Raw genomic sequence first — 57,671 nt, 5'->3', positions numbered from 1 at the left:
GACGTGCTCCGACGATTCCAGATCGCCGATGTTGATCCGCCGCAGCGTACGGTGCCGGGGGTCCATCGTGGTCTCCGCCAGCTGGTCGGCGTCCATCTCGCCCAGACCCTTGTAACGCTGGATCGAGTCCTTGTACCGGACGTTCTTCCGCTGGAGCTCCAACAGCCGCTGGCGCAGCTCGTTGTCGGAGTACGTGTAGATGTACTTGTCCTGGCCCTTCTTGGGCTGGACCAGCTCGATCCGGTGCAGCGGGGGTACGGCGGCGAAGACCCGCCCCGCCTCCACCATGGGCCGCATGTAGCGCTGGAACAGGGTCAGCAGCAGGCAGCGGATGTGCGCACCGTCGACATCGGCGTCCACGAGCAGGACGATCTTCCCGTAGCGGGCGGCGTCGATGTCGAAGGTCCGCCCCGACCCGGCTCCTATGACCTGGATGATCGCACCGCACTCGGCATTCTTCAGCATGTCCGAGACGGACGACTTCTGGACATTGAGGATCTTGCCTCGGATCGGCAGCAACGCCTGGAACTCGCTGTTCCGCGCAAGCTTGGCCGTACCGAGCGCCGAGTCGCCCTCGACGATGAAGAGCTCGCTGCGGTCCACGTCGTCGCTGCGGCAGTCGGCGAGCTTCGCCGGCAGCGACGAGGACTCCAGCGCTGTCTTGCGGCGCTGCGCGTCCTTGTGCTGGCGGGCCGCGATGCGCGTGCGCGCAGCCGCCACAGCCTTGTCCAGGACCGCCCTGGCCTGGGCCTTGGCATCGCGCTTCGTCGAAGTCAGGAACGCCTTGAGCTCCTTGGAAACGACGCCGGCGACGATCCGGTTGGCCGCCGAGGTGCCGAGTACCTCCTTGGTCTGGCCCTCGAACTGCGGCTCCGCCAGCCGTACGGTGACGACCGCGGTGAGGCCCTCCAGCGCGTCGTCCTTGACGATGTCGTCCTCGGCGACGCGGAGAAGCTTGGCCGACCGCAGTGCCTCATTGACCGTCTTGGTCACCGAGCGTTCAAATCCGGTCACATGGGTGCCGCCCTTGGGGGTGGCAATGATGTTGACGAAGGACTTGAGGTTGGTGTCGTATCCGGTGCCCCAGCGCATCGCGATGTCGACAACGAGTTCACGGGTGACCTCGGTCGCCGTCATGTGACCGCGCTCGTCCAGGACCGGGACGGTCTCCTTGAAGGTGCCCTGGCCGCTCAGACGCAGGACGTCACAGACCGCCTTGTCCTGGGCGAGGTATTCGCAGAATTCACTGATTCCACCGTCGAAGCGGAAGGTCTCCTCAGTCTTGCCCTGGCCGTCGAGGCCACGCTCGTCGCGAACGACGATCGTGAGCCCGGGGACGAGGAAGGCCGTCTGCCGCGCCCGCTGGTGGAGCGTCTCCAGGTTGAGCTTGGCGTCCTTGAGGAAGATCTGCCGGTCCGCCCAGTAACGCACTCTGGTTCCGGTGCGCGCCTTCGGTACCCGCTTGCCCTTGAGCAGGCCGTTGGCCGGATCGAAGGGGCTGTCCGGCCCCTGCTCGGTGAAGATGCCCGGGACTCCGCGGCGGAAGCTGATCGAGTGGGTCGCGCTGTTGCGGTCGACCTCGACATCGAGCCGGGCGGAGAGCGCGTTGACCACGGAGGCGCCCACGCCGTGCAGACCGCCGGACGCGGCGTACGAGCCGCCGCCGAACTTCCCGCCGGCGTGCAGCTTGGTCATCACGACCTCGACGCCGGACAGACCCGTCTTGGGCTCGACATCGACCGGGATACCGCGCCCGTTGTCCCGGACCTCCACGGAATTGTCGTCGTGGAGGACGACCTCGATGTGATCGCAGTAACCGCCCAGGGCCTCGTCGACGGAGTTGTCGATGATCTCCCAGAGGCAGTGCATGAGGCCGCGGCTGTCGGTGGACCCGATGTACATACCGGGACGCTTGCGAACCGCTTCGAGCCCCTCAAGTACGAGCAGGTGCCGCGCGGTGTAGTTGGAACCGTCTCGGTCTGCTCCGGTCAGCAGCGCAGTGGACGGCACGGACGTATCGGCGGTCACGCGGTTCGCTCCTCGCTGAATTTCATTTGGGGCCCAAGTGGGTAGCGGGCTCGGCTTCGGTCGCCGCTGAGAGGGTACCGAGGCCTGGTAGAGCGGTTGTAACGCCACCCTCCGAGAACCCTCACACTAGTCCAGCCTCGCATACACGTTCGATCCCTCGCAGGAGTGACGCGAACATCACGTTCCCTTCCAGGCATGAACCATTTAGGCTCCGGGCACGTCCTCATGAACAAACCGGCAAGCCAGCCGGGAGGATCCACACATGACAAGCAACGCGAAACCGTAGCGCTACGCAATACGGCACATTCGCCGCGAACCGGCAACAGACAGCCATCTTGAGAAGAAGTTTCGAAGAAAAGCCACGAGCGGGAACGTTTTCGGCCTGGTTGGATGTTGACCCTGGTACGACAGCTCGTCGAGCTAGAGAAGAGGCGACGTGACTACTGTTCTGACCCCCGCGAGCCCGCTGACCGCAGCAGACCGCTGTGACCGTTGCGGCGCCCAGGCATATCTGCGCGTCGTCCTGATCAGCGGCGGTGAGCTGCTCTTCTGCGCCCACCACGGGCGCAAGTTCGAGCCGGAACTCAAGAAGATCGCCGCGGAAATACAGGATGAGACGGACCGGCTGACCGCCGTACAGGCCCAAGCCGCCGCAGAGGAACAACACTGACACCTCGCATCCACGACGAGCCAGGGCCAGGTTCCGGACCGGCCGATGGGCGGCTTCCCAGGAGGAAGCCGCCCGTTCTCGTACCTACGCGATGTTGTCGTTCAGCTACCGGCCGGCATCCAGTTGATGGCGGCCGAGACGCGGGTGTACACGCCGGGGCTCGCCGCCCTGCCACAGCCGTTCCCCCAGGACACCAGCCCAATGAGCCGCCCACCGGCCACCAGCGGCCCGCCGCTGTCGCCCTGGCATGAGTCATACCCGCCCTGCAGTTCGCCCGCGCAGAGCATCGCTGAGGCGTCGTACGTGCCATTCCTGCCGCCCGGGTAGACCTGCGCGCACAGGCTGTCCGGCAGGACGCTCACTTTGGCGGCACGGAGTGAGGACGCGTAGTCGCTGCTCCCGGTCGTGTCACCCCACCCGTAGACGACGGCCTCCGTACCCGGCCGGTATGCCGCGTCACCGGATTCGGCCATCGGGATCACGCTCGTCGCGGGCAGCGCGTCGGCCAGAGTGAGCACCGCCAGGTCCCCCGCGTTCGTGAGGGGGTCGAATCGCGGGTTGCTCCATGCCGCCTGGACCGGCACCTCCTTCCCGTCGGTGCCGGGCAGGGTGTCCCGGCCCGAGATGATCCGCAGATCGCGCACTTTGTCGATGTCGACTCCGAGCGCCTCCCTGCTCAGGCAGTGCGCCGCGGTCAGCACCTTCTTCGGCGCGACCACGACACCGCCGCAGAACTGGCCGGCGCGCGTATCTCCGAACCGGTCCCGACTGGACAGCGCGACGACCCAGGGGCTGTCCTTGACGTGTGCGGGCTGACCGCCGATGACGATACTGTCCGCAACAGCCGGAGCTGCGGATCCGGGCGGTACCGCGGCCATGGTGGCCACCAGGGCGAGCACCCCGGTCATGGCGCGGAAGACAGTACGGGACATGCGCACTCCTGACTCTGTGGTGAACCATTTCCCACCCAGAGTCATCCGACGTGCCATGGATCGCACCCGCAGATAGGCCGAGGGGCCCGGCTCCCCTGCGGGATCCGGGCCCCTCGGCCTGTGTTCTTCTGTGACCTAGTCGAGGTAATCGCGCAGCACCTGCGAACGCGACGGGTGGCGCAGCTTCGACATGGTCTTCGACTCGATCTGACGGATGCGCTCGCGCGTCACGCCGTAGACCTTGCCGATCTCGTCCAGCGTTTTCGGCTGGCCGTCGGTGAGACCGAAGCGCATCGAGACCACGCCGGCCTCACGCTCGGAGAGCGTGTCGAGCACCGAGTGCAGCTGCTCCTGGAGAAGCGTGAAGCTGACCGCGTCGGCCGGGACGACCGCCTCGGAGTCCTCGATCAGGTCACCGAACTCGCTGTCCCCGTCCTCACCCAGCGGGGTGTGGAGGGAGATCGGCTCGCGCCCGTACTTCTGGACCTCGATGACCTTCTCGGGGGTCATGTCGAGTTCCTTGGCCAGCTCCTCCGGCGTGGGCTCGCGACCCAGGTCCTGGAGCATCTGGCGCTGCACACGGGCAAGCTTGTTGATGACCTCCACCATGTGCACCGGGATACGGATGGTGCGGGCCTGGTCGGCCATGGCGCGGGTGATCGCCTGACGGATCCACCAGGTGGCGTACGTGGAGAACTTGTAGCCCTTGGTGTAGTCGAACTTCTCGACCGCGCGGATCAGACCGAGGTTGCCTTCCTGGATCAGGTCCAGGAAGAGCATGCCGCGGCCGGTGTAGCGCTTGGCCAGCGAAACCACGAGACGGAGGTTGGCCTCCAGCAGGTGGTTCTTGGCGCGGCGACCGTCCTCGGCGATGATTTCCAGCTCGCGCTTGAGCTTCGGCGCGAGCTTGTCGGAGTTCGCCAGCTTGTCCTCGGCGAACAGACCCGCCTCGATGCGCTTGGCAAGCTCGACCTCCTGTTCGGCGTTGAGGAGGGGAACCTTGCCGATCTGCTTCAGGTAGTCCTTGACCGGGTCGGCGGTGGCGCCGGCGACGGCAACCTGCTGCGCAGGCGCGTCGTCCTCGTCGTCGTCGGAGAGGACGAAGCCCTTGTTCTCGCCCTCGCCCTCCTCTTCGTCGACCTTGCCGGCCTTTACTTCCTCGGCCGCCTCGTCGCCGTCGAGGAGCTCGTCGTCCTGCTTTCCGGACTTCTTCGCTGTTGCCTTCTTGGCCGCCGTCTTCTTCACGGCGGTCTTCTTGGCAGCCGTCTTCTTGGCTGCTGCCTTCTTCGCAGGGCCGGCCGCGGCAGCGTCGTCAGCCACCACGTCCACGGTCTCTGCCGACGGGGCGGCAGTGGCCGCGACCGTCCTGGTCACGGTCGTCTTCGCCGCGACAGTCTTGGTGGCGGTGCGCTTGACCGGGCTCTTTGCTGCGACGCTCTTGCGGGCACGTTTGGACGGCTCCGCGGCACTGACCATCAGCGTCACACCCTCTTCCTCGAGGATCTGGTTGAGGCTGCGCAGAACATTCTTCCACTGGGTTGGCGGAATCTGGTCAGCCTCGAAGGCCCGACGCACGTCATCGCCGGCGATCTGCCCATCAGCCTTTCCCCGCTCGATGAGCGCCATCACAGACTCGGACTCGGCGATCTCCGGCGGGAGCGTACGGGATGTGCTGGCCGACACGAACAACCTCTCGGAACGATGGAAACGGCTTCCGGTCCGGCCCTGGAGAGGGCTGGAACCGACGACCGCCGGGCTGGGAATGTACCGACGGCGCGGGTTTGGCCTCAGAACTGCACAGCGCACTGAATGGCTGCTGTATTCCTTCCGCGGCGGTCACCTCTTAAGTCATCGCACTGTTTCGAGGAGTGTTACGCCCAATCCGCGTGGCCCGAGTCACACCTCATTTGCGACGAACGTGACCATGGGTGCGATTCCACCACAATTGTGCCGCCGGACCATGAGGGTCCGGCGACACGTGGTTCGTACACCCTGGCCGTGCTGCGCTCAGTGCTCGCGGGGGGCGGGCACCACCCGTTCCACCTCGGGGTGGACGACGAGCAGTTGACGCATGGCCGCCTCGGCGCCGGCCGAATCGCCCGATGCGAGGGCTTCGACGATGCGCGCGTGGTGACCGAGGGACGCCTCGGTGGGGCGGTCGCAGCCCGTGACAGGGCCACCCGAAACCTGTAGCGCCGCGGAAACGATGCCGGAGAGGTGCTCGAGCATGCGATTGCCCGCTGCCTGGATGAGCAGGGAGTGGAATTCCGCGTCGGCCCGGGAACAGGTGATCCCATCTCCCTGTCCGAGCGCGTGCCCCATGATCTCGACCATGTCGCCGAGGCGCTGCTGAATGTCCTCGCGACCATGGCCTGCGGCGAGACGGGCCGCGAGCGGTTCGATCGTCCACCGGAGCTCGCCCAGCTCGCGGCGCTGATCCTCACGCTGCGGCCCGAAGGCGCGCCATTCGATGATGTCGGGGTCCAGTAGGTTCCAGTCACTGACGGGGCGGACCCGGGTGCCCACGTTGGGCCGGGCACTGACCAAGCCTTTGGCCTCAAGAACGCGCAGCGATTCGCGTACGACGGTGCGAGAGACCTCGAAACGCTGACCGATCTCTTCCGGCACGAGGGGCCGGTCGGCACCCAGATCACCGGAGACGATCATCTGACCCAGCTGCTGGACGAGTTGGCCGTGGAGGCCGCGGCCCCGACTGGCCGAGCCCCGTCGGCCCGCTCGGCCGAGGTCGGCATCGGGACCGTCCCAGGAGCGAAGAGGGGCACGCTCGCCGGCCGGCGCCTCCGCATACGGGTAGCGGTCGAGTTCACCCGGGCCGGCGAGGCCGGAATCGGCGGAGCGGGCGGCGGTCATCATGGTGTGCGCAAGGGTACTCACGCATCCTTTGTCGGCGCGGCTCACCCGACCCTTGAGGTCTTTGGTGAAAAGCACACGAAAGGGTGATCGCCACCCACCCCCCAATTGACGCCTTATCGGTGGAAATCGGGCGCCTTCAAGGAAGTTGCCAGCCTTGGAGCGGCCCGACGAAACCCTGCGATCACCAACGAACCCTGCTGCGAAGGCTGGTGAACAGATACGCACAGATCAGGGCCGACAACGACAATGACAGCGCGGTACCCACGGGGTGTGCCACCACGCGCACGACAGCCGCCACCCACCGATCCGTCTCGTACGGCCAGCGCGGCCACACCAGCTCGCGAAGCCTGCCCGGAAGTCCGGCGACCGGACGGGAGGCCGACCCCGCCAGCACGTGCTGAACAAACGGAACGACGAGTACGGGAACGGCCAGCACGGCGGCAACTCCGGCCGTCGCCACCCTGAACACTCCGGCGGCCAAGAGGCCCGCCCAGGCGCAGCCGACCGTCAGTCCCGCCCAACCTGCGCCCAGGAATGCCGAATTCGGTGGCACCTTGATCAAATCGTCGCCGTACACCAGGTGAATGGCTTCGGCGGACGCCAGCACGACGATCACGGCGAGCACCAGGGCGACGCCCGCTGACACCACCAGCTTGGCGAGAAGCAGTCCCAGACGCCGGGGGACGGTGCCTCGGCCCGCCGCGAGCGCGGGGTAGCGGAACTCGTCGCCGAAGGAGAGGGCGCCGATCAGTCCGGCTCCGACTGCCGCGGGTGGCAGCGGCAGCAGCGACGGCCAGCCCGCCAGCACCTTCGGCAGCTGAGCATGGCCGGAGCGGGCGAGGAGAAGGGAGAGCCCGACCGAGGCGACAAGCACGGCGGCCATGACCAAGGTTGTTGTTCTGACGCCGAAGAGGCGGCGCAGCTCGTAGCGCAGCGGGTGGAGCGGTCCGCGGGCCGAGCGACGGCGGATCGGCGGGAGCAGTTCCGGCCCGGATGCCTGCGCGGCCGGTCGCGATTCGGTCTCCTCTTCGCCGGTGTCTGCCGGCTCCGCGGGCTCCGTGGGACGTGCGGGACCGTCGTCCGCCACCTCGTCGGCGAGTTGGTGCACCGGGAGCCCGTGCCGGAATGCCGCGTCGCCGATTTCCGCGCAGGTGGAACCGTAGACGGAGAGACGGCCGCTTGCTTCGGTGACCACCTCGACCGAGCGCCGGGCCGCTCGGGCCTCACGGGCGAGGACGGCAGCGAGGCGCGCTGCGTGCGGGGTCCGGATCGCGACCCGGGGGCGGAGACGGGTCCGCGAGAAGTCGTCGACGCTCTGGTCCGCGACGAGACGTCCGTCGTCGATGGTGACCACATGGTCGGCGACCCACGCGGCTTCCTTGGGATCGGCCGTGGCGTAGAGAACGGTGCCGCCCTGGGTGGCGTGCGACTGGAGCAGGCCGTGCAGCCGGCACTCCTCGCGCACAGAGAGCCCTTCTGCGGGATCGTCGAGGATGAGCGTGTGCGGGTCGCCGAGCAGTGCCGAAGCCAGGGCGAGCAGGCGGTCCATACCGAGCGAGAGTGTGCCGACGCGCTGATCCCGGAGTCCGGCGAGACCTACGGCCTCGAGCAGTTCGTCGGCCCGGGATGCCGGTACACCTGCGGCGGCGCAGAGCATACGGAGCTGACCGCGGACGGTGCGGGCGGGATGACCCGGGACGTCCCCGAGGAGCACTCCGACCTCCCGTGCCGGGTGCGGAATGCGGTGCAGCGGCCTGCCCCGGAAGTAGGTGACCCCTCGTCCCGGGTCGAGTTCGAGCATTAGACGGAGGGCGGAGGTCTTGCCCGAGCCGGGGGCACCCAGAAGCGCGGTGACGTGGCCCGGCCGGGCCTCGAAGGTGAGGTCGTGCACGGCGGCCGGAAGGCCGTGGCGTGGAGCGCTGGTGAGTCCGATGGCCTGGAGCATCGCTTCTCTCGCGGAAGGTGAGACCGCTCGGCGGCAGGGCGGTACCGCAGCAAGATAACGCGACATATTCGACTTTTGGTGCAGCATCGACCTTGCGGGCGTTCCGCCAGGTCAGACTTCCGGCCTCAGCATCGGCGGGTTGAGCACCGTGGCCGCGCCGACCCGGAAAAGCTGGGCAGGGCGACCACCCTGGCGCGTGGTCGTTCCGCCGGCAGGCACCAGGAACCCTGGCGTACCCGTCACCTTGCGGTGAAAATTCCGCGGGTCGAGAACCACGCCCCACACCGCCTCGTACACCCTCCGCAGCTCACCGACCGTGAACGCCGGCGGACAGAAAGCGGTGGCCAGGGAGGAGTACTCGATCTTGGAACGCGCCCGTTCCACGCCATCGGCAAGGATCTGCGCATGATCGAAGGCGAGCGGGGTCTGGTCCTCGCCCTCATGGCCGAGCCCGCTCTCCGGCCCGAGCAGATCCTCGACCGGCGCCCAACGCGCACTGTTCGCATCGCCGCCGGCCCGCGGTGCCGGCAGATCGGGGGCCAGAGCGAGGTGAGCGACGCTGACGACCCTCATCCGGGGGTCGCGCCCGGGATCACCGTAGGTGGCGAGCTGTTCAAGATGGGCACCGTTGCCGACCGCCGGGGCTGCAGGATCCTGGGCGCACAGTCCGGTCTCCTCGACGAGTTCGCGCGCCGCTGCGGCTCCGAGATCCTCATCGGCTTTGACGAACCCGCCGGGCAGCGCCCATCGCCCCTGGAATGGCGGCTCGCCTCGGCGCACCACCAGCGCACAGAGCGCGTGACGGCGCACCGTGAGCACAACCAGGTCGACGGTGACAGCGAAGGGCGGGAAGGTCGACGGGTCGTAGGGCGGCATGCGGTGATCATAGTCGTCTGCCTGACGATAAACACTCCCTTCGCCGTGCTCGTAAACATGGCTACGTTTGCCGCGTACTGCGGCACGCCTACTGCGACCCGACTACTCCGGCGTGATCACTCCAACTCACCGCCCCGGACCCTCCGGGGCGCCGGCCACCGACCCCCCGGAGATCACCGAGTCCTTTGCCTCCTCCGCCCCCTTGGCCCGGAGGGCTGCGGGCCGCTTCAAGCCGGTGTCGTACGGAGCGCCGACCGGCTGCGGCCCCTGGCTGAGGACCGCCTGCAACGGCCACGGCGTTGTCGGCCGAGGGTGGCGGTCATCGACCGCTCCTGGACCCTCGACGGCTCGGGGAAACTTGCCCGGACCGGCGTCGGGCAACAGCTGCTTCGGGGCGATTCGAGCCCGAAGTGGTCTTCCTTCGCCGAGTGGCGGTCGGGCGTACGGTGCGGGGCCGCGTCCGGTCCGGGCGGGGGCGCCGACCCGTCCGGGCATTGCGCTCACCCCGGAGACAGCGGCGCAGCGTCTCCGGGTCGAGGCCTTGGTTACACGCCTCGTGGAGGAGCTGAGCAAAGGTGTACCCAGGGTCCACTCGCAAAGCGAGACCCAGCGCCACCCGTGCACCCGGTTCATCACCTGTCGACCAGGAGACCCATCCGGCCAGGGTCAGCGGCGCCGCGGCGTGCTCCTCGTACGGCGCGACACAGCGACGGGACAGCGCCCGCCAGAGCCGCAACGCGGAATCGGCTTCAGGTCCTTCCATCCATTGCGCGGCCTTGTCGCGGGTTTCCCGGTCCTGCAGTCCGAGGATCACCGCAGCGGCCTCGTCATGGCTGATCAACCGGTCGTCATTGATGTCCGACGCGGAAGGCGCCGCCATCGGCGCCTCCCTGAGGCGTTTCATGAGCCTTCGCGCGAGTCCCAAGGTCTCCCGGGCCACGTCCTTGCGTCCCGCTTCGTCGAGGATCTTCGGCACCAGCTCGGCACCGGCCGAGTCGAGTGCCCGTTGCTGGTCTGCCGCCATCTCGGTGTTCAGCGGTTCGAGCCTGGCCTCCATCTCCCGCAGCGTTCCGCGCACTTGAATGCCCGCGTACGCGGCGGCGGCCGCCATCACAGAGGTGCCGGGCATAGCCATCTGGTTCCCTTCAGCCGGGCAACAGCGACTGTCCGGGCAGCAGTACGACCAGTAGCGGCCGCCAGAGATGCAGAGTGCTTCGAGTACGGGTACCTCGAGGGCGCCGCAGGCCGTACGCAGGTGCTGGGCAAGGGGACGCAGCCGCTCCATCGTCTGGCTGCGGCTCTCGCCCTGGGCCGGGTCCTGGCAGAGGAAGATGACAATCGCGTCAGGGCGCTCCCCACGCCGTTCGCTTCCCTTAATCAGGCACTCGGCAAGCTGCTTGGCGACGGACGCCCATTCCTGGGGTGCCTGAGGGATGCCGAGCCTGAGCCGCCCGCCGAAGCGCCCCCGGCCGCCGTGCAGGGCGACCATGACCACGCTGTCGTTCGGGTGGAACCCCATGAGATAGGGGAGGGCATCGGCGAGCTCGGCAGGCCCCCGCAGGGTGATCTGCTGCTCGCCGACCGGACCGGTGGATTCGTGGTGCTGGTTCATGGCACGACCGTCCCGCGAGCGGCCAAATTCCGCGACCCCTGTGGATAACTTTATCCACAGGGGCGCGGGGTCGTTCGCGGTTTGTCGTAGTCATCGGGTTGCATGGGGGCATGACCAACGCAGACCGCGCAGAGCTCAGGGCTTCGGCCGATTCAGTACTCGCCCAACTCGTCGGGGACACCTCAGGTGCTGCACGGCTGCGGGAGGACCAGTGGCGAGCCATCGAGGCACTCGTCGCCGACAAGCGCAGGGCCCTGGTCGTCCAGCGAACCGGCTGGGGCAAGTCCGCCGTGTACTTCGTCGCGACATCGCTGCTCCGGGCGCGGGGCGGCGGACCGACCGTGATCGTCTCGCCACTGCTGGCGTTGATGCGCAACCAGGTCGCGGCGGCGGCTCGGGCAGGAATCAGCGCCCGCACGATCAATTCGTCCAACACCGAGGAGTGGGACACCGTCCAGGCCGAAGTTGCGGCCGGGGAGGTGGACGTGCTGCTGGTCAGCCCGGAGCGTCTCAACAATCCCGATTTCCGGGACCAGGTCCTGCCCCGGCTTGCAGCCGCGACCGGGCTCCTCGTGGTCGACGAGGCGCACTGCATTTCCGACTGGGGTCATGACTTCCGGCCCGACTACCGACGTCTGCGGACCATGCTGGCCGATCTGCCCGCCGGCGTACCCGTGCTGGCGACCACGGCCACCGCGAACGCGCGGGTGACCGCGGATGTCGCGGAGCAGCTGGGCACCGGTGCAAATACGGATGCTCTCGTCCTGCGTGGCCCGCTGGACCGGGAGAGCCTCAGCCTTGGCGTCCTTCAACTTCCCAATGCCGCACACCGGTTGGCCTGGCTGGGCGATCACCTCAAGGAACTCCCCGGCTCGGGGATCATCTACACGCTGACGGTCGCGGCCGCCGAGGAAATCACCACGTATCTGCGCCAGTGCGGCCACACGGTGGCGTCCTACACCGGCCGCACCGAGAACGCCGACCGCCAGCAGGCCGAGGACGACCTCCTTGCCAATCACGTCAAGGCCCTGGTGGCAACGTCCGCTCTGGGCATGGGATTCGACAAGCCCGACCTGGGTTTCGTCGTTCATCTCGGCTCCCCCTCCTCCCCCATCGCCTACTACCAACAGGTGGGGCGCGCGGGCCGCGGCGTCGAGCATGCGGAGGTGCTGCTGCTCCCGGGCAAGGAGGACGAGGCAATCTGGCAGTACTTCGCATCGGTTGCCTTCCCTCCCGAGGAACAGGTCCGTCGGACGATCGATGCTCTCGCGCAGGCGGGCCGCCCGCTTTCGCTGCCTGCTCTGGAGCCGCTGGTCGATCTGAGACGCACCCGGCTGGAGACCATGCTCAAGGTGCTCGATGTCGATGGCGCTGTCAGGCGGGTGAAGGGCGGCTGGATCGCCACGGGTGAGCCCTGGGTGTACGACTCCGAGCGCTACGCCTGGGTGGCCCGCCAACGGGCCTCCGAGCAACAGGCGATGCGCGAATACGCGACGACGACCGGCTGCCGCATGGAGTTCCTGCGCCGCCAGCTGGACGACGAGAACGCATCCGCATGCGGACGTTGTGACAACTGCGCGGGGGCCCGCTTCGACGACCACGTGTCGGGGGCGGCACTGGACGGTGCCCGGGGCGAACTCGCCAGGCCCGGCGTGGAGGTGGAGCCCCGCAAGATGTGGCCGACCGGTCTCGCCGCCGTGGGTGTCGATCTCAAGGGCCGTATTCCTGCGGGAGAGCTGTCGTTCCCCGGCCGTGCGCTGGGCCGGCTCTCCGACATTGGCTGGGGCAACCGGCTACGTCCGATGCTGGCGGCGCAGACGGCGGATGCCCCCGTGCCGGACGATGTGACGAACGCGGTCGTCAGTGTGCTGGCCGACTGGGCCAAGGGTCCCGGGGGCTGGGCCTCCCGGGGTGAGGACGCCGCACCTCGGCCGGTCGGAGTGGTCACCATCGCCTCACGCAGCAAGCCGCAGCTCATCCAGTCGCTCGGCAGCCGCATCGCCGAGGTCGGCCGGATGCCCCTGCTGGGCAGTGTCACCTATGCGCCGGAGACCGATGGCGTGCGGATCTCACAGACCAACAGCGCACAGCGGGTTCGGGCTCTGCACGAAGCGTTGGTCGTGGAGCCCGAGTTGGCCGACGCCTTGGTCACCGCGGGCGGTCCCGTACTGCTCGTGGACGATCTCTCGGACACCGGCTGGACACTGGCCGTGGCGGCGCGACTGCTGCGCCGTGCCGGGGCAAAGGGGGTGTTTCCGCTGGTCCTCGCGGTTCAGGCGTGATGGGAGGCGTCATCCGAGCACGGCATGGGCAGGGATATCAGAGTCATTCCGGCTGATTCCCGTCAGCTGCGCCAATTGCTCGTTGCCGCCCGCCGATACGCCAGGAAGAATTGGACTCGCTCCCCGCACGGCCCTTTCGCGGCCCTGAAGGGCTGTGCCGCGGTGCGCCCTCACTCGACCCTGCCCGCACCGTGGGCGCGCATGCGAAGGGAGGACCGTGACCTTCGGATTCGCTCCGTCCGCAGCCACTTCGATATCGGCGTCTTCGGCATCCGTCGAATCCGCCAACCGCCTTGCCAGGATGCTCGAACCGGCCGAGTGGGCAGAAGCGGGCATACCGTTGCTGCGCAACCCCCGTGAGGTGGTCAGCGGCCTGCATGCCAGGCACCGGCCCGCACCGGAAACCGCTGTCGTCGCCGTACTCGACCACGATGAACGCCTCACAGCCAGCGCCTCGTTCGCCCGCCGCTCCGTTACCGCGGACGGCTGGGATTTCCGCAACGCGCTGCTGGCGCACATACGCCGGGTGATTCCGCACGACCTTCGCCGCCGCACGCCTGTCCGCACCGCCGTACTCCTCTACTGCCGTGAGGGCGACGAGCGTTGGACGGAGGAGGACGGGGCATGGATGTGGGGCCTGCGGGACGCGTGCACATTGCACGGCCTGCGGTGCGGTGCGTACATCACGCTGACCCGCGGCGGCTGGCAGGTGTTGGGCGAGGGCCGGAGCGGGCGTCGACCCAACTCCACCTCGCGGCCGTCCGCGCTCGCCGAAACGTCGCTGGACCCTGATCCGGTCCCGCTGCGCACCGGCGGCGGTGCGGCTCAGGCGCTGCGGCGCACCGCAGCACGCTGACCCGTGGTCGCGGGCCCGGCCACCCTCTCGGGCAGCCGGGTCGCCCCAGTCCTTCACCCCCTACGGATCAGACGCCGGCGCCGAGCTCTGTGTTGATCCGCTGTGGGTCTCCGCACACGATCAGCAACGCACCTGCTCGTTCACGGGCACCGGACAGCACACCGGCAACGGCGTCACCACCGTCCCCGTTGACGGCGACGACCACTACGGGCCGGGGCTTGAGCCGGTCCGTGGCTGCGGCACCGGCGAAGAAGACATCGTCGCCGACGTCGTGCTGCGCCCAGTAGGCGGCCTCACCGAAGGTGAGTTCGTGCGCAGCCCACGGGTGCTGTTCTCCGGTGGTGAGCACCAGGATGTCGCCCGGCGCGCGTCCGGAGTCGAGCAGCAGATCCACCGCTTCGTCGGCGGCGTCAAGTGCTCCGGCGGCCGAGGCGGGGATCAGCTGGATCTGTGGTGCGGAACGATTCTCCGACCGGGCCGCCTGCGGCTGGCCGGAGGTGGAGTGCGGGCGCTGCGCCGGGGGCGCGGGCCTCGCGGGGCCGGGTCCCGGGCGACCCGGGCGCGGCATGGCCGCTGAACGCGGGCCGGGTACAGGACGGGGGGTCGACGCGGTGCGGCCTGTGGCCGGAGTGACGCGGGGACCCTGGGCGCTCTCGTGAATCTGAGGCTCCTCGGGGGTGAGAGGCATGGGTGTTTGTCTATCAAACGCCGACGCGCAAGGCATAGGCGGGTGGGTACATGTGCGCAATCAGAAGTCGAAGCCGAGTTGGCCCCCGCTTTCCAGTGCAGCCGCCTCGGCGGAGAAGCGGACCTTCTTGAGGTGCTGCCACCTGGGCAGCGCGTCGAGGTAGGACCACGAAAGGCGGTGCAGGGGCGTGGGCCCCCACTCCTCCAGCGCGGCCCGGTGCACGGGCGACGGGTAGCCGGCATTGGCGTCGAAGGCGAAGGCGGCGTACTCGGAAGCCGCGCCCAGTTCGGCCATCATCGTGTCTCGTCGAACCTTCGCGATCACCGAAGCCGCCGCGACCGCGATACAGGACTGGTCGCCCTTGATCACAGTGCGGACCTGCCAGGGCTCTCCCAGGTAGTCGTGTTTGCCGTCGAGTATCACCGCGTCGGGTCGGACCGGCAGGGCTTCGAGGGCGCGCACGGCGGCGAGGCGAAGCGCAGCTGTCATGCCCAGGTCGTCGATCTCCTGCGGAGACGCATCTCCCAGAGCGAACGTGGTGACCCAACGCTCCAGCAACGGGGCCAGCTCCGCGCGGCGCTTGGGGCTGATCAGCTTGGAGTCGGTGAGTCCGGCGGGAGGTCTGCGAAGGCCGGTGACGGCCGCACACACTGTGACTGGTCCCGCCCACGCTCCGCGTCCGACCTCGTCGACACCGGCGACGGTCTTGGCACCAGTGGTCGCGCGCAGTGAGCGCTCGACGGTGTGCGTGGGTGGTTCGTACGGCATGGCGCCTGTCAGCGTACGCCGATGGGTACGCCGGCAACACCCCGGGGCACCCGTCGGCCGACCGAGCCGCGGAACGGTTTGCGGCTCGGTCGTGGCCCTCGTTGTTCAGTTTGCTGCGGTACACGCGTCAGCCGAGTCATATGTACGCGGTCGGCGGTCGCGAACGGTTGTGCCGAAGCCGGGAAAACTCCACTGGGGTTCGCAAACTGGAGTGCTCCCCCCATACTTGCGTCACATTCGTGAAGCATGGAACGCAGCGCGGAACGGTGCGCCTCCTGTACCTGTCGGGACCTGTCGGGACCTGTCGGGACCTGTCGGGACCTGTCGGGCCAGATCCGTCCGGCCCGGCTCACATCAGTACGGGTCGTAGGGGTCGTACTGATCGTCTTCGTCACCGCCTCGATCGCTGCCACCGCCGCCCGTACGCGAAGCCGCGCAATTCTGTGCCAGGTCCTCCGAACTCCGCTTTCGCAGAATGTCCCGGGCCCGCGCCTCGCCCCAGCTCGTGGCGTACCACGGGGTGTCCGAGGATCGCAGCGACCGTTGGATGTCCTTGAGTGCGCAGGAGCGCAGTGGCTCGGGCAGCGTATCCAGGGCCGGTACGGCGTCGGCCGAGAGGTCCCGGAGGTAGTCGATGTCGATCGAGTGGTCGTTGCGGTACCGCTGGACGTTCTGCTTCGCGATCAGCCCGTCGGGCGAGACCAGTCCGAACGCGAGCACGGCGACGGCTGCGCTGGCGGCGACGGCGCGCGGCAGCAGCCGGGCACCGAACACGCCGGCCACCATGATCAGGACGAGAACCACGCCGAGCCAGAGTTCCACCGCAGCCACGGATATACGCAACCGTGTCAGACCGTACGCATCGACATACAGGTCCATGCGCCGCAGTGCGGACGTCACGACTACGAGGGTGAGCAGGCACAGCGTGCCGAGCACGCTCCGTACGAGAGTTCGGTCACTGCCCCGTCCGCGAGGAGCCCAGCGCAGGGCGATCGCGATCACCAGCAGCGTGAGGAGCGTGGCCCAGAGAAGCTGCCAGAAACCCTGCCGGGCGTATTGGGAGTAGCTCAGATCGGTTTCGGCCATGACCTTGTCGTATCCGCCGAGCAGCACAGTGATCTGGATGGCGATGAAGACGGCGAACAGCAGGTTGAGCACGATGAGCGGAAGGGCCCATTCCAGCCGTCCGCGAGCCTTCCCCGGACGAACGGTGATGCCGTCCCACCGTACTGGTGCGGCTGCGCTGTACGCGGCGGCGAGCGCACCGACCAGGCCGATCACGAAGAGGAACAGCCGCCAGGGGCTGTCGCCCACCGAAACTTCCGGGATCAGGTTGCCGAGCACGTCGGCGAAGGCGGCATCGGCGCTTGCGAACAGTGTGCCGAACACGATGAGCAGGACGACCGCCACACCAGTGGTGCGGAATGCGATTCCGAGTCGGCCCCGGGGGTCTGCCATCCGTTCGCGCACTCCTCGGCCGCCCCAGGCCAGGCCGTCGGCGATGGAGCTGAACAGGCCCAGTGAGCCGAGAAACACCCCGAGCCAGCTGCGACTGCCGTGCAGGGCGAGTGAGCCCAGCGCGACGGCCGATACGACGGCCAGGAAGGTGGGCCATCCGGCGTCCCGAAGGGCCGGGACAGCGAGGAGCGCGAGGCCGCCGACCGCCCAGACAGCTGTCCATGGCCGGAGCCGGCGACCGGCCGCCTGTGCGGCGAAGTAAGCCGCGAGCGCTGCGGGAGCCGCGACGATCAGGAGGTTCAGGCCGAGGCCGTCACCCAGCAGGATGGCGCTCAGTATCGCGGTGGCCAGGACGGAACAGAGTGTCGCGCTCCGGATGGCGGCGGGCTTGGCCGGGCGAAGTCGCGAGACCGCCGAGGCCTGGGGTCTGCCCTGCCGCCAGGGGTTGGGCGGGCGCTGCTGTCCATCCTGTTGCGCGTAGGCCGGCACCTTCGGCGGCTCGGCGGCTGCGCCGCGGGGCTCCGGTATCGGAGCCTTCGGCATCGCGGCCGTCCCGGACCTCCCGTCACGCTCCGACCGCTCCGTCAGCTCGGACCCCTCGGACCGCTCGGGTCCCGCGGGGGCATCCTCCGGCCAAGGTGTTTCTGACGTGTGATCGGACATAGGACCCCTCCCCCACCGCGGTCTGCACGCACCGCCACTGGGCAGCGCGGGGGCACCCCGGCGTCTCATTTCGGTGCGCGCCCGTCAGGATGATCACCGAGGGCGACGTGGCCGAAAGAGTAACTTCCCCTTACGGATACCGGCCGTGAGAGGAAGGGCTGTGGCAGTACCGTGACAGTCGCGCGATCCGATCGACGCACCGCGTCATCGTCATCGGCACCGCTGTCACCGCCCTTCGCCCTACCGCGGGAGCCAGTCCGGCAGCTCCTCCGTCTGTGCCGACCAGTCGGCAGGCGGTGCGCCCGACTTGCCCGCCGCGACGATCCCGCCGACGATCGCACAGGTCGTGTCGACATCGCCGCCCGCTTGGGCCGTCACCCAGAACGCCTGCTCGAAATCGCCGAGACTTCGCGCCGCCGACCAGAGGGCGAACGGAACGGTGTCATGTGCACTGGTGCGCCGGCCGTTGCCGAGGACCGCGGCGACCGTCCCGGCATCGCCGTAGTCGAGCATGTCGCGTGCCCGGCGCAGCCCGGCGCCGACCGCGCTGCGCGGTACGAGCGCGATCACACCGTCAAGAAGTTCTGTCGGGGTGGACGGTCCCGCAGGCGCCGCCGCCAGCGACGCGGCGGCCGCAACAGCCATCGCACCCACGACGGCCTCGCGATGCTGATGCGTGGTGTACGAGGAGATCTCGGCCTGGTGTGTGGCCTGCTCCGGGTCGTCCGCGTACCAGGCACCGAGCGGCGCGATGCGCATCGCCGAGCCATTGCCCCAGGAGCCCTGTCCGTTGAACAGGGCGGACGCCAGCTCCCGCCAGTCGCCGCCTTCCCGCACCAGGCGGAGCAGCCGGTTCACGGCGGGGCCGTATCCGCGGTCGAAGTCGTGGTGGTCGGCGAAGGAATGAGCGAGCGCGTCCTGGTCGATTCGCTCGTGCCTCACCAGCACGGCCAGCACCGAGGAGGCCATCTCGGTGTCGTCCGTCCACTGCCAGGGGCCGGGTGGGAGTCCGCGCTGCTTCAGCAACGGATAGTTGGCCGGAACAAAGAACTGGGAACCCAGGGCGTCTCCCACAGCCAGTCCACGCAGGCTGGCCAGGGCGCGTTCGAGACGTTGCTCGGAGGCGGAGTCAGCGGTTGTCATCTCCCTTCCACTCTATCCGGTGATGCCGTACGGCTCAGGGGTGCGCCAGCGTTCGAACGGCCGGTCAAGGGTGTAGCGCCCGTCCTCTCCGAGTATCAGTGCCCTGATCTCGCCGTTGCCCGGATTGGACAGCGATTCGAACTCGGCCACCGACCAGTGGAACCAGCGCATGCAGAACAAACGCATGGTCAGCCCGTGCGTGACCAGCAGAACATTCGGCGGGTGGTCAGGGGCTTCGAAACTCCGGTACAGGCTCTCCAGGAAGGCCCCGACCCTGTCGTACACGTCTGCCCCGGACTCGCCTTGGGCGAAGCGGTAGAAGAAGTGCCCGTAAGCATCCCGGTACGCCTTCTGCAGTCTCACGTCCTCCCGGTCCTGCCAGTTCCCCCAGTCCTGTTCCCGCAGCCGCGGCTCCTCCCTCACCCGCACCCGCTCGAGGTCCAGCCCGAAGGACCGGAAGGTCTCGTGCGTGCGGCGGTAGGGCGAGACATACACGCTGACCCGTTCGCCGTCGAACAGCTCGCGCAGCCGCACGCCCGCCTCCCTGGCCTGCCGCAGCCCTGTCGTGGTGAGCCTCAGCGCATGGTCCGGCTCACGCTCGTACACCGTGTCGTCGGCGTTGCCTTCGGACTCCCCGTGTCGGACGAGGACAATGCGTTGCGGTCGTGCCATGTACCGACCCTAGATCGACTGCGGCTCATTCGAGCAGTTGTCCGGACTCCATCCGGCGGATGCCGCCCGTGAAGCGGCGGCGCAGCGCCCTGTCGTGGGAGACCACCACCAGCGCGCCCCGCCAGAGAACCAGGGCTTCTTCGAGCTCCTGCACAAGTCCCAGGGCCAGATGATTCGCGGGCTCGTCGAGCAGCAGCAGGTCCGCGGGCCTGGCCAGCAGGCGGGCGAGGGCGAGACGTCTGTGCTGCCCCGCGGACAGCGATCCGACCGGCAACTGGAGATCCCGGGCCCGGAAGAGTCCGTACGAGAGCAGCAACTCCGCCTGTTCGTCGTCGGTGAGTGGCAGTCCCCGGCCGAACATCGCGAGCACCCGCTCCGCGGGTCGGTGCGTCGGTATCTCCTGCGCGAGGTAGCCGATTCCGCCCCGCCGGACCACGCGGCCCGCGTCCGGTTCGAGCACGCCTGCCATGACCCGGAGCAGAGTCGACTTCCCCGCTCCGTTGCCGCCGTGAATCAGCAGTCTCTCGCCCGCCGCCACGGAGAGCCGGTCGACTGCGAGCCGGTCACCCACCCGTATACCCGTCAGGGACACCAGCTCCCCTGCGGTCGCGCCTGCCATGGGCCGAGCGGTGAAGCGCAGAGGGTCCGGGGGCCTGGGGACGGGCTCCTCCCTCAGCCGCTCCAGGCGCTTGCGGGCGTTGCGGATCCGCCCGGAGACCGAGGCCTGGACCCGGCCCGCGGCCCGGTCGTACGCCATCTTGTTGTTGTCCTTGATGTCGCGGCCGGCCGCGACGTCGTGTGCGGTGGTCGATGTGTACTCCTCCAGGTGCGCCGTCTCCTCGCACCACTGCGCATAGGACTGCTCCCAGCGTCGCCTTGCGGCGGTCTGTTCGGTGCGGAATCCCTCGTATCCACCGCCGTAGCGCACGACGGTCCGGCGGTCGGAGTCGACCTCAAGCACCGCTGTGGTCACGCGCTCAAGGAAGATCCGGTCATGGGACACGGCGATCACCGTGCCGGGATGGGACAGCAGTGAGCCCTCCAGCCAGTCGAGAGCGGCTCCGTCCAGGTGGTTGGTGGGTTCGTCAAGCAGCATCACCTCGGGGGACGCCGCGATCAGGCAGGCGATGCCGAGCCGCGCCTGCTCGCCGCCGGAGAGACTGCCGAGGCGCCTGGTCGGCCCGATGCGTGCCAGACCGAGGCCGTGCATCGCCTTGTCGACACGCGCGTCCGCTTCGTATCCCCCGCGTAGTTCGAAAGCCGTGAGCAGGTCTCCGTAGGCGGCGAGAGCGGCGCGGTCGGCCGTACCGAGCTCCGCTTCGGCCTCCCGCAACTTCCTTTCCATCGTGCGCAGTTCCGCAAGGGCGTCGTCGATTACGTCCTGGACCGTGCTGTCCGGCGGCAGTCTTGGCGTCTGCGCCAGCAGCCCCGTGCCGCCGTCGGCCGCCGTGAACGCCTCACCGGAATCCGGCCGTTCCAGGCCGGCGAGCAGGCCGAGCAGGGTCGTCTTCCCCGCGCCGTTCTCTCCCACGACGCCGATCCGCTCCCCTGGGCGCACCGTCAGTGAGACATCGTCGAGCAGCAGCCTTTCACCGCGGGTCACGGTGACATCACGCAGTGAAATCTGTGCAGGCAAGGGCACCTCCGAACTCGGACAGCCGACAGGCAGCGGAAGCAGCAGCGCCCAGCGAGGAACTGCCGGGAACAGCCGCGAGCCGCCCGGCAACCACCCCATAAACACAACCACTGTCGCATTAAGCATGAGCGTGGCACACTGGAACGCACTAACGCAACAGGAGTAGCAATTGACTGAACGAAAAGCCACCCGGGAGACCACTGTTCCGGCAACCCCGCTCGCCCCCGGTAGCCGTCGCCCCGGAGGTCGCACCGCTCGCACCCGCGCGGCGGTCCGGGATGCCGTCCTCACCGGGCTCGTCGAGCACGGCTATCCGGGCCTCTCCGTCGAATACGTCGCCGAGCAATCCGGCATCCACAAGACAACCCTCTACCGCCGCTGGGGAAACCTCGAAGGGCTGGTCGTGGATGCCCTGGACCTGGCCGGCGAGGACAGCTGGACACCGCCCGACACCGGAACCCTGGCGGGAGATCTGCGCGCCCTGGCGCACACGACGGCCACCGCCTTCACCGACCCCGCCGCAGCCGCCGCGCCAACCGCGTTCATCGCCGCGGCCTTCCAGTCCCGGCGCGCCGCCGAGGCGCTGCGCGACTTCTACGTCGAACGGTTCGCCCGCTGCGAGGTCATCGTCGCGCGCGCTGTCGCGCGCGACGAACTGGACCGGGACACGGACGCGGGAACACTGGTCAGGGCAGTGACCTCACCCTTGTTCTTCAGGCTGTTCATCACGCGTGAACCCGTCGACGAGAGGCTGGCCGACCAAGCCGCCGATGCGGCGCTCGCAGCTGCCCGAGCGGGCATCTTCAACAGCCCACCTACCTCGGCCTCGGCCGAACCCACGTGATCAGCGGCCCGATCGATCACGTGCACAGGCTCGACCGCACACCCGTCATCCGATCGAACCCGGCTCGGCCAACCGCCTGCCCCGCCTGGCCGCCCCGCACCGTCCAGCCGCCCCGCACCGTCCGGCCGGCTGGCCGATCACACCGTCCAGGACGGCTCGAGCTGCACCACGTCTCCCGCCACGGCCGCCACATCGTCCTCGGTCTGCGCCCGTTGCGTCAGCCGCTCGATGCTCCCCGCCCGGTACTTGCCACGCTCGGCGCTCGACTGCCACATGGACAACACAAGGAACTCGTGCCCCGGCGCCTCCCCGAACACCCCCCGCAGCATCCCCGGAGATCCGGCCATCGCCGGGTTCCACACCCTCTCCTGCATCAGTGCGAAATGCTCGACCCGGTCCGCGTGCACCTTGCTGTGCGCCACCCTGACGACATCCGCATCGGTGAAGCGCGGCTCGAAGCCGGTCTTCACATCGAAGCGGTACTCGAACAGCTTGACCTGGATGCTGCTGTACGTGCCGGACTGCGCGGCGGCCAGCCCGTCGTGGGCACGAGCCATGAACGAGTCGTAGAAGACGCGGTTCTCCCAGAAGGCGAAGACATGCGCCACTTCCGGATGCCCTCGGCTCCACCCGCCGCCCTGTCCCCTGAATCCCGGCTCACCCAGCAGCCCCGCCCACTTTCGCTGTCCCCGCTCAAAACCCCGACGGTCCACCACGGTGCAACGAATCCACTTGACCAGCACCGCGCCATCGTACGGTGCGGAACATGGCGCGGGTCACTCTCTGATGGAGTACGCCCGAACCGATCGGCGTGAAGCACAGAATGATCTCCATGGCCTCGCTGCACACCAACCCCCTGTTCTCCCGGCTCGAATCCGCACAACGCGTCCTCGTCGCGGGGGCCGGGGCGGGTTCGACATCTATGCGGGACTCCCCCTCGCGCTCTCCCTGTTCCATCAGGGCAAGCAGGTCCACCCCGCCAATCTGTCTTTCAGCGCTCTCGAAGGACTGCCCCTCGATGCCCGGCTCGCGCCGACGTCGCCGTCATCACTCCCGAAACGGCCCTCCACCAGGCATACTTCCCGGAACGCACGCTCGCCCAGTGGCTCGCCCTGCACGGCTACCCGAGCCATGTGCATGCCTTCTCCCGAGTGGGCGTACAACCGCTGCGAGCCGCCTACCGGGCGTTGATCGAGAAGTACGACATCGATGCGGTCGTCCTCGTCGCGCCCTGTTCGTCGACGCGGTGGCGCACGCCCACCACACCCCAGACCACCCCAGCATCGTCAACGGGTCGATTGCTGCGGCCGTCCATGGAGCCTTCGGGGACGTACAGTTCACCTCGCGCACCCGTGGCAGTGAACTCTTCATCAACCCTCTGATGACGCTCTGCTTCGCCTTCGAACTGGACGGAGTGGCCCGCAACTGCCTCTATCTCGACCGCATCGAGGACACCCATCTCATCCGTCAGGTCAGCAGCGCCATTGAGGCCTTCCGTGAAGAGGTCCGGCAACGACCGCCTCGCCGCATTCCGCACTGAACCGGCAAACCAGCAAACCAGCGAACCAGCGAACCGGGAATCCAGCGAACCGGCGGGCGTGGAACCGTCGATCGACACAGTGGCCCGATTCCGTCCCTGGCGGCCAAGCCGGTTGGATCCACGGTCCGTTACGGACATGATCGGGTGGTATGAACGGCCCGACGACCCAGCGGCGAACCAAGGAGGGAAGTCCGATGAGCACGCCCAACAAGGACATCCAGAAGGTCGAAGTCAGACTCAAATGGGATCCCAGTCCTCCGGGTGCCCCGGCCCATGACCTCGACATCATCGCGGCGACCTACCTCGCGGATGCGCCGTACGGCAGTCCCGCGTATCTCGTGCACTTCGACAGCCGCTCGCCGGACGGCACCATCACCCTCAACCGCGACAGCAGGACCGGCCAGGGCTTCGGTTTCGACGAGGTGATGACGCTGGAACTGGGCCGGTTGTCGACCGCGTACACCCGGGTCGTCGTCGGAGTCGCCATTCAGCAGCGCGACGGCCACAAGACATTCGCCGAGATAGCGAATACTGGTGTACAGGTCCGGGAGGGCTACACGAATCTGGCGGAGGGCGACTTCTCCGCGGTCGGCGCCGCCACCGCTGCCACCGTCGCGGAGTTCGTCCGCAGCGCCTCCGGTGTCTGGGAGTTCCACGCCACGGTCCGGGGCTTCGACGGCGACCCCGATTCGTTCGCCGGAATGATGGGAAGCCGTACGTCCGGAGCCTGACGCCTCGCGCAACACGGTCCGCACGGCATCCGGCCGAACGGTCCCGGTCCTGGTCCCGGCCACTAGGCCTACTGCTGCTACTACACGGCGGAGGGGACCGGCCGTCGGTCGCTCCCCTCCATACCAGCCGCTGACGACGAGGTACGGGATCGAGCTGTCCCGCAATCAGCCGCGTTCGAAGCAGTGCGAGTGGCCGATGACGGAGAAGCCGCGGCGCTCGTACCAGTGGCGCGGCCAGTCCGCCGCGTCGGCGGTCAGGAACCGGGTAGCGCAGTCCGCGTCAGTGGCCAGGCGCAGGGCGGTGGTCAGGACGGCGTCGGCGTAGCCGCGCCCGAGGTGGGCCTCCGAGGTGATCAGGTCCTCGATCTGGGCCGTGCCGGTTGCCGGGTCCAGATAGAGGTCGGCCCATGAGGCGACCTCGCCCTCCTCCGTGCGGGCACCGATGAAGTGAACGACGTCGGCCCCGCGCCGGCGAGCCTCGCGTCGGTCGACGAGGTGGCGTACGACCTCGTCGTCGACGTCCGGAAGGAAGCCCCGCCATCGCCGGGTGAGTGGGGTACGTATCGCGTCGAGGTCCATCTCCTCCGCGGGTCTGCCGGCCGGTACCGGGCCTGCGTGCAGCATGACCACATAGGTGGAGTGGGCGTATCCGGCCCGGATCAGCGGCTCTGCGCACGCCATTGCGACTTCGTCGTCGAGGACGGAGATGTGTCGGTGTGGCAGATGCCCCAGTGCTTCCTCCGCGATGGCCGGCAGCGCCTCGGCGTCGACGGCCGTGTCGATGACGATCTGGTTGTTCGCGTGGGAATGGGCGAAGGTGTCGTCGTATACGGCGAACCCGCCGGGGAGCTCGACGATCTGTGCGGCCTGGCGGCGGGCGAAGGCGGACAGGAAGGTGTTGATCCGCTGAAGTTCTGAGCTTGGCATGTGGGGAGCCTACGCAGCCGTGAACCATGGCCGCCTTCGAGTTGGCCCCATGGGGAACACTTCTCGGGCCCCTCGGGCCACTTCGCCTTCGGGATCCGCATGGGGGACGAGCTCCGATCCGTGATCCCGGATGATGGGGCGGCGGCCGAACGGCTCGGCCTCGGGGAGCCGCTGGACGCGTTCCGTCGGCGGAGGTGGCGACACCACAGGGTGGCGGTCGAGCGTGAGGTTCGTGTCCCGCCGCGTGTCGTCGCGATGCATTGAACCCAATGTCGATGCATCTCTTACGCGACGTCCCTCGTCTCCACAGAACCAAGACGCGGGAGAGGGTGCCGACCCGGTGGTCGACACCCTCTCTCAAGTGGCGTTCCAGCGCCCTCAGCAGCAGATGCTCAATGCTGCATCAGACGCAGTTCCGCTCATTCTCAGCTGCAACCGCTGGTCGAGCCGCAGCCCTCGCAGATGTAGCAGGACCCGGCGCGCTGCATCTTCGTACCGCAGGAGAAGCAGAGCGGTGCGTCCGCGCTGATGCCCAGCTGCATCTCGACGAGCTCCGCCGAGGTGTGCGCCGTCTTCGGCGCCGGCTTCTCGGCCTCCTGCACAGGGGCCACCGCCTTCAGGGGCTCCGTCCGCACCGGGGCGGACTGGGCCAGGGCTTCGACGTCCAGCTCGTCGTCCTCCAGGGAGGGCTCGTACGAACCGGTGTCGAGGTGACGCTGGCGCTCCTCGGCCGAGTGGATGCCGAGTGCCGAGCGGGTCTCGAAGGGCAGGAAGTCCAGCGCGAGGCGGCGGAAGATGTAGTCGACGATCGACTGCGCCATCCGCACGTCCGGGTCGTCCGTCATACCGGCCGGCTCGAAGCGCATGTTGGTGAACTTCGAGACGTACGTCTCCAGCGGGACGCCGTACTGCAGACCGACCGAGACGGCGATGGAGAAGGCGTCCATCATGCCCGCGAGGGTGGAGCCCTGCTTGGACATCTTCAGGAAGACCTCGCCGAGACCGTCGTCCGGGTAGGAATTGGCGGTCATGTAGCCCTCGGCGCCGCCCACCGTGAAGGAGGTGGTGATGCCGGGACGGCCCTTGGGGAGGCGCTTGCGGACCGGGCGGTACTCGACGACCTTCTCGACCGCGCTGCGGATGGTCTCCTCGGCCTTGGCCGTGACTGCATCCGCTGCGGGCTTTTTCTTCGCGGAGAGGGGCTGGCCGACCTTGCAGTTGTCGCGGTAGATCGCGAGCGCCTTGACGCCCATCTTCCACGCCTCGAAGTAGACCTCTTCGACGTCCTCGACGGTGGCTGTCTCCGGCAGGTTGACCGTCTTGGAGAGCGCGCCGGAGATCCACGGCTGGATCGCGGCCATCATGCGCACGTGGCCCATCGCGGAGATGGAACGCTCGCCCATCGCGCAGTCGAAGACCTCGTAGTGCTCGGCCTTGAGACCGGGGGCATCGATCACATTGCCGTGCTCGGCGATGTGGGCGACGATCGCCTCGATCTGCTCCTCCTGGTAGCCCAGGCGGCGCAGGGCCTGCGGGACGGTGCCATTGACGATCTGCATCGAGCCGCCGCCGACCAGCTTCTTGAACTTGACCAGGGCGAGGTCGGGCTCGAGGCCGGTGGTGTCGCAGGACATCGCGAGACCGATGGTGCCGGTGGGCGCGATGACCGAGGCCTGCGCGTTGCGGAAACCGTTCTTCGCGCCGAGGCGGATGACGTCCTGCCAGGCCTCCGTCGCGGCGGCCCAGATCGAGTTGTCCAGGTCGTCCATGTGGACGGCCGCGGCGTTCGCATCGGCGTGCTGCTTCATGACGCGCTGGTGCGGCTCGGCGTTGCGGGCGTAGCCGTCGTACGGGCCGACGACCGCCGCGAGCTCCGCGGAGCGCTTGTACGAGGTGCCGGTCATCAGCGAGGTGATGGCACCGGCGAGGGCGCGGCCGCCGTCGCTGTCGTACGCGTGGCCGGTCGCCATCAGCAGGGCGCCGAGGTTGGCGTAACCGATGCCCAGCTGGCGGAATGCGCGGGTGTTCTCGCCGATCTTCTGCGTCGGGAAGTCGGCGAAGCAGATGGAGATGTCCATCGCGGTGATGACCAGCTCGACGACCTTGGCGAAGCGCTCGGACTCGAAGGACTGGTTGCCCTTGCCGTCGTCCTTGAGGAACTTCATCAGGTTCAGCGAGGCCAGGTTGCACGAGGTGTTGTCCAGGTGCATGTACTCGCTGCACGGGTTCGAGCCGTTGATCCGGCCGGACTCCGGGCAGGTGTGCCACTGGTTGATCGTGTCGTCGTACTGGATGCCCGGGTCGGCGCAGGCCCAGGCGGCCTCGGCCATCTTGCGGAAGAGGGACTTCGCCTCGACCTCTTCGATGACGTCACCGGTCATCCGGGCACGGAGCCCGAACTTGCCGCCGGACTCGACGGCCTTCATGAACTCGTCGTTCACGCGGACCGAGTTGTTGGCGTTCTGGTACTGGACGGACGTGATGTCGTCGCCACCCAGGTCCATGTCGAAGCCCGCGTCGCGCAGGGCGCGGATCTTCTCCTCTTCCTTCACCTTGGTCTCGATGAAGTTCTCGATGTCGGGGTGGTCGACATCGAGAATGACCATCTTGGCCGCACGCCGGGTGGCGCCACCGGACTTGATCGTTCCGGCGGAGGCGTCGGCGCCGCGCATGAAGGAGACCGGTCCGGAGGCGTTGCCGCCGGAGGACAGCAGCTCCTTGGAGGAGCGGATACGGGAGAGGTTCAGGCCGGCGCCGGAGCCGCCCTTGAAGATCATGCCCTCTTCCTTGTACCAGTCGAGGATCGACTCCATGGAGTCGTCGACGGCCAGGATGAAGCAGGCCGAGACCTGCTGCGGCTGGGGCGTACCGACGTTGAACCAGACCGGCGAGTTGAAGCTGAAGATCTGGTGCAGGAGGGCGTACGCCAGCTCGTGCTCGAAGATCTCGGCGTCCGCGGGAGAGGCGAAGTAACCGTGGTCCTCGCCGGCCTTGCGGTACGTCTTCACGATCCGGTCGATGAGCTGTCGCAGACCGGTCTCGCGCTGCGGGGTGCCGACGGCCCCGCGGAAGTACTTGCTGGTGACGATGTTGACCGCGTTCACCGACCAGAAGTCGGGGAACTCGACGCCACGCTGTTCGAAGTTGATCGAACCGTCGCGCCAGTTGGTCATGACGACGTCACGGCGCTCCCACGCCACCTCGTCGTACGGATGCACGCCGGGGGTGGTGTGGATGCGCTCGATACGCAGGCCCTGCTTGGTCGCAGTCGACTTGGATCCCTTGGCTCGGGAACCTCGTGCCGGGCCGCTCGCCGTCTCTGTCATGCCGCCTCCCATATGTGGGCAAAAACGCCCTGAAGTGCCCAGAACTTCCCGGGGCACAGTCTGTCTCTGATGCTTCGTGTGCCGCGCACAGCACCCGGAGCAGGTCTATACAGCCGCCTGCCGCCGATCCACGGACCCGTGTCGATCGGCCGGTGTCGCTCAGTCGACGGCGACGGCGGGCACGGGGACCTCAAGGGTCTCGCCGGTCCCGCGTTCCTCCACGGGAGGCCGCCGCTCGCGGAGCTCCGCGATGGCGGCCTCGAAGTCCTCAAGTGTGTCGAACGCCCGGTACACGGACGCGAAACGCAGGTACGCGACGAGGTCGAGTTCCTGCAGGGGGCCGAGGATGGCCAGACCCACGTCATGGGTGGTCAGCTCGGCGCTGCCGGTGGCGCGCACCGCCTCCTCGACCCGCTGGCCGAGCTTGGCGAGGGCGTCCTCGGTGACCGGCCGCCCCTGGCATGCCTTGCGCACACCAGAGATGACCTTGGTACGGCTGAAGGGTTCGGTCACACCGCTGCGCTTGACCACCATCAGCGAGCAGGTCTCCACCGTCGTGAAACGGCGGGAGCAGTCGGGGCACTGACGGCGACGACGGATCGACGTGCCGTCATCGGTGGTGCGACTGTCGACGACCCGACTGTCGGGGTGCCTGCAGAAGGGGCAGTGCATGGCTCCCAACCCTCCTTCACAGCACGACTGAATAGCCTCTTCAGGGCCCGTCAGGGCCCCTCGAAGCAGTCTCAAGCATAGGCGATGGCCGCACTCCCGGCGGACCGGGAACCACAACTTCTGGGCGGCTGGAGCAATCCAACCACTAGATCTTGGGTTTGGTCGCGCATTCGGCCCTAGTGCGTGTCGCGCATCTCGGGCGGCCAGCAGGCAGCGTACGGCCGACCACGAGGTTACGGGAACCGTGCGGCTGCCAGGATTGCGGGGCCCCGCCTGTCGGACCCCGACAACACCCCAGCCGGAACCGGACCGCCCCCTTCCAGGCCCCCGGACGCCGACCGGAGGCGCGACCCCCCGCGTGGCGACGCCGCGCCGGCGGACGCTAGCGTAATGACCTGAATCGCCGCCCGACCGTCCGAACCCGACCGTCCGAGCCGACCGTCCGCGCCGACCGGTCGGCGCGACCGACCGGCCCCGCGCGGGGCCCCGGCCGCTTCGGCGTCGCGCATACACCCAGCAGTGAACACACGACAGACTTTTATTAGTTTTTCACTCGAACGTGTGTTTGGCGCAACCTTTCGAAAGCTACTACCGTTGTCCAGCTAGGGAGACCATTCGAGAGGGGCCGACGTGACCACCACCGCAGACAGTGCCACCATCACTGCCCAGGACCGCTCCCAGAGCCGACTCGAGCCGGTGCATGCCATGAATGACTCAGTCACGAACACGGAGGGGCCGGAACCCGTGCGCCCAGCGCGCTCGCTGCCCGGCCGACCTCCAGGAATCCGGGCGGACAGCTCGGGGCTCACGGACCGGCAGCGGCGCGTGATCGAGGTGATCCGGGATTCCGTGCAGCGGCGCGGGTACCCGCCCTCGATGCGGGAGATCGGTCAGGCGGTGGGCCTGTCCAGCACGTCCTCCGTCGCCCATCAGCTGATGGCCCTGGAGCGCAAGGGCTTCCTCCGTCGCGACCCCCATCGCCCGCGGGCGTACGAGGTCCGTGGCTCGGACCAGCCCAGCTCGCAGCCCACCGATACGACCGGGAAGCCCGCGGCGTCGTACGTGCCGCTCGTCGGCCGGATCGCAGCGGGTGGCCCGATCCTTGCCGAGGAATCGGTCGAGGACGTCTTCCCGCTGCCCCGCCAGTTGGTCGGTGACGGTGAGCTGTTCGTCCTCAAGGTCGTCGGTGACTCGATGATCGAGGCGGCGATCTGCGACGGCGACTGGGTCACCGTGCGCCGCCAGCCCGTCGCGGAGAACGGCGACATCGTGGCAGCCATGCTGGACGGCGAGGCCACCGTCAAGCGCTTCAAGCGGGAGGACGGCCATGTGTGGCTGCTCCCCCACAACTCCGCGTACCAGCCGATCCCTGGCGACGAGGCGACGATCCTCGGCAAGGTGGTGGCGGTGTTGCGGCGGGTGTGAAGGCTCGCCCACTCCGACCGGGCCCCGGGATCCACTGCGCCGATCCCGGGGCCCTTCCTGTGCCGTCGTCCGCCCCGGGGGCCCACGGACACCGGGCCCTGAGCGGACGGGCTACTGGCCGTTGGCCTTGGCCGCCGCGTCGATGGCCGCGAGCGAGCGGCGCGCCTGGTTGCGGTCGGTGGTGTACCAGAAGTCGGGCAGCGAGGCTCGTAGGTAGCTGCCGTACCGGGCGTTGGCCAGCCGCGGATCGAGCACCGCGACGACGCCCTTGTCGCCCGTGGCCCGTACCAGTCGGCCGGCGCCCTGGGCCATCAGCAGCGCCGCGTGCGTCGCCGCGACAGCCATGAACCCATTGCCGCCGGCCTCCTCGACCGCCTTCTGGCGTGCGCTCATCAGCGGGTCGTCGGGGCGTGGGAACGGGATCCGGTCCATGACCACCAACTGGCAGCCTGCCCCGGGCACGTCGACGCCCTGCCAGAGCGACAGCGTGCCGAAGAGACAGGTCTCGGGATCGGCCGCGAAGTTCTTGATCAGCTCTCCGAGGGTCTCCTCGCCCTGCAGCAGGATCGGCTTGTCGAGCCGGCCGCGCAGTTCCTCGGCGGCGGCCTGGGCCGCCCGCATGGACGAGAACAGCCCGAGCGTGCGCCCGCCCGCCGCTTCCACCAGTTCGGCGAGCTCGTCCAGCATGTCGGTGCGGGAACCCTCGCGTCCCGGCGTGGCCAGATGCCTGGCGACGTACAGGATGCCCTGCTTCGGGTAGTCGAACGGCGACCCTACGTCGAGCCCCTTCCACTGCGGAAGGTCGTCGCCCGCGGTGCCTTCGGGAGCGAGTCCGAGCGACGCCCCCACTCCGTTGAAATCCCCGCCGAGCTTGAGCGTGGCCGAGGTGAGAACGACGGACCGGTCGGCGAAGAGCTTCTCGCGCAGCAGTCCCGAGACGGAGAGCGGGGCGACCCGCAAGGAGGCGCCGAAACGGTCGTGACGCTCGTACCAGACGACGTCGTACTCCGAGCCCTGGGTGATGCGCTCCGCGACGCCGTGAATCGCCTCCACCGAAGCAAGGGCCTGCTTACGGACGGCGTCCTCGTCCTGGACGGACTTGTCGCGGGTGGCGCCGATGGCCGAGATCACCGTACGCGCGGCGTCGCGCAGCGCCAGCAGTGCGTAACCGAGGTCCTCGGGGACCTCCTCCAGACGGCCGGGCAGTGCCAGCTCCATCACCCGCTCGAAGCCCTCCGCCGCGGTCTGCAGGGCGTCGGCGGCCTTCTCGTTGACCAGCTTCGCCGCGCGGCGCACGGCGCGGTTGACCTGGCCGGGGGTGAGTTCGCCGGTGGCGACTCCGGTGACTCTGGAGACCAGCTCGTGCGCCTCGTCGACGATCAGTACCTCGTGCTGCGGGAGTACCGGGGCGCCTTCGATGGCGTCGATGGCGAGGAGGGCGTGATTGGTGACGACGACGTCGGCGAGCTTGGCACGCTCACGGGCCAGCTCCGCGAAGCACTCCGCGCCGTACGCGCACTTGCTTGCGCCCAGGCATTCGCGGGAGGAGACCGAGATCTGCGCCCAGGCGCGGTCGGAGACGCCCGGGGTGAGGTCGTCGCGGTCGCCGGTCTCGGTCTCGTCCGACCAGTCCCGCAGGCGGAGGAGATCCTGGCCAAGCTTGCTCGACGGAGCCGCGGCCTCGAACTGATCGAAGAGCCCCTCCTCCTCGTCCTGCGGCACACCTTCATGGAGCCGGTGAAGGCAGAGGTAGTTCGACCGGCCCTTGAGCATGGCGAACTGGGGGCGTCTGCGCAGCAGCGGATGCAGGGCGTCGACCGTACGCGGAAGGTCGCGCTCCACGAGCTGGCGTTGCAGCGCCAGGGTCGCCGTGGCGACCACGACACGCTCCCCGTGCGCCAGCGCGGGCACCAGATAGCCGAGGGACTTGCCCGTGCCGGTACCGGCCTGGACGAGCAGATGGGCGTTGTCGTCGACAGCCTCGGCAACGGCCGCGGCCATGGCCGCCTGGCCAGGGCGTTCCGTACCGCCGACGGCGGTCACGGCGGCGTGCAGGAGCTCGGGGAGAGATGGCTTCGTCATAGCCCGACCACCCTACGGGGCACCACTGACAACGGCGATCACTCCCGGACTCAGACGGAGAGGTGGAGCGGATTCGGAACAGTCCCGTGGATGGCCGCGTGCGGGCGACGGGGGCGGTCCCGGTATCCGTCCACATGCAGACGGTTGCGGTTCAGACAGAGACGTTCGATGCGGGGCGTCAGCATGTCGAACATCTCGAACCTCTCCTTGAGCTCGGGAAAACGGGCATGATGCCGCAGTATCTCGGCCCGCACGAGTGACCAGAAATCGGCCTCCGGAACTCCGAGCTGTTCCTCGCACAGCGGGGAGAGGAACCGGAAGACACCGATGAACAGCCCGGCGTGAATGAACTGGGTGAGGAAGGAGGGCTCCTCCGTGAGCAGGATGTCGCGTACGTCCGGCGGCATCGAGTCGTGCTCCGGCAGCGGCTGGGAGCTGATGTTCACGTCGTCGACGAAGTCCTTGATCGCCAGGCGCACTGGTACATCCCGTTCGTCGAAGACGACGATGGCGTTCTCGCCGTGCGGGGAGAACACGGTGCCGTAGCGGTAGAGGAAGTGCAGCAGCGGCGGGAGCAGCGCCCCGAAGAGCCGCGTCAGCCAGGCGGTGGGAGTCAGTCCCGAGCGGGCGACGAGCTCGGCCGTGAAGGCTCGGCCCCGGGCATCGGTGTGGAGCAGCGAGGCGAGCGTCCGGGCCCGCTCGCCCGGCGCGAGCCTTGGCTGGAGGGGCTCTCGCCAGATCGCGCCGAGGATCTCCTTGAACTGGTACGGCGTCTCGGGGAGGCGGTCGTAGAGCGGATGCTCGACGGTCACGGAGGCGACCTCGCCGAGCAGGATGACGCCGCAGGTGTCGCGCAGAAAGGTGTCCTCGTCGCGCAGGCCCTGGACCCAGGTGGTAACTGCGGGGGCCGCGAGGGTGCGTTCGGTCGGAAGTCCTCGCCAGACCAGCGTGTTGAGGATCGACAGGGGAAGTTTGACGGTGTGCCGGTCGGGGCGGGTCACATTGGCGAAGGTGCGGATGGACTGCTGCGGCAGCCGGAGGTCCGCGTCGGCATGGAGCGGGACGATTTCACCTGCGGCGATGGCCGGAGCGAAGACCGGAATGATCCATTCGTCCCATTGCCAGGGATGCACGGGAAGACAGAGGTAGCCGTCGGGGTCGAGGTTGCGGGCGCGGAGCACGGCGGCGAAGGAGTCGCGGACCGACGGGTCGAGTTCCTGTGCGTACAACTGCTCCGGGGCCGCCAGGCCGGGCACGCCGCGGTAGGCGGCGATCCGGGTGGAGACAGCGATCCACGGCAGCCCGACCGGCCTGCGGGCCTCGGGCGTGTAGCGGGCCGCGTCGGTGGCGGAGAAGCCGAGACGCCCTTTGTTGGCGACGAGCCAGGGGTGACCCGTCTGGTGCCCTTCCAGCTCGGCGTAGTCGAGGTCGGCCAGCCGGCGGGCGGAGAGCGCGGTGTGATCGAGCCGGGCGTCGGCGGCCAGGGTGGTGGTGATCTCGCGGATGAGATGGCCGAGGGTGGCGCCGTCGATCCCGAGGAGGTGGCGAGCGCGGGCGAGGAACTGCAGCGGATCCCGGAAGGGGACGGCGTCGGCGTTCCGGTCCTTCAGCGGATCGCGTACGGGGACGGCGTTCCGGTCCTGAATCGGATCCGCGGGCCCGCCGCGGGCGCTGTCGCGCGTCGATTCCGTGGGGGCTCCCCGGTCGTTGTCGCGCGGCCGTTCTGCCGGCGCGTCCCGGTCGCTCGTGCCTGCCGCTCCGGCCGGTGCCTCCCGGGTACCCCCGGGCGTCTCCAGGATCGACTCGGGGGCGATGTGCCAACCGCCGTACACACCCCGCCGGGCACCGAAAGTCAGCGTTCCACCGTCGTCGAGCGTGAGGGTGTACGTATTGCCGCCGCCGGCCTGCCCGAGCGGCTCGGTGGCTTCCCGTTCGGTGGCTTCCCGTTCGGTGGCTTCCCGTTCGGTGACTTCCCGTTCGGTGACTTCCCGTTCGGTGGCTTCCGGCTCGATCGCTTCCGGCTCGATGACTTCCTCGTAGGCGAATTGACCGAGCATCTTCGCGAGCAGTCGGGCGGCGGCTCTGTCCCAGACCGTCCGGTTCAGTTCTGGCGTGCTGAGCAGCGCGTCGGACTCCGCTGAATCAGGGCTCGCAGGATATTTCGGCACGGGGACTCCTCCGGGTGGAACCGATGGGGTTCGAGCGGTGTACGCGTTGCAGCGGTTCGTTCAGTGCGTCGAGTTCGTCCAGTTCGTTCAGTTCGTTCACAGCTGGGCACGGTGGGTTCGGTCACGGACCATCAGGGCAGCTCGTTTGTCGGGGAGTTCAACTTCCGCGAAGAAGCGGAAGCCGGCACTCAGGAAGGCGGAGACGGAGGGGGTGTTACGCAGATCGGGCTCCGCGACGACCCGCGCGCACAGGGGGCGGTTGTCGAGCACGAGGTCGGCGACGGCCCGGAGCAGGGTCGTACCGACGCCGCGTCCACGGTTGTTCACGCCTCCGATGAGAAGGTGGATTCCCGTGTCGTGCGGGCGAGCGGGGTAGTGGCGCGCCAACGGATCGAGATCCGCGCGATAGATCTCCCAATAGCTCATGGGTACGCCGGCCAGCACACCGAGGCACGGGACGCTGCGTCCGTCGCCGTCGAGCTGAGGACGCAGATGAGCGGCCGTGACAGATTCGGATCCGGCGAGTTCCCAGAACGCGGCGACCGCCGGGTCGTTCATCCAGCGGCTGATCACGGCGAGATCGCGTTCCAGCCGCACGGGGACGAGTTGGAACACGCCGGCCGGGGTGGCCACCGGTCCCCAGTCGGCCGGGTGGTCGAGCAGACCGGAGGAGGCCGCCCTGCTCACCGTCGCGTGCGTGCCCGCGGTCGGGCCCGCGCCATCCGGTGCGGATGACGCGGGCCCGATCAGCGGTAGCGGGTGTGCGGCGGTCGCCGGTGTTTCCTCCCTGAATACGGCGAGGAGTTCTTCGGAGAGCGGCAGGTCCAGGGTGTCCTCGGCGCCCGTGTCGGTCTGTGGGGCAGGTCCGGGACCGGCGTCGGTGTGCGCATCGGCGGGAGCCACGGTGTTGCTCTCCTCTCGGCGGTTCAGGCGGTGGTCATCGTCCTTCAGACATACAGGGGGTTGGCAATGGTGACGTACACGGACTGGGTGTCGACAGGTCCGACGAGCTCGTCGAGGCCGTGCAGCCGGGTCAGCAGGTTGGCCTTGCACCGCAGTTGGGGGTTGTCCAGCAGGTGTGCGGGCAGCGGCGAGCCGAGGGCGGTGGCCGAGCCGAGGAACCGGCGGAACGCGGCGATGAGTACGTGTTCGTCGGCGAGGCGCTGGGCCCCGAAGGCTCCGATCAGGCCGAACACATTGTTGATGCCGAGGTAGTAGGCGAAGCGTTCGTCGGTGACCGCGTCGGAGACGAAGGTGTCGCTGGCCGATCCGATGCCGGGGAGCTGGTGCTCCAGTGCTGCGCGGTGGGAATCCCGGAAGTAGTAGCCCTGGTTGTCGCGGTACCGGCCGCCGACGGGCCAGCCGTGCGGGTCGAGCAGCACCAGGGTGTTCTGCTGGTGGGCTTCGAGGGCCACGCCCGCGTGTGCGTCGAGCCAGAGCACGGGGCGTACGACGCGGTCGAGGTAGCGCAGGAACCACTCGGTGGCGACGGCTCCCACCGCTCTTCCGGTGGCGGCGGCCAGGGAGAGAACGATCTCGGCGAGGCGTGAACGCATGCCGGCCCGGCCGGGCCAGGGGCGCGGGGCGGTGAGCGCGGCGATGCAGACGGCGTCGTCGTACGGGCCGAACGGGTTGTGGCGCAGCATCACGTCTAGGCCCGCGACGGGCTCTCCGTCCGGGCCGTCGACGGCGAGCCAGGCGGGGTCGCGGACGATGTCGAAGCCCGGGTGGACGGCGTGCCACTGCGCGGCGAGTCCGCTGCGGAGCAGCCGGTGGACCTCAACTCCACGGTGGAGTTCCTTGCGGAGGTTCTCACGACGGGAGTTGGTGATGCGGACGCCGAGGGAGAGCTTGAGCATGACCTCGGCGCCGGGCCGATGCACGGTACGGACGGAGGAGGTGGGGTGCCAGTGCTGCCCGTACGGTCCCAGGTCGTGGAGGAGTCCGGCGTCGAGCAGGGCGACCACTTCGGGCCGGTGGCCGAGTTCGCGGGCCTGCCAGGGGTGGAGCGGAATCGGTGCGGTGTTGTCGGGGAACTGCATTCCTCCGGCGTGGGAGGTGACCAGTTCCGTGGCCGGCACGGGACGGCCTCCGTCGGTCCAGGCGGAGTCGGTGGCCAGCACGGACCGGTCGACGGCCATCCAGTGCAGCGGGAAGGAGCCGTGCAACTCGGGTGAGTAGCGGCGGGATTCGGAGTCGGAGAGGCCCTCGCGGCTCTTGGGGGTGGGGTGGAGCGGGTGTCCGAGGAGAAGCGACTGCTCGGCGGTGAGGAAGAAGTCCGCTTCCGGCGGGGCGTCCGGAGTGCGGCGCCGTTCGGCGATGAAGCCGGCGGTCCGCCGTACCGAGTCGGCGACCCGGGCCACCATGTCTGCGCCTTCGTGGTGGTCGGCCTCGCGGCCCAGGAGAGCGGCGACCGTGACGGCGTCGGCCACCGGTGCTCCTTCGGGGGCCCCCTCCAGGACAGGCGTGCCGAAGCGGTGCCAGCCCGTGGCGGACCAGTAGACGACGGGGACGAGCAGCGCGGTTCCGCTTGCGGGGAGGGGGATCCGGAGCATGTCCCCGGCCGGCCGGGGGAGGTCGCTCTCCCGGACCCAGCAGCGGAGCAGGTTCTCGGTTCCCGCCGTGTCGGCGGCGCGCAGCGGATCAGGATGGTCGAGGAGGTCGGCGGATGCCGTGCCGGTGTTCGCGCACTTCGGGGCGTACCGCTCGTCGTGCGGTGCCGCTTTCTGGCGCGGCACGGTGGTGTGCTCGACGACGAGGCTGCCGGTGAGTGCGTCCTGTCCTCGCTGCTGGGAGGGGGGAGGGCCGTCGGCCTGGGGCGCGGGGGTGGGGTTCACGGCGGTCTTCCTTGTGATGGTGTCCGGGGTCAGCGGATCGACCCGGTCGTGTTCCTGCGGTGCGGCAGGCGCTCGGCGGCTGCCAGGGCGTCGGCGAGGCGGTCCACGACCGCTGTTGCCTGTTCGTCGGTGAGAGTGAGGGGCGGCAGGAGCCGTACGACGGTCGAGTGGCGTCCGCCGAGTTCGACGATGAGCCCGCGGCGCAGACATTCCTGTTGGACGGCGGCGGCGAGGGCCGGGGCGGGCGGCGGCTCGGGGCTGCTGCCCTGCGGAGCGGCCTCCGGGTCGACGAGTTCCACTCCGATCATCAGGCCCCGTCCGCGGACGTCTCCGATGGACGGGTGGTCCGTGGCCAGCGCCTGGAGGCGTGCGACCATCCGGGCGCCGAGCATCGCCGCACGCTCGGCGAGCTGGTTCTCCCGCACGAAGGAAAGGGTGGCCGTACCGGCCGCCATCGCGAGTTGGTTGCCCCGGAAGGTGCCGGCGTGGGCGCCCGGCTGCCAGATGTCGAGCTCGGAACGGTAGACGATCACTGCGAGCGGGAGGGAACCGCCGATGGCCTTGGAGAGCACCATGACATCGGGCACGATCCCGCTGTGTTCGACCGCCCAGAAGGCACCGGTGCGGCCGACGCCCGTCTGGACCTCGTCGGCGATCAGGGGGACGGACCGGGTCTCGGTGATCTCGCGCATCCGGCGCATCCAGTCGTCGGGGGCGGGGTTCACGCCGCCCTCCCCCTGCACCGGTTCGAGGATCATTCCGGCCGGCGCGGGTGCGCCTCCCTTGGGATCGTCCAGGAGGCTCTCGGTCCACCGGGCGGCCGTCTCCGCGCCGCGCGCGCCGCCGATACCGAAGGGGCAGCGGTAGTTCTGCGGGAAGGGCAGCCGCGTCACCCGGACGTCCTCGGCGCCGCCCGACGCGGCCAGGGCTCCCGCCGTCATCCCGTGGTAGGCGCCGGTGAAGGCGAGGAGTCCGCTACGGCCGGTCGCGGCACGGACCAGTTTGAACGCCGCCTCCACGGCGTCCGTACCGGCCGGTCCGCAGAACTGGATCCGGGCGTTGTCGGCGAACTGCCGCGGCAAGGTGGCGAACAACTCCGTGGTGAAGGCGTCCTTGACCGGGGTCGCGAGGTCGAGCACGTGCAGCGGTGCGCCCGAGTCGATCACTTTCCTGATCGCCTCCAGGACCACCGGGTGGTTGTGCCCGAGCGCCAGGGTGCCGGCCCCGGAGAGACAGTCGAGGTACCGCCGCCCGTCCGCACCCTCGATGGTCATCCCACGGGCCCGTACCGGCACGATCGGCAATGAACGCGCATAGGTACGGGCGGCGGATTCGCGCAGCGATTGGCGGCGCAGGATCCCTTCGTGCACCGCCGGTGCTGCCACCGGAGCTGGTTCGGTCACGGCCACGGCTGTTGGTCCTCCTGCTGTAACAGTTGCGTCGCACGTAGTTACGTCGGCGTACGGACGGACTGCGGGGATGAACGCTGTCCTCGAGTCCCTCGCACGTACCAACGACGCCGGTCACGGTGGATCACGGGTAAATCCGAAGATCCTTGCGGGGGCGGAACCGTAACCCTGCTGCGTACCGTCCCCATCGGCACCGGCATAGTGGGGGCCGCACGGAGGGCTCGGGCAGTTTTTCGGGTGTCCAGCGGACGTTCGGAGCAGACAGCTCGGAGCAGTACCGAAGTGCAGTACAGAAGCGTTGAGTTACGAAGTCCCAGGGGGATCACCACATGCGACTCATTCGACCAGTTCCCACCACCCGTCGGGGAAGCGCGGGCCGCACGCGTTCCTCGGCGCTCGCCGTGGCCGCGGTCGCCGCGGTCCTCGTACTCACCGCCACCGCCTGCGGGCCCGACGAGGACAATGCCGGCAACAAGCCCAGCAGCCCGGCCGGCCAGTCCTCGGACGGCAAGATCACCATTCCGGACGACCTGAAGGACCGGCTCAAGGAACACGGGATCGATCTCGACCAGTGGAAGAACGGCGAGTGGAAGAACTGGGACAGGGACAAGTGGCTGCGCGAGGCCAAGGACTTCGTCAATCCGATCATCGAGGGCCTCTGGGACCCGGACCGGATGCGGGATGCCGACAAGTCGCCGGAGAAGCCGGTCGACAATGACATCTCGGGCGATGTGGGCGTGACGGACCCGACGCCCGCTCCGGTCCAGGCCACCGGCGTCCGGACGCCGTACCACGCCAACGCCGCGGAGTCCGGGAAGCTGCTGTTCGACAGCCCCGAGGGTTCCATGGTCTGCTCCGCGACCGTGGTGAAGGACCCGGCGCACCCCGGGAAGTCCAACCTGGTGTGGACCGCCGGGCACTGTGTGCACGCGGGCAAGAAGGGCGGCTGGTACCGCAACATCGCCTTCGTGCCGTCGTACAACAACAGCGGTCTGTCGACCGCCGAGCTGAAGAAGGCGACCAAGCAGGAGATCGCGCCCTACGGTGTGTGGTGGGGTCAGTGGGCGCAGACGTCCGACCAGTGGATCTCGCAGGGCTCCTCGGTCGGCGGGCAGGGCGCCCCGTACGACTTCGCGGTGCTGCACGTCACGCCGGAGAAGGGCTCGACGGGCAAGTCCCTGGAGGAGACGGTCGGCTCCGCGCTGCCCGTCGACTTCAACGCCCCGGCCGTGCCGGAGATCGCCGACATGACGGCCACCGGCTTCCCGGCCGCTGCGCCGTACGACGGTCAGAAGGCGTTCCAGTGCGCCGACAAGCCGGGTCGGCTCTCGCTGACCGCGCAGGACCCCACGATGTACCGCATCGGCTGCACCATGACCGGTGGTGCCTCCGGTGGTGGCTGGGTCGCGGCAGGCCGGGACGGCAAGCCCGCGTTGGTCTCGAACACCTCCATCGGCCCGGTGACGGCCGGCTGGCTGGCCGGGCCTCGGTTCGGCAAGGAAGCCAGGGGCGTCTACGAATCGGTGAGCAAGAAGTACGCGGGACAGTGACGACGGACCGCCAACCGGACCGGTCCGGTTGACGGTGACGGTCCATCGGGGCCCATTGCGCGGCAGTTGCCCGCCGGGGGCCCTTCCGGTGCTCCGGGTGGGCGGCGCCCACGTGGCGCGGAGCACGGACCGCGCCGTCATAGGGTGGGCCTCCATCCGCTGTGGCCGTTGGTCCCGTCGCCGCCTTTTGAGTGCCGAGTTCATGGCAATTTCGACTGGGCCGTAGTTCGCCGGCCGGTAACAGCTCCACCGGCGTCCTTGAAGTTCCGAGCCTGCACGGCCGAACGCCCTGAGCCGGCACGACTGATGGCCGAACGACCGACGGCCGAACGACCGACGGCCCGCTCCCGACAAGGGGAGCGGGCCATCGGTCCGTACTGAGCCGTACCGCGCTTGCCGTCAGTGCGCCACGGGGACGAACGAGGAGAGCTCGGCCGCCAGTTCCTCATGGACCCGGGCCTTGAGCAGGGTGCCCTCCGACGTGTGTTCCTCGGAGATCACCTCGCCCTCGGCGTGCACCCGGGAGACGAGTCCACCCTGGGTGTACGGCACGAGCGCCTCGATCTCGACCGAGGGCCGGGGCAGTTCCGCATCGATGAGGGCGAGCAACTCGTCGATACCGGCGCCGGTACGCGCCGAGACGGCGATCGCGTGCTTCTCGATGCGCAGCAGCCGCTGCAGCACCAGCGGATCGGCCGCATCCGCCTTGTTGATCACCACGACCTCGGGCACGTCCACCGCGCCCACGTCGCGGATCACCTCGCGCACCGCGGCGAGCTGCTCCTCCGGCACCGGGTGCGAGCCGTCCACCACGTGCAGGATCAGGTCGGACTCGCCGACCTCCTCCATGGTGGAGCGGAACGCCTCGACGAGGTGGTGCGGCAGATGCCGTACGAACCCGACGGTGTCGGCCAGGGTGTAGATCCGGCCGCTCGGCGTCTCGGCCCGGCGCACGGTCGGGTCCAGGGTGGCGAACAGGGCGTTCTCCACGAGGACACCCGCACCGGTCAGCCGGTTGAGCAGCGAGGACTTGCCCGCGTTGGTGTAGCCGGCGATCGCGACCGACGGCACCTTATTGCGCTTGCGTTCCTGGCGCTTGATGTCGCGGCCGGTCTTCATCTCCGCGATCTCCCGGCGCATCTTCGCCATCTTCTCGCGGATCCGGCGCCGGTCCGTTTCGATCTTGGTCTCACCGGGACCACGGGTGGCCATACCGCCACCACCGCTGGAACCGCCGCCGCCCATCTGACGGGAGAGCGACTGTCCCCAGCCGCGCAGTCGCGGCAGCATGTACTGCATCTGTGCCAGCGAAACCTGCGCCTTGCCCTCCCGGGACTTGGCGTGCTGAGCGAAGATGTCGAGGATCAGGGCGGTCCGGTCGACCACCTTGACCTTGACGACGTCTTCCAGGTGGATCAGCTGGCCGGGGCTGAGCTCACCGTCACACACAACGGTGTCGGCCCCTGATTCGAGGACAATGTCGCGCAGCTCCAGCGCCTTGCCCGAGCCGATGTAGGTGGCCGGGTCGGGCTTGTCGCGGCGCTGGAAGACGGCGTCTAGCACCAGAGCGCCCGCCGTCTCCGCGAGTGCGGCGAGCTCCGCGAGGGAATTCTCCGCGTCCTGCACGGTCCCCGAGGTCCAGACGCCGACCAGCACCACACGCTCCAGGCGCAGTTGCCGGTACTCGACCTCGGTGACGTCCTCGAGCTCGGTGGAGAGTCCCGCCACACGCCGCAGCGCTGCTCGCTCCGAACGGTCGAACTGCTCGCCGTCCCGCTCTCCGTCGATCTCGTGGCTCCAGGCGACGTCCTCTTCCATCAGGGCGTCGGCCCGAAGGCTCTCGGTGAGGCTCTCGGTGACATTCTCCGTAGCGCTCTGCGCTTCCTGCGCGTCCTGGGGAAGGGAAGAAGAGGAGGTCATTGGATCCTTACGTCGATGGAATTCCGTTACATCAGTCACAACGCGTGACCTCTCCCGATGATTCCCGCTGTCGGAAATCCAGGTCGGGCCGCCGCGGCGACCCGACGATAGTGGCATGGTCCGCGGGGCCCGTCACTCGGGTTTACCGCTGTCCGGCGGGCTTGGCGCTGTGCCAGTCCGGGTGCCCCGGCATCGGCGGGGTCTTCGCGCCGTACAGCCAGCCGTCGAAGAACGTGGTCAGGTCGCGGCCTGCGGTCTGTGACGCCAGCCGGACGAAGTCCGCGGTGGCGGCGTTCGAGTCGCGGTGCTTCTTCACCCACGTCCGCTCCAGGCGGTCGAACGCGCTCGCGCCGACCTCCTGGCGCAGCGCGTAAAGGACAAGTGCGCTGCCGTCGTACACCACCGGCCGGAACAGGCTGAGCTTCTGTCCGGGCGCCGGAATGTCGGGGCGGGCCGGCGGGCCGCCCGCGGCGCGCCAGCCGTCGGACTTGGTGTACGCCTCGCGCATGCGGCCTTCCAGTGCCTTGCCGGCGTGCTCCTCGGCGTAGCGGGCCTCGTACCAGGTGGCGTGTCCCTCGTTGAGCCACAGATCGGACCAGGCGTGCGGGGAAACACTGTCGCCGAACCATTGGTGGGCGAGCTCGTGCACCATGATCGACTCGACGTACCACTCGGGGTAGGCGGTCTGGGTGAACAGGGACCGTTCGAATAGCGAGAGCGTCTGGGTCTCCAGCTCGAAGCCCGTGTCAGTGGCGGCGACCAGCAGTCCGTATGTCTCGAAGGGGTAGCGGCCGACCTGCTTTTCCATCCATTCCAGCTGAGCGGGTGTCTTGGCCAGCCAGGGTTCCAGCCGCTTGCGGTCGGCGCTCGGTACCACGTCGCGCACCGGCAGTCCGTGCGGCCCGGTGCGTCGCAGGACGGTGGAACGGCCGATGGTGACCTGGGCCAGTTCGGTGGCCATGGGGTGTTCGGTCCGGTAGGTCCAGGTGGTGTCGGTGCCGTGCCGGACCGTGCCCGCGGGCAGGCCGTTGGCGACCACCGTGAGGTCCTTGGGCGCGGTGATCCGGAAGGTGAACATGGCCTTGTCGGCGGGGTGGTCATTGCTCGGGAAGACCCGGTGTGCGGCATCGGCCTGATTCGCCATGGCCAGTCCGTCGGCGGTGCGCAGCCAGCCGCCGCTGTCCCGGTCGCCGCGCGGGTCGCTGGTGTGCCGGACGGTGATGTGCAGCGGCACTCCGGCCGGGAGCCGGCCGGGCGGCTGGATGACCAGGTCCTCGTCCGCCACGGCGAAGTCGGCGCGCAGACCGTTGATTTCGACCGTACGGACCGTGCCCCGGGTGAAGTCGAGGTTGATCCGGTCCAGCGGTTCGGTGGTCCGCGCGTCGATCGTGGTGACGGCGTCCAGCGGCTTGCTGTTGTTGCCGTGGTAGGTCAGTCCGATGTCGTAGGAGAGGACGTCGTACCCGGGATTGCCGAGGTGCGGGAAGAGTGGATCGCCGATGCCGAGCGGCACGGGTGAGGGGAGGGCGGCGGCAACGAGGGCGGCCGATGCGGTGGCCAGCAGAGCGGCCCGCAGACGGCGGGAGATGAACGGCATGAACTACCGCTACCAGCGACTCCCACCCGGGCAGGTGCGGCGCGCGCCGCGCCACTCGAACGAGATCAACGCGGCAGATGGAGCTGCGCGGCGCAGCCGGACGGGGAGTCAGACGGTGGCTGTCGGGTGCTGGGCGCGGCTCACGTCGTACACCCCGGGTACCTCACGCATCGCGCGCATCAGCGCCGGCAGTCCGGCGGCGTCGGGGAGCTGCAAGGTGTAGGTGTGCCGGACGCGCTGTTCGCTGGGTGGTTCGACGGTGGCGGAGATGATCGCCGCGTCCGCTGCCGCGATCGCCTCGGTGAGGTCGGCGAGCAGCCGGGGCCGGCCGAAGGACTCGGCGACCAGGGTGACCCGGCATCCTGCCGCGTCGCCCCAGGTCACCGGGACCGGCACCCGGCCGACGGACTGCATCCGGGAGACCGCGGGGCATTCCAGCCGGTGCACGGTGACGGCGCCGCCGCGCACAACGAAACCGGTGACGGCGTCGGGGGGTACTGGGGTGCAGCAGCCCGCGAGACGTACGGTGGCGTCCGGCCGGTCCACCATGGCGTTGGCGGTGCGGGCCTCGGCCCTGTCGCCGCCGGGGTCGGCGGTCGCCTGGGGCTGTGGTCCGGGCGGCCTGGGCGTCGCGGGCCTGCTGCTGTGCGGACTCGGGGCCTCCTCGGGATGGGCGTCGAACCAGCCGGTGATGGCGATGCGGGCGCCGGGGGTGCGGGCGTGGTCGAGCCAGTCGGGCGAGGGGCCGGACCCGACGTCCTCGGCGAGCAGCAGCTGCACGGTGTCGCCATCGCTCAGGACGGTGCCGAGGGTGGCGAGCCGGCCGTTGACCCGGGCGCCGATGCAGCTGTGTGCCTCGTCCCCGTACTGCGCGTAGGCGGCGTCGACACAGCTGGCCCCGGCGGGCAGGCCTAGCGTGCCGCCGTCGGTGTGGAAGACCGTGATCTCCCGGTCCTGGGCGAGGTCGGCGCGGAGCGTGGTCCAGAAGGTGTCGGAGTCCGGGGCGGACTGCTGCCACGAGAGGAGCCTGGAGAGCCAGCCGGGGCGGGTCGGGTCGGCGCGCTCTCCGTCCGCGGGTTCGGCGGTCTGGGGCCCGGAGCCGCTGTCGGCGGCGTACGGATTGCCGAGGGCGATGACGCCGGCCTCGGCGACCTTGTGCATCCGGTGCGTACGGATGAGGACTTCGGCGACCGCCCCGTCGGAGCCCACGACCGCAGTGTGCAGTGACTGGTACAGGTTGAACTTGGGGGCGGCGATGAAGTCCTTGAACTCGGAGATCACCGGGGTGAAGCAGGTGTGCAGTTCGCCGAGCACGGCGTAGCAGTCGGCGTCCTCGCCGACGAGGACGAGCAGCCGGCCGAAGTCGGTGCCGCGCAGTTCGCCGCGTTTGATCCTGACCCGGTGCACGGAGACGTAGTGGCGCGGCCTGATGAGGACTTCTGCCGGAATGCCGGCCTCCCGCAGCACCGTCCCGACGTTCTCGGCGATGGCTGCGAGCGGGTCCCGGGCGCCGGAGGCGTCCGGCTGGGCCGACGCGGCGGCGATCAGCGCGCGGGTGTGTTCGTACTCCTCGGGGTGGAGGATCGCGAAGACGAGGTCCTCCAGCTCGGTCTTGAGCGCCTGCACTCCGAGCCGTTCGGCCAGCGGGATCAACACGTCCCTGGTGACCTTGGCGATCCTGACCTGTTTCTCAGGACGCATCACGCCGAGGGTACGCATGTTGTGCAGCCGGTCGGCGAGCTTGATCGACATCACCCGGACGTCGTCCCCGGTGGCGACCAGCATCTTGCGGAAGGTCTCGGGTTCGGCCGCTGCTCCGTAGTCGACCTTTTCGAGTTTGGTGACGCCGTCGACGAGGTAGCAGACCTCTTTGCCGAACTCCTCCCTCACCTGATCGAGAGTCACCTCGGTGTCCTCGACGGTGTCGTGGAGCAGCGAGGCGGTGAGTGTCGTGGTCTCGGCGCCGAGCTCGGCAAGGATCAGCGTGACGGCGAGGGGGTGCGTGATGTACGGCTCGCCGCTCTTGCGCATCTGCCCGCGGTGCGAGGACTCCGCGAGTACGTAGGCCCGGTGCAGGACGGAGAGGTCGGCATCCGGGTGGTGGGCCCGGTGGGCCTCGGCGACATGGCCGATCGCGTCGGGCAGCCGGTCGCGGGAGACGGGGCCGAGCAGCGCGACGCGGCCGAGCCTGCGGAAATCGATCCGGGGACGGCCCCGTCTGCGGATGGGAGCACCTGGGTCGGTGGCCTCTGCGCTCATGGGGCACCTCCGGCGACGTCGACCGGCAGTGGGAAGGTGCGGTCGCGCCTCCGGGCCGGTGCTTGATGCTACCGAGCCCACCACGTGGCGGAGTCCGGCTCTCGCTCAGCGTGAAACGGATCACCCATTCGAGCGAAGCTCCGGGGCCTCTCGTTTGGATCACGCCGGGTTCTGGATCACGCCGGGTTCTGGATCACGCCGGGCTCGCGCGCCCCGGCAGACCTTAGCCGCTGAACGTTTCGAGCCAGGCCGGGTCGATCGTGCCGTCGGCGACGATCACGGCGGCTCCGGTCATCTCGATCTCGCCGTCGGGTCGCTCGGTGATCGCGAGGGTGCCGCCGAGCAGATCGACCGTGTACGTGACCGGAGTGCCGGTCTCCGCGGGGTCGACGCCGTCTCTGCGGGCCGCGGCGACGGCCACGGCGCAGGCGCCCGTACCGCAGGAGCGGGTCTCGCCCGAGCCGCGCTCATGGACCCGCATGGCGACGTGGCGCGGGCCGCGGTCCACGACGAACTCGATGTTCACGCCGTCGGGGTAGACGGCCGCGGGGCTGTACGGCGGTACGGAGCGCAGATCACCGGCGTGCGCCAGGTCGTCGACGAAGACGACCGCGTGCGGATTGCCCATGTTCACATTGCGGGCGTCCCAGTCGCGGCCGTCCACGCTGACCGAGACGCCGTCCTCGGGGAGCAGCGCGCGCCCCATGGAGACCGTGATGTCGCCGCCCTTGGCGATGTGCACCTTCTTCACACCACCGCGCGTCGCGACGGCGAGGTCGCCCTCCTCGACGTGCCCGGCACGCTGCAGATAGCGGGCGAAGACCCGTACGCCGTTGCCGCACATCTCGGCGATCGAGCCGTCGGCGTTGCGGTAGTCCATGAACCACTCGGCCTCGTCCGCCATGGCCCGTGCCTCCGGGTGCGCGGCGGACCGTACGACATGCAGCAGCCCGTCACCACCGATACCGGCCCGGCGGTCGCACAGGCGGGCGACGACAGGCGCGGGCAGGTCGACGGCGTTGTCCGGGTCGGGAACGATCACGAAGTCGTTCTCGGTGCCGTGACCCTTGAGGAAGGCGATCTGCGAGGTGCTCACAGGGCAACTGTACGAGGCGGCACCGACAGCCGCCGAAACCGGGCCGTGCGACGGGGCAGGAGGGGAAAGGCCGGGCGACGGGGCGCCGGACAGCGGCCGGGCGTCGCACCGGCGGAGCGGCAGCGCCAGTCGGCCGGTGCCACGGCGCCGGTCGGCGGTGCCGCAGCGTCCGTCAGCGGAGCCGGGCCACGCGCCAGATGGCCAGGGCGACCAGTGCGGCGCACACGGCGACGTACAGGGCGATCACGCGCCAGTCGGATCGCTCGCCCGAGCCCTTCTGCGGCAGCCCGGGCCAGGTGTATCCCACGCGGCGGGCGGCCATCATGCCCCAGCCCGCGGCGCAGCAGCTGATCAGCAGGCCCAGCATGGCGACGACCGCACCGCCGTCGCCGAACTCGAACGCCAGCGGGAACGCGAACATCAGCGATCCCAGGGCGGCGAGCATGACGATCGGTGCGAGCTGCCAGATGCGCAGACGCCGCGCGGGCCGCAGCTCGACCTCGACCTCGGGGGTCGTTTCGAGCTCATCGGGCCCGTCGGGGCTCAAGCTTCCTGCGTCGTGCAGCGCGTCCGGTGCGTCTTGTTCTGTGTCGCGAGGGCCGGCCTCCATCGCCACGCGCCCTCCCAACTCGGACTCCACTGGTCGATCGATGCTCGATGATGGCACGCTCCCGGTCGCGGAAATGACGGGCAGGGCTTCCCGATGCCATCACGTGATCAGGCTGTTATAGCCCCGCTTTAGGGTTTATGCAGGTCAGACGCGTGCTGCTGGTCAGCGAATCAGCAAGAGGTCAGCAATAGCCGCAGGTCAGCACCGGATTGACCGGTCGCGACCGGCCCGAAGAAGGACCATCTCAATCATGTCGAACAAGCTTGCGCGGGGTATGGGGAGCTTCTTCAAGCCCTGCGAGTGCCGCAGGCCGTCGAGCTGCCCGCACCTCTACACGATCCGCTTCCGCAACACCCGGGGCAAGCAGGCCGAGGAGTCCGGCTTCCCCACCCAGGACGCCGCCATCGAGCGCCTGACCGAGCTCCACACGGCCGTCGAGGCCTGCCTGCGGCAGATCGGAGTCGAAGCGATCGCCGTCTGGCGGCGGCTGGCCTGTTGCGATGCCACGGGGCGGTGGTCGGCGGCGGCCGACGTTGTAGAGAACCATGCCGAGCAGGCTGCGGCGGCCTACTCGGCGCTGTCCACGGCGATCGAGGCAGAGCGAGCCGAGTTCCGATCGTCTACCGCCGGCGACTGGTCAGTCGTGCGGGCGGCATCGATCAAGGCGCAACGGGCGAAGGAGAAGGCCCGGTGGGACGGACTTCCCCGGCGTGAACAGGCCCACCGGAGAACCGTGTACGCCTCGATGTTCTCTAGCAGACCGTTGCTGATCAGGAGCAGTTGAAAGCGCGCTGGGCCAGTCGCCGTGTCTCGGCGGGCATAGACGAGGCACGGCGACATGACGCGTGGCTCGACGGCCTCAGCATGGACGAGATCGTCACTCGTAGCATCCAACGCGCCGCGTGGTTCCAGACACTCCCCCAGCCCCTTCGCGAGGCCTACGCCGCGGCATGGCACCGTCATCGCGAAGCTCACGGGGTGTCCCGCGGAACCGCCCTCTCGACCAATCGCGTCGAGCACGCGATTGCGCTGCCGGACACCCGGGCGTTCAGAGACGAAGCCTTCCTCGACCAGGTGGACATGCAACTGCCCGGCTTGGCCGTCTGAACGTGGTCGAGTATTTGGCGAACGTCAGGCCACGGCATCAAGAAAGGCAGCAGCGCCACAGTGGAACAGTCCGGCAGCCCCGGGCGATACTGTCGAGCATCATGGATACCGACCCCGCCGTACAGATCCCACCCGGGTCGTTGTCCGGCGTCGGTCTTACGGATGCCCCGGAATCTGTGTACCGGGCGATCGTCGCGCAGCTGGCGATCCAACCGGATGAACTCGTCGAGGCCACCGGGCTGACCGTCGAATCCGTCACCGCGTCCATCGAGACACTCATCTCGCGTGGCTTGGTCGACGCCAGCGGCGGCACGCTCACCGCGGTTTCCCCTTTGCTGACTCTTGGCGACCTGGTCGCCAAGAGCGAGAGGGACGCCAGAATGGCCCGCGCGGCGCTGGACGAACTCGCCGATCATCATCGGTCGATCCGTCACCAGGAAGAGTTCCGCGGCCTCGAGGTGATCCACGGACGCGCGAACATCGGCGGCTGGATCAATCATCTGATGCGCGCCACCGAACGAGAGCTGCGGTTGTTCGCCAAACCGCCGTTCGGAGTGGTCGGTGTCGCGGAAACCGACTCGGAGAAGGAGTTGGCCGTCCGCGGGTTGGCCGAGCGGGTGATCATCGAGCGGTCGCTGCTCGATGAACCGGAGACCGAGCAGGATCTACTGGCGTCCCTGGACCGCGGCCAGCAGATCCGACTGGCCGAGACGCTGCCGAGCAAGTTGCTGATCGCCGACGATTCGATGGCCCTGGTGCAACTCGACGAAGGCGGTCCGTCCCACGATGTCGTGGTGGTGGTGCGGCCCGGCGGTCTGCTCACGTCCCTGACGACGCTGTTCGAGTCGTTGTGGGAGCGTTCGATCCAGCTGCGGGAGGCTCCGGGACGGCGGATCGAGCCGTATCCGGCGTCCGAGGACGCCCTGGGCGATCCCATGGACCGGAAGGTGTTGGCCTTGTTGCTCGCCGGGCACACGGACGGGGTGGTGGCGACCCGGCTCGGCGTCGGGCTGCGGACAGTTCAGCGTCGGGTCCGGCATCTGATGGACATGGCCGGCACCGACTCCCGGATCCTTCTCGGCTGGTACGCACGCGACCGTGGCTGGCTCTGAGTCGCCTCGGGCCGGCCACGGTCGCGGTTGGTGCAGAAGAGCTATTCGGATCTATTTGGCGATCAGATCCGGAATGTGCAGCAGAACGGTGCTCGACGACGAGCCGTTGGGTCCGCCCTCGCCGTAGATCATCAGATCGTGCTGGTCGTTGATGCCAAAGGAATAGGTCGGCAGGAACCAGTCATTGCCGGGAATCATCGACGACAGATCCCACAGCCGGCCTTGCGGATCCCACAGTGCCGCGACCTCGAAATCGGGCTGCAGTTCCACGGTACCGAGGATCCAGCCGTCGGTGGTGATCTTCTCCGCCGTGGCGTTGAATCCGTAGTCCGGCAGGCGTTTCATGCCGGCCGACGGCGTCCAGACGAACGCGTCATCCCCGCTGGCGCCGACCACCGAGCCGGCCGCGTTGACCCCGAGGGCCACCGAATTGGACTGCCCCGAAAGGGTACCGAGATTCGTGATCCTGCCGGTCGAGGTATTCCAGCTGACGGCCCGTTGCGCACCTTCGGTGGTGAGCGACGACCCGACCGCAACCCCTTGGGCGTTGATCGCCCTCGGCTGGGTTTCCGTGGTGTTGGCCGACAGCTGAGCCAGTTTGGTGAATCCGCCGGTCTTGGTCCAGCTGAACGGGTCAACGTAGGTGTGTCCCTGACTGTTCTCATCCCGATACTCAAGGCTCGCGAACCCGACGACGGTGCCTCCGTCGCTAATGCCGGTGGCATATCCGCTGCTGTACGCCTTCTCCCGCCACTCCGGCAGCCCGAGATCGGTCACATTGCCGTCGGCTGCCCACGTTGCTGGACGGTCGCTCCCATCCTTGTAGTGGAGCATCCCGGCCGCTTCCTGCCGCTCGTTCATGTCCAGCGCTGAGCCGTACGCCCCCGTGCCGAGGTTCAAGTCGGTGAAACCTGCGTCCTTGGTCCAGGTGGTTGGCGTCATCTTCGCGTTGACCTGCCGATCGCCGGCGACCATGCCGTTGTTGGTGAGTTTCGCGCCGACGAAAGGCTTTTCCCACTTCACCGCCTCCATCTTCGGCGCGACAACGCTGTTGATCCGGACCTTCGCAGCACCCACGACCGTGCCGTCGGAGTTCGCGACTCGGACCCGGCCGATGACGGGCTCGGTCGTCTGGGTGACCGCGCTCAGGTCGATGTCGGCGGCCACCGGCATCGACTGCCCCGGCCTCAGCAGGGACGCTTCGTCGGACTTGGCAGCTATGGTGCCGATACCGCGGGAGAACATCTCCTCGTGATAGTCGAAGGTCGCCGGCCCTGATGGGACGTCGGCGCCGGTCACCACCACGAAGTAGGTGCCGGGCGCCGGATCATCCAGGACGATCCGCTCGACACCGGGCCCGATGTTCATGCTGGTGCCCGCGATGCCGCGGGCACCGACGATGTACATGTCGAGATCGGCATCGTCGGTGCGGGACGTCAACGCCACGTCCAGTCGCGTCGACTGCCGCGGCACGTCGACACGATTCGCCGTGAGCTGTCCGTTGGCGACGGTGGAGAACAGGTTCCTGACGAACCCGAGCTCACCGTCAGTGGCGTGGAGCTTCGCCGTGCCCCAGGTGTTCGTCCCGGTGAACTGGACCGACTCCTTCTGGTGCACGGTGGCCGACTGCAGGGTCGTCACGTCCGGCGCGAACGACATTCCCTGCAGGGCGACCGTTGCGGTAAAGGGATTGTCAGCAACGCTCGAGGTCCGTCGCGCTTCGACCACGAACTCCCAGATGCCCGCCTTCGGTCGCAGCACGGCCCTGGATTTCGGATCACATCCGGCCGGGTCGGGGTAGCCGGTGTAGCAATGATCGCTGGCGTTGGAGTCGGCCGGGATCCCGTCGGGATCGATGGGCAGGACTCGCATCTGGCTGCCCTCGGCCTGTCCCGCCAGGTTCAGTTGCAGGGCCTCGACACCTTCCGGCACCGCAACCAGGAACGAGTTCGTTCCGGTGCGGCCCACGGTTCCGGCCCTGCTGACCTGATACGTCGGGCCGCTCAGCGGTTCCGCCGCCAACACGGTCACCGCTACGAACCGGTCGATGCCGGCCGTGGTCGGATCGTCGATGGTCATGATCGCGCTGTGCACGCCAGTCGTCTTCGGAGTGGCGGTCACCGTCACCGTGTTCGAGGCGCCGAGAGGCGACGACAGGGTCTTCGGTGCCCGGAACGTGCCGTCGTTGCCGACCCAGCCGATCCGGCTCGTGGTGTGCCCTGCCTTCCCGTTGGTCCTGGTCACCGTCACCCGGTACGACTTGTCGGTCCCGACCGGCTGGCCACCCGACCCGGGCAGGCACCGGTTGTAGATCCCGGCACCCCTGTTCGGCGTGGCCAGATTGCCTGACAGCGCCGTGCACACCGGGGCGGACACGTCGAAGTTGTTGGTCTGCACGCCCTTCGAAAGCTTCTTCCAGGCTGCCGGAATGTTGACCAGTCCGGCACCCTGGGCGGTGGTCGGCACACCGTCGATCGGCGTCGCCGTTCCGGTGAGCACGGAGCGGAGCGCCGTCGGACCGGCTTCGACGTTCCGGGACTTCGCCGCCGACAGCAGCAGGGCCGCGGCCCCCGTCACCTGAGGTGCTGCCATCGAGGTGCCATTCATCATGCCGTAGCCGACCGGCAGGGAGTAGCCCGCCTCCGGCACGGCCTGTCCTTCCAGCCAGCCGGGGATCGAGGAGATCGCCGCTCCCGGGGCGCTGACCGCGGGTGCGAGCGCACCGTCCTCGGACGGGCCGTGCGAGGAGAACCCGAACAGACCTTGCGGTGCATCGACCGCGGAACCGTAGTTGGCCCACCAGGTTTCCTTGCTCACCGACGCTGCAACAGCCAGCACCGAGGAGGAGACGGACGGGGAGCCGACGGTGTTGGTGCCCGCGCCCTCGTTACCGGCCGCCACCACGATCTGCACGCCGAAGCGGCTGGTCAGCTTGTTGTACAGCTGGGATATCACGTCGGATCCGTCGTTGAGCGCCGGCAACCCGCCGATCGAGAGGTTCACCACGTCGACGCCGCGATTGACGACCAGGTCGATCATCCCTTCGGTGAGGGCCGCCTCGGTGCAGCCGCCGCCCCAGGTGCAGGCCCGGGACGAGACGATCTGCGCGCCGGGAGCCACACCGTGCATCGCGCCGCCGAGCAGAGATGTGCCGGCGATGATCCCGGCGACGTGCGAGCCGTGCGACCCCGACGGCAACCCGATGTTCACATAGTTCATCACCTTGCCGACGTTGCTGCCGCCCAGTGGCGACAGGTCGACGTTGTCGCGGTAGTCCACGACGAACGGAATCCGTTCGGTGACAGCGGTCTGCGGATCCTCGGTGCCGAAATGGCCGATCTGCCGTTGCTGGCCGTAGGGCAACATCGCCGGCGTATCGGTGAAGTCGTGGTCGCCGTCGGAGTCCACCCACACCCGGTGGGTCTGCGGGTCGTACAGCACGCCGAACCGGTCGTTGGTACTGCGGTTGTTGTTGAGGTCGCCACCGAAATCGCTCTGGGTGGTGGTCATCTCGTAGAACAGGCCGAGTTGGAACTTTCCTTCCGGGGCCGTCCAGGTGGCCCCGGCGTAGTCGAACCGGGGACCCGTCACCGCCTTGCTCATCTGCACCCAGGTTCCGTCGCCATCCGTCACCGGATCGGTGGCCGTCACCCAGTCGACCACCTTCGGCCGACCGTCGCTGGTCTTCTGAAGGGCTGCGTGATCGAGGTCGACGCCGGTGTCGAGCACCCCGACGGTGATGCCGCGTCCGTCCCACTTATGGTTTGCCGCAACAAAATCGGTGGCCCCGATGTCGTTGACCGGCAGGTACGGATTGTCGGCAGGGGTGGTCGCGTTCGGCGCCGCCGGGTGAGCGGCGCCGGCCTTGGCATCGACCGGGCTGACGGCGTTGCCCAGCTGCGGGCTCGGCACGCGGTAGGTCTTGTCGAGATCGATGGCCTTCACCACCGGGAGCGCAGCCAAGCTCTGTACCTTGCCGGTCGGGACGGTGGCCCGGACGTAGCCGATCTCCGGCTGGATCTTGCCAACTGTCCCGCCGGCTTTGGCGACGGCGGCGGACACCTCCTTGGTGTTGCCGGAGTTCGCGAGCAGCATCACCGTCACGGTCTTGGCCTTGGTGGCCTGCGCCTGCTGCAGCACCTGGGTGTCGTGGGCGCCGAGCTTCTCCGAACTCCGGCCGGCGGGCGCCGTGGCGTCCAGCGGCTGGAAACCCTTGTCGTCCGTGGGTGGCTGATACGGATCGCTGTCAGCGGGCGACGTCGCGGAAAAGGGCACCCGAGGGCCACTGGTCGCCGGACCGTCGGTACCTGGACCGTCCGGTGCCGCGGCGGCGATGGTCGGTTGCCCGATGCCGAGGGCCGCGGCGGCCATCACTGCGGTGCCGATGATGATGAGTGAGCGGGGTCGCCGTCGTCTCATATCGCTCCTTCGGGTTCCGTTGCCGGGCTCGGTCGCGGGCCCGTCCTGGAAACCTCGCAGTTGGAACAGGCACGCAGCAATGACCAGTGCCCGGCGGACGTGTGACATGGCGGCATTCCGCCACGACCCGGGAATGCAAGACGAGCAGGACGGCGGTGAAGATGGCCCAGGACAGGAGGAACTCAAACGACTAGCTCGAGAAGAGTCCGCCGATGACGTCGGGAATCAGGCCGAAGACGCTGCGGGTGTTCCGCACCAGCCACACGGCAGCGAGCAAGTAGTGAGCTTCCTCCGCTTTGACGGACACCATTGGTGTGGTGGTCAGGCTGCGAGTGCGGTCTCGTACTCGGCGGGGCTGAAGTAGCCGAGGCTGCTGTGCAGTCGGTGCACGTTGTACCAGCCTTCGATGAAATCGAGGATCGCGGTGCGGGCGGCGGCCCGGCTGGGCCAGGCGGAGGTGCCGAGCAGTTCGCGTTTGATGGTCGAGAAGAACGACTCTGCGAGCGCGTTGTCCCAGCACTGGCCGGTGCGGCCGACCGACAGCCGGACCCCGAACTGGGCTGCCAGGGCGGCGAATTGCTGGATGGCGTATTGCCCGGGTTCAACCAGTCGTTACAACAGCCCTGATCAGATAGGCGTGTTGTGGGACGAGCAGCGGGTATCGAGCCCGATGCGGTCGGGCTGGAAGTCCCGGACGATCAGGTCGGGACGGAAGGCAGCCCTGGGATCAGGAATCGTGGTCAAATGCCGTCGTCTGCGGTGCCGGCCCTGCAGGCCGGCGGCCTGCATCAGTCGTGCGACACGACGGCGGCCGCATCCGGCACCCTCGCACTTGAGCACGGCATGCACGCGCGGGGCCCGGTAGGTTTCGCGTGATTTCGCATGGACCTCGACAATCTGCTTGGTCAGCTCGGTATCCCACACTGCACGGGGGCCGGGCAGGCCGGAGCGACGGGCACAGAAGGCGGTCCGGGGGACCTTCATCAGCTCACACGCCCGTTTGACGCTGTGACCTGCCTGCTTCTCCGCCTCGATGAACGGGTGCACCGTCACCGGGTCTCCTTCGCGAAGGAAGCTGTGACCCGCTTGAGGATGTCGAATTCCTCGCGCAGTCGGCGGTTCTCCCGCCGCAACGCGGCCAGTTCCTCGCGCTCACTGCTGGTCAGCCCGTTGCGCTCGCCCGCGTCGACCCTGGTCTGCTTGACCCAGTCCCGCACCGCGGTCTCGGTCAGCCCCAGATCCCCGAGACCGCGTCCTACCGGGTCGAGGCGCACTTCCCGCCCGCGTCCGACGCTGCGACCGCGGCCCCGTACACGATCAGTCACCGCGACGGCACCGCGACCGGCACGGTCAACCAGACCGGTACCACCGCGGCGTGGAAGACCGTCAACAGCACGCAGTACTACTTCGCCCGGGGCCACGCGGGCAAGGTCGTCCTGGGCGACACCGGATCGTCCACCACGCGCGACATCGCCGACTCGATCTGGGCTGGTGAACCCAGCCCAGATCGTCAAGAACACCGGTGAGTACAACGCCTGGCACAAGTCCCCCGTGACCGACACCGTCCAGAAGTGGCTCTCGGGCACCGCCGTCAACCACGGCTTCGTGCTCCAGGCCAGAGGACGACACCGGCGGCCCCCGCTACGAGGCCGGTGACGGCTCCACGTACGGCGACGAGACGGCCGGCTTCCCGCGGCTCACGATCGCCTACCGCAAGATCGGCTCCGCACTGAGCTCGCCGACGGTCGTCCACGACACCGGCCCCGAGCTGAGCTGGTCCGCGTACTCGAACAAGTCCGGCGGCGCGGGCCAGGACATCGTCGAGTACCGGCTGCACCGCTCCACGCAGCAGGTGTTCACACCCTCCGCCGCGACGCTGGTCGCCCCGGCGGACAAGGGTCATTGGAGCCAGTAGCGGTCGCCATTCTTCGAGGCCAGCCTCAACAGAGCAGGCCCAAAGTTGTTCGACGAGCACTTCCGCTGCCCAAGCATGCCTGGGCAGTGACTCTCCCGGTAGGCGGGAAATGCACAGAGTCAGCAATGCCCCCTGCGGGCTCATCGTCTCCATAGCACCTCCTCGCCTCCTCGAACCATGCCTCTGCAGGTCACGCCTCAACAGTCTTCGGTGCCAGCGTGCCTGACCACGGGAATGCGTGCAAGGGTGCTCGGACCTAGAATCGAACTCTAGTTCGCATTTTTGACCGCAGAGGCGCCCAGAGATCAGCGTTGGCGTCGAGGTGGCAGCTAGCTTGCCCTTTAACCTCAGGGCCGGGAGTCTGGGTCGTCAGGGTCGTCAGGGTCGTGCCAGTGGATGGGACAAGTCGTGCTGATCGCGTCTGTCAGGTACCCGGCACAGTGTTCGGGCTGCGGCTCGGAGCTGGAGTGCGTCGGCATACAGGCGTTGGTTGGGCAGAGCCTTGAATGGGACATCGGCTACCACTGCTCCGGCTGCGGCGACGCTTTGCACGAGTGCGGGCCAAGAGGAAGCTCCGTACCAGACGACCTGCGCCGGCGTCTCCTGGCCGAGCACGGCGAGGCACGGCTCATACTCAGTGATCCTCTCGCCAGTCCGGTCCTCGTGATGAAGGTGCTTCGCACAGAACTTGGCGGAGATCTGGCCCGGACGAAGAGGACGCTCCAGCAGATCCGGGCTGGAATGTTCGCAGGGACGATGCCCGAGATGACTCATCTCGCCCACCGGCTGCGTGCCGCTGGTGTCGAGGCTGAGGTCGAGTGCCCGCAACAGCCTGATGACGCCCCAGCTGGTCAGCTTGCCGCCGAACCCGAGGTCCGAACGGTTCCTCATACTTGATCACTCGGAGTGGTAACTGCCGTACATGCGGGGGGCCTTCGGCTGAGCATGTGATCCGACCAAGGAACACACAAGCTCAGCACGAAGGCCGTGGGGATGAGTCTGTCGCATCACGTCCGTCCGGC

At 68.5% G+C, this 57,671-nt stretch carries 42 protein-coding genes and 2 pseudogenes (2 of these 44 only partly in view); 13 read left to right on the top strand and 31 right to left on the bottom strand.

Annotation, left to right across the window (positions count from 1 at the left end; genetic code table 11):
- Positions 1–2,028, bottom strand: partial view of a type IIA DNA topoisomerase subunit B gene (locus OH735_RS28380; RefSeq protein WP_406384462.1) — the 5' portion only. Its footprint begins 93 nt before the window's first position; the window shows 2,028 of its 2,121 coding nt (coding positions 1–2,028); it begins with the start codon at positions 2,026–2,028; the stop codon falls past the left edge of the window.
- Positions 2,029–2,464: 436 nt separating this feature from the next.
- Here OH735_RS28380 and OH735_RS28375 point away from each other — a divergent pair, with 436 nt between their 5' ends.
- A complete protein-coding gene (locus OH735_RS28375) occupies positions 2,465–2,698 on the top strand; it encodes a hypothetical protein (RefSeq protein WP_406384461.1) in 234 nt (77 codons plus the stop codon).
- Between the two features lie 101 nt (positions 2,699–2,799).
- Here the strand turns inward: OH735_RS28375 and OH735_RS28370 are convergent, their stop codons facing one another.
- The 6 genes from OH735_RS28370 to OH735_RS28345 all read right to left on the bottom strand — a co-directional run bounded on the left by OH735_RS28370 (position 2,800) and on the right by OH735_RS28345 (position 10,937).
- Complete coding sequence (locus OH735_RS28370) at positions 2,800–3,630, bottom strand: S1 family peptidase (protein WP_406384460.1); 831 nt, start codon at positions 3,628–3,630, stop codon at positions 2,800–2,802.
- A gap of 135 nt (positions 3,631–3,765) precedes the next feature.
- Complete coding sequence (locus tag OH735_RS28365; RefSeq protein ID WP_406384459.1) at positions 3,766–5,313, bottom strand: RNA polymerase sigma factor; 1,548 nt, start codon at positions 5,311–5,313, stop codon at positions 3,766–3,768.
- A 324-nt stretch (positions 5,314–5,637) separates the two neighbouring features.
- On the bottom strand, positions 5,638–6,525 hold the full coding sequence (locus tag OH735_RS28360; protein WP_406386780.1) for a FadR/GntR family transcriptional regulator: 888 nt from the start codon (positions 6,523–6,525) through the stop codon (positions 5,638–5,640).
- 160 nt (positions 6,526–6,685) lie between these two features.
- A complete protein-coding gene (locus tag OH735_RS28355) occupies positions 6,686–8,449 on the bottom strand; it encodes an ATP-binding cassette domain-containing protein (RefSeq protein WP_406384458.1) in 1,764 nt (587 codons plus the stop codon).
- A gap of 111 nt (positions 8,450–8,560) precedes the next feature.
- Positions 8,561–9,325, bottom strand: coding sequence for an NUDIX domain-containing protein (locus tag OH735_RS28350; protein ID WP_406384457.1), 765 nt, complete (start codon positions 9,323–9,325; stop codon positions 8,561–8,563).
- Positions 9,326–9,644: 319 nt separating this feature from the next.
- Positions 9,645–10,937 carry a DUF4192 domain-containing protein gene (locus OH735_RS28345; protein ID WP_406384456.1) on the bottom strand — a complete coding sequence of 431 codons (1,293 nt, stop codon included), beginning with the start codon at positions 10,935–10,937 and terminating at the stop codon, positions 9,645–9,647.
- Positions 10,938–11,047: 110 nt separating this feature from the next.
- On the opposite strand from OH735_RS28345, the gene OH735_RS28340 reads away from it, so the two are divergent.
- A complete protein-coding gene (locus OH735_RS28340; RefSeq protein WP_406384455.1) occupies positions 11,048–13,219 on the top strand; it encodes a RecQ family ATP-dependent DNA helicase in 2,172 nt (723 codons plus the stop codon).
- A 217-nt stretch (positions 13,220–13,436) separates the two neighbouring features.
- Positions 13,437–14,075 carry a hypothetical protein gene (locus tag OH735_RS28335; RefSeq protein WP_406384454.1) on the top strand — a complete coding sequence of 213 codons (639 nt, stop codon included), beginning with the start codon at positions 13,437–13,439 and terminating at the stop codon, positions 14,073–14,075.
- Between the two features lie 67 nt (positions 14,076–14,142).
- Here OH735_RS28335 and OH735_RS28330 read toward each other — a convergent pair whose 3' ends face one another.
- From OH735_RS28330 to OH735_RS28305, 6 genes are all read right to left on the bottom strand, one after another.
- On the bottom strand, positions 14,143–14,763 hold the full coding sequence (locus tag OH735_RS28330) for a hypothetical protein (protein ID WP_406384453.1): 621 nt from the start codon (positions 14,761–14,763) through the stop codon (positions 14,143–14,145).
- Between the two features lie 60 nt (positions 14,764–14,823).
- Positions 14,824–15,531, bottom strand: a complete 708-nt coding sequence (locus tag OH735_RS28325) for a ribonuclease HII (protein ID WP_406384452.1) — start codon at positions 15,529–15,531, stop codon at positions 14,824–14,826.
- A 354-nt stretch (positions 15,532–15,885) separates the two neighbouring features.
- Positions 15,886–17,652 (bottom strand): DUF4153 domain-containing protein, encoded by a 1,767-nt coding sequence (locus OH735_RS28320; protein WP_406384451.1) that lies wholly within the window; start codon positions 17,650–17,652, stop codon positions 15,886–15,888.
- A gap of 240 nt (positions 17,653–17,892) precedes the next feature.
- Positions 17,893–18,795: an ADP-ribosylglycohydrolase family protein gene (locus tag OH735_RS28315; RefSeq protein WP_406384450.1), complete on the bottom strand. Its 903-nt coding sequence runs from the start codon at positions 18,793–18,795 to the stop codon at positions 17,893–17,895.
- Between the two features lie 12 nt (positions 18,796–18,807).
- Entirely contained in the window at positions 18,808–19,467 is a 660-nt protein-coding gene (locus OH735_RS28310) for a histidine phosphatase family protein (RefSeq protein ID WP_406384449.1), read from the bottom strand.
- A gap of 25 nt (positions 19,468–19,492) precedes the next feature.
- Complete coding sequence (locus tag OH735_RS28305; RefSeq protein WP_406384448.1) at positions 19,493–21,103, bottom strand: ABC-F family ATP-binding cassette domain-containing protein; 1,611 nt, start codon at positions 21,101–21,103, stop codon at positions 19,493–19,495.
- Between the two features lie 169 nt (positions 21,104–21,272).
- Here OH735_RS28305 and OH735_RS28300 point away from each other — a divergent pair, with 169 nt between their 5' ends.
- The gene (locus OH735_RS28300) at positions 21,273–21,947 is read left to right on the top strand and encodes a TetR/AcrR family transcriptional regulator C-terminal ligand-binding domain-containing protein (protein WP_406384447.1); all 675 of its coding nucleotides are present in this window, start codon (positions 21,273–21,275) and stop codon (positions 21,945–21,947) included.
- Positions 21,948–22,084: 137 nt separating this feature from the next.
- Here OH735_RS28300 and OH735_RS28295 read toward each other — a convergent pair whose 3' ends face one another.
- Positions 22,085–22,690, bottom strand: coding sequence for a YdbC family protein (locus OH735_RS28295; protein ID WP_406384446.1), 606 nt, complete (start codon positions 22,688–22,690; stop codon positions 22,085–22,087).
- Between the two features lie 89 nt (positions 22,691–22,779).
- Here OH735_RS28295 and OH735_RS28290 point away from each other — a divergent pair.
- Both OH735_RS28290 and OH735_RS28285 read left to right on the top strand, forming a co-directional pair.
- A pseudogene (locus tag OH735_RS28290) lies at positions 22,780–23,487 on the top strand (hypothetical protein).
- A gap of 194 nt (positions 23,488–23,681) precedes the next feature.
- Positions 23,682–24,218, top strand: coding sequence for a TerD family protein (locus tag OH735_RS28285; protein WP_406384445.1), 537 nt, complete (start codon positions 23,682–23,684; stop codon positions 24,216–24,218).
- Between the two features lie 165 nt (positions 24,219–24,383).
- On the opposite strand, the gene OH735_RS28280 is transcribed toward OH735_RS28285, so the two are convergent.
- The 3 genes from OH735_RS28280 to nrdR form a co-directional block, all read right to left on the bottom strand.
- Entirely contained in the window at positions 24,384–25,145 is a 762-nt protein-coding gene (locus OH735_RS28280; RefSeq protein ID WP_406384444.1) for a GNAT family N-acetyltransferase, read from the bottom strand.
- Positions 25,146–25,570: 425 nt separating this feature from the next.
- Positions 25,571–28,471, bottom strand: coding sequence for a vitamin B12-dependent ribonucleotide reductase (locus OH735_RS28275; protein WP_406384443.1), 2,901 nt, complete (start codon positions 28,469–28,471; stop codon positions 25,571–25,573).
- A 159-nt stretch (positions 28,472–28,630) separates the two neighbouring features.
- Positions 28,631–29,143, bottom strand: a complete 513-nt coding sequence (gene nrdR / locus OH735_RS28270; protein WP_406384442.1) for a transcriptional regulator NrdR — start codon at positions 29,141–29,143, stop codon at positions 28,631–28,633.
- Between the two features lie 630 nt (positions 29,144–29,773).
- Between nrdR and lexA the strand changes: the two genes are divergently transcribed.
- The gene (lexA, locus tag OH735_RS28265) at positions 29,774–30,568 is read left to right on the top strand and encodes a transcriptional repressor LexA (RefSeq protein ID WP_093898912.1); all 795 of its coding nucleotides are present in this window, start codon (positions 29,774–29,776) and stop codon (positions 30,566–30,568) included.
- A gap of 111 nt (positions 30,569–30,679) precedes the next feature.
- Here lexA and OH735_RS28260 read toward each other — a convergent pair whose 3' ends face one another.
- From OH735_RS28260 to OH735_RS28240, 5 genes are all read right to left on the bottom strand, one after another.
- The gene (locus OH735_RS28260) at positions 30,680–32,650 is read right to left on the bottom strand and encodes an ATP-dependent DNA helicase (protein ID WP_406384441.1); all 1,971 of its coding nucleotides are present in this window, start codon (positions 32,648–32,650) and stop codon (positions 30,680–30,682) included.
- 50 nt (positions 32,651–32,700) lie between these two features.
- Positions 32,701–34,707, bottom strand: a complete 2,007-nt coding sequence (locus OH735_RS28255; protein WP_406386779.1) for an IucA/IucC family protein — start codon at positions 34,705–34,707, stop codon at positions 32,701–32,703.
- A 207-nt stretch (positions 34,708–34,914) separates the two neighbouring features.
- A complete protein-coding gene (locus OH735_RS28250) occupies positions 34,915–35,721 on the bottom strand; it encodes a GNAT family N-acetyltransferase (RefSeq protein ID WP_406384440.1) in 807 nt (268 codons plus the stop codon).
- A 44-nt stretch (positions 35,722–35,765) separates the two neighbouring features.
- A complete protein-coding gene (locus tag OH735_RS28245) occupies positions 35,766–37,655 on the bottom strand; it encodes an IucA/IucC family protein (RefSeq protein ID WP_406384439.1) in 1,890 nt (629 codons plus the stop codon).
- Between the two features lie 29 nt (positions 37,656–37,684).
- Positions 37,685–39,064: a diaminobutyrate--2-oxoglutarate transaminase family protein gene (locus OH735_RS28240; protein WP_406384438.1), complete on the bottom strand. Its 1,380-nt coding sequence runs from the start codon at positions 39,062–39,064 to the stop codon at positions 37,685–37,687.
- A 329-nt stretch (positions 39,065–39,393) separates the two neighbouring features.
- On the opposite strand from OH735_RS28240, the gene OH735_RS28235 reads away from it, so the two are divergent.
- Positions 39,394–40,614 (top strand): trypsin-like serine peptidase, encoded by a 1,221-nt coding sequence (locus tag OH735_RS28235; RefSeq protein WP_406384437.1) that lies wholly within the window; start codon positions 39,394–39,396, stop codon positions 40,612–40,614.
- A gap of 399 nt (positions 40,615–41,013) precedes the next feature.
- On the opposite strand, the gene hflX is transcribed toward OH735_RS28235, so the two are convergent.
- The 5 genes from hflX to OH735_RS28210 form a co-directional block, all read right to left on the bottom strand.
- Complete coding sequence (gene hflX, locus OH735_RS28230; RefSeq protein WP_406384436.1) at positions 41,014–42,534, bottom strand: GTPase HflX; 1,521 nt, start codon at positions 42,532–42,534, stop codon at positions 41,014–41,016.
- A 142-nt stretch (positions 42,535–42,676) separates the two neighbouring features.
- Entirely contained in the window at positions 42,677–44,131 is a 1,455-nt protein-coding gene (locus OH735_RS28225) for a M1 family metallopeptidase (protein WP_406384435.1), read from the bottom strand.
- 108 nt (positions 44,132–44,239) lie between these two features.
- Positions 44,240–46,390, bottom strand: coding sequence for a RelA/SpoT family protein (locus OH735_RS28220; RefSeq protein ID WP_406384434.1), 2,151 nt, complete (start codon positions 46,388–46,390; stop codon positions 44,240–44,242).
- 223 nt (positions 46,391–46,613) lie between these two features.
- The gene (gene dapF, locus OH735_RS28215) at positions 46,614–47,486 is read right to left on the bottom strand and encodes a diaminopimelate epimerase (RefSeq protein ID WP_406384433.1); all 873 of its coding nucleotides are present in this window, start codon (positions 47,484–47,486) and stop codon (positions 46,614–46,616) included.
- Positions 47,487–47,658: 172 nt separating this feature from the next.
- Positions 47,659–48,096: a hypothetical protein gene (locus OH735_RS28210; protein WP_406386777.1), complete on the bottom strand. Its 438-nt coding sequence runs from the start codon at positions 48,094–48,096 to the stop codon at positions 47,659–47,661.
- A 250-nt stretch (positions 48,097–48,346) separates the two neighbouring features.
- Between OH735_RS28210 and OH735_RS28205 the strand changes: the two genes are divergently transcribed.
- From OH735_RS28205 to OH735_RS28195, 3 genes are all read left to right on the top strand, one after another.
- Entirely contained in the window at positions 48,347–48,880 is a 534-nt protein-coding gene (locus OH735_RS28205; protein ID WP_406384432.1) for a hypothetical protein, read from the top strand.
- Positions 48,881–48,960: 80 nt separating this feature from the next.
- Positions 48,961–49,203 (top strand): hypothetical protein, encoded by a 243-nt coding sequence (locus OH735_RS28200; protein ID WP_406384430.1) that lies wholly within the window; start codon positions 48,961–48,963, stop codon positions 49,201–49,203.
- Positions 49,204–49,304: 101 nt separating this feature from the next.
- Positions 49,305–50,315 (top strand): hypothetical protein, encoded by a 1,011-nt coding sequence (locus OH735_RS28195; protein ID WP_406384429.1) that lies wholly within the window; start codon positions 49,305–49,307, stop codon positions 50,313–50,315.
- Positions 50,316–50,366: 51 nt separating this feature from the next.
- On the opposite strand, the gene OH735_RS28190 is transcribed toward OH735_RS28195, so the two are convergent.
- The 4 genes from OH735_RS28190 to OH735_RS28175 form a co-directional block, all read right to left on the bottom strand.
- On the bottom strand, positions 50,367–54,734 hold the full coding sequence (locus tag OH735_RS28190) for a S8 family serine peptidase (RefSeq protein ID WP_406384428.1): 4,368 nt from the start codon (positions 54,732–54,734) through the stop codon (positions 50,367–50,369).
- 321 nt (positions 54,735–55,055) lie between these two features.
- A complete protein-coding gene (locus tag OH735_RS28185; RefSeq protein ID WP_406386776.1) occupies positions 55,056–55,277 on the bottom strand; it encodes an integrase core domain-containing protein in 222 nt (73 codons plus the stop codon).
- 84 nt (positions 55,278–55,361) lie between these two features.
- Entirely contained in the window at positions 55,362–55,787 is a 426-nt protein-coding gene (locus OH735_RS28180; RefSeq protein WP_406384427.1) for an IS3 family transposase, read from the bottom strand.
- Positions 55,784–56,059, bottom strand: a complete 276-nt coding sequence (locus tag OH735_RS28175; protein WP_406384426.1) for a hypothetical protein — start codon at positions 56,057–56,059, stop codon at positions 55,784–55,786. The genes OH735_RS28180 and OH735_RS28175 overlap by 4 nt, the downstream gene beginning before the upstream one ends.
- A 166-nt stretch (positions 56,060–56,225) precedes the next feature.
- Between OH735_RS28175 and OH735_RS28170 the strand changes: the two genes are divergently transcribed.
- Together OH735_RS28170 and OH735_RS28165 are read left to right on the top strand one after the other, a co-directional pair.
- Positions 56,226–56,390, top strand: coding sequence for a hypothetical protein (locus OH735_RS28170; protein ID WP_406384425.1), 165 nt, complete (start codon positions 56,226–56,228; stop codon positions 56,388–56,390).
- Positions 56,391–57,642: 1,252 nt separating this feature from the next.
- Positions 57,643–57,671, top strand: a pseudogene (locus OH735_RS28165) (transposase) (its annotated part continues 335 nt past the right edge of the window); the annotation flags it as partial.

The sequence above is a fragment of the Streptomyces sp. NBC_01618 genome (genome assembly GCF_045209435.1).
Classification (GTDB): domain Bacteria; phylum Actinomycetota; class Actinomycetes; order Streptomycetales; family Streptomycetaceae; genus Streptomyces.
The sequence above is the reverse complement of the archived record's forward strand: the minus strand, read 5'-3'. Positions and strand labels throughout refer to the sequence as shown.

What these genes read in the sequence shown, in the direction of transcription:
- OH735_RS28370 (WP_406384460.1), bottom strand. Translation starts at nt 3,630, where the DNA reads ATGTCCCGTACTGTCTTCCGCGCCATGACCGGGGTGCTCGCCCTGGTG.
- OH735_RS28355 (WP_406384458.1), bottom strand. Translation starts at nt 8,449, where the DNA reads ATGCTCCAGGCCATCGGACTCACCAGCGCTCCACGCCACGGCCTTCCG.
- OH735_RS28350 (WP_406384457.1), bottom strand. Translation starts at nt 9,325, where the DNA reads ATGCCGCCCTACGACCCGTCGACCTTCCCGCCCTTCGCTGTCACCGTC.
- OH735_RS28345 (WP_406384456.1), bottom strand. Translation starts at nt 10,937, where the DNA reads ATGAACCAGCACCACGAATCCACCGGTCCGGTCGGCGAGCAGCAGATC.
- OH735_RS28340 (WP_406384455.1), top strand. Translation starts at nt 11,048, where the DNA reads ATGACCAACGCAGACCGCGCAGAGCTCAGGGCTTCGGCCGATTCAGTA.
- OH735_RS28330 (WP_406384453.1), bottom strand. Translation starts at nt 14,763, where the DNA reads ATGCCTCTCACCCCCGAGGAGCCTCAGATTCACGAGAGCGCCCAGGGT.
- OH735_RS28325 (WP_406384452.1), bottom strand. Translation starts at nt 15,531, where the DNA reads ATGCCGTACGAACCACCCACGCACACCGTCGAGCGCTCACTGCGCGCG.
- OH735_RS28320 (WP_406384451.1), bottom strand. Translation starts at nt 17,652, where the DNA reads ATGTCCGATCACACGTCAGAAACACCTTGGCCGGAGGATGCCCCCGCG.
- OH735_RS28315 (WP_406384450.1), bottom strand. Translation starts at nt 18,795, where the DNA reads ATGACAACCGCTGACTCCGCCTCCGAGCAACGTCTCGAACGCGCCCTG.
- OH735_RS28310 (WP_406384449.1), bottom strand. Translation starts at nt 19,467, where the DNA reads ATGGCACGACCGCAACGCATTGTCCTCGTCCGACACGGGGAGTCCGAA.
- OH735_RS28285 (WP_406384445.1), top strand. Translation starts at nt 23,682, where the DNA reads ATGAGCACGCCCAACAAGGACATCCAGAAGGTCGAAGTCAGACTCAAA.
- OH735_RS28280 (WP_406384444.1), bottom strand. Translation starts at nt 25,145, where the DNA reads ATGCCAAGCTCAGAACTTCAGCGGATCAACACCTTCCTGTCCGCCTTC.
- OH735_RS28275 (WP_406384443.1), bottom strand. Translation starts at nt 28,471, where the DNA reads ATGACAGAGACGGCGAGCGGCCCGGCACGAGGTTCCCGAGCCAAGGGA.
- nrdR (WP_406384442.1), bottom strand. Translation starts at nt 29,143, where the DNA reads ATGCACTGCCCCTTCTGCAGGCACCCCGACAGTCGGGTCGTCGACAGT.
- OH735_RS28260 (WP_406384441.1), bottom strand. Translation starts at nt 32,650, where the DNA reads ATGACGAAGCCATCTCTCCCCGAGCTCCTGCACGCCGCCGTGACCGCC.
- OH735_RS28255 (WP_406386779.1), bottom strand. Translation starts at nt 34,707, where the DNA reads ATGCTCGGTCAATTCGCCTACGAGGAAGTCATCGAGCCGGAAGCGATC.
- OH735_RS28235 (WP_406384437.1), top strand. Translation starts at nt 39,394, where the DNA reads ATGCGACTCATTCGACCAGTTCCCACCACCCGTCGGGGAAGCGCGGGC.
- hflX (WP_406384436.1), bottom strand. Translation starts at nt 42,534, where the DNA reads ATGACCTCCTCTTCTTCCCTTCCCCAGGACGCGCAGGAAGCGCAGAGC.
- OH735_RS28225 (WP_406384435.1), bottom strand. Translation starts at nt 44,131, where the DNA reads ATGCCGTTCATCTCCCGCCGTCTGCGGGCCGCTCTGCTGGCCACCGCA.
- OH735_RS28220 (WP_406384434.1), bottom strand. Translation starts at nt 46,390, where the DNA reads ATGAGCGCAGAGGCCACCGACCCAGGTGCTCCCATCCGCAGACGGGGC.
- OH735_RS28210 (WP_406386777.1), bottom strand. Translation starts at nt 48,096, where the DNA reads ATGGAGGCCGGCCCTCGCGACACAGAACAAGACGCACCGGACGCGCTG.
- OH735_RS28205 (WP_406384432.1), top strand. Translation starts at nt 48,347, where the DNA reads ATGTCGAACAAGCTTGCGCGGGGTATGGGGAGCTTCTTCAAGCCCTGC.
- OH735_RS28200 (WP_406384430.1), top strand. Translation starts at nt 48,961, where the DNA reads ATGGACGAGATCGTCACTCGTAGCATCCAACGCGCCGCGTGGTTCCAG.
- OH735_RS28195 (WP_406384429.1), top strand. Translation starts at nt 49,305, where the DNA reads ATGGATACCGACCCCGCCGTACAGATCCCACCCGGGTCGTTGTCCGGC.
- OH735_RS28190 (WP_406384428.1), bottom strand. Translation starts at nt 54,734, where the DNA reads ATGAGACGACGGCGACCCCGCTCACTCATCATCATCGGCACCGCAGTG.